Genomic DNA, 56,392 nt, shown 5'->3' on the forward strand with positions numbered 1-56,392 from the left:
AAGTGTATCTTTGTGAAATATTTGAAAAATCATCTTCAGCTGACCGAATGATCTTGTCCGGCAAGAACTCACGAAATTCATCATGCTTAACTTTGTGCTTCTAAAATAAATCAAAATGGAACTACTGCAAACCAGTTACTTCGCCTTGTTCGTTATTATATGTTTGGGCTTTATTATTGGAAATATTAAGATAAAAGGGGTGTCGCTCGATATCTCAGCAATTATTTTTGTGGCCCTGGTATTTGGGCATTTTGGAGTGGTAATGCCTGGCATTTTGGAGAAGGTGGGGCTGATTTTATTTATTTATACCATCGGAGTACAGGCGGGACCCGGTTTTTTTGATTCTTTTCAGAAACATGGACGCAGTCTGGCCTTGCTGGCTACGGTTGTTATCCTTTCGGCCACGGTGATGGCTTTCGCTCTGTCCCGAGCTTTTGGTCTTGATATGCCCATTGTGACGGGCTTACTCACAGGGGCTTTAACATCGACTCCCGGATTGGCTGCGGCCATTGAAACCACTAACTCACCATTGGTATCGATTGGTTATGGGGTGGCTTATCCGTTTGGCGTAATAGGCGTTATTTTGTTTGCTAAGTTTTACCCAAAATTGATAAGGGCGGACATTAAAAAGGCAGAAAAAGATTACGAAAAGAGCTCTGAAGAAGGGTTTCCCGAGATTACGCATGTCAACCTAAAGGTGGAGAACGAAAATATCTTTGGAAAGACTGTTGGAAATTTGAGGGTGCGAACCATGACTCAGGCTGTTATTTCGCGGGTGATGCACGATGGACATGCCACTACTCCCAATAATAAAACGGTTCTTAGTAAAGGCGATTTGGTGAGGGCAGTTGGTACAAAAGATGCTCTTGATAAAATTACATTATTAATTGGCTCTCCAACCGATGAAAAGATTCCTCTGGATGCCGGCTACGAAGTGCAATCTATTTTAGTAACCAACACAGAAGTAGTGAATAAGGCTTTGAGTGTTTTTAATCTGTGGACCAATTATCAGGCCACCGTAACACGTATTCGGCGAAGCGGAATTGATATTACTCCGACTCCCTCAATTAAACTGCAGATGGGGGATAAAATAATGGTGGCCTGTAGCCGTGAGAACATGAAGCAGGTCATCCGCATATTTGGCAATAACGACCGGAAGCTGTCCGATACAGATTTTTTCCCGGTGGCGGCAGGTATTGTGCTCGGTATTTTGTTTGGTAAAATGTCGTTGTCTTTTGGGGGCTCGTTCTCATTTAGCCTTGGACTCACCGGTGGTGTGTTGGCCGTCTCAATGATATTGGCCCGTTTAGGACGCACCGGGCCTATTATTTGGAGTATGTCAGGTGCCGCCAATCAATTGCTGCGTCAATTGGGGTTGATGTTATTTTTGGCCTCTGTAGGTACCAAGGCCGGTGCGACCTTAGTTAGTACCTACCAAAGCTACGGGGCACAACTATTTGTGGTGGGGGCCATCCTCACTTTGTTTCCAATGATAATGGCTGTTGTGGCCGCCTATTTTATGAAATCCCTCAATGTTTTAACACTTCTGGGTTCCATAACCGGTTCTATGACCAGTACCCCCGGATTGGCTGCTGTGGACAGCATGACAGATAGTAATGCTGCTGCCATTGCCTACGCCACAGTTTATCCGGTGGCCATGGTACTGTTGGTTATTTGTGTTCAGCTTTTAGGTGTATTTTAGCAGCGCCCTTAATGTGCTGATTGAAGTTGTGTTTATTTATTGTATATTGATATACAATAAATTAAACCTGCTGCTATGATTATGAAAAGCACAATGATAGTGTTTGCTATAAACGTCCTGCTATCAGGAAGCCTGTTTGCTCAAAACTCAGGTAGTAAACAAAACGCACACCATACAGCTGCCCCCAACGAAAGGAGTATTGCAACTTCATCCCGAGCCAGCATTGAATTTACCCCGATTACCGGGTATTCACTTAACGGAAGTCTGAATTTGTATAAAGCCAAATTTAAGATGAAGAACGCGGCTCATTATGGAGGTATCTTGTCGCTTCAATTGCGGCCTGATTTCTTTGGGGAGTTTTCATATACGCGGTCTAAAACCTTTGCACACTACAAAGACTTTGTGGCAGGGCAGGAAACTGACTATGACATGGCTATTGATTACTTTCAGCTTGGTGGATTAAAGGAGCTGAGTAATGGCCCATTGGTGCCATTTGGAATGTTTGCCTTGGGTATCACCTGGTTCAATATGCAAACACACGGCGTGTCTGATCATGTATCTTTTTCCATGGCATTAGGGGGTGGAGTAAAGTATTTTTTCAGCGACAGGCTAGGAATTCGTTTGCAAGGTCGGTTGTTGTTACCAATGTATTTCTCGGGCGGTGGATTGTTTTTGGGGATTGGTTCTGGCGGAACCAGCAGCGGGGTTGGCATTAGTACGGGCGTATTAGCTGTGCAGGGTGACTTTTCGAGTGGATTAATCTTTCGTTTTTAATGGGCTAGCTATATTATAAACTAACTGCCCATTAGCAGCTTTTAGCACTGATGGGCAGTTTATGGTATCGTTATTTATCTTTTGTGCAGTCCACATTCTTTTGTGTCGGGGTTTTCCCACCACCATCGGCCGGCTCTCACATCTTCACCTTCCATAACCGCTCGTGTACAAGGCTGACAGCCAATGCTAGGGTAATCTTTATCATGCAAAGTGTTGTAAGGTATACCTTTCTCATGGATGTAGGCCCATACTTGTTCTTCGGTCCAATCTGCCAGAGGATTTATTTTAAGCAGCTGGTTATTGGCATCCCATTCAACTTTTGCAATATCCGTTCGGGTAACCGACTGTGCAGATCGCAAGCCGCAAATCCATACATCCAAACCTTTAAAGGCGCGTTGAAGTGGTTCAATTTTGCGAACAAAGCAGCATTCTTTTCGGTTTTCTACACTTTCAAAAAACAGGTTAATACCCTTTGTATTCACCATTTTTTGCACCTTCTTCTTTTTAGGAAAATAGATTTCCAGGTTTTTTTTGTATTTGCGAGAGGTGCGGTCAATTAGGTCGTAGGTTTCAGGGAAAAGGCGACCTGTATCCAGCGTAAAAATCTTAGTTTCAGGATTGATGCTAGTCACCATTTCGGTCAGCACCTGATCTTCGGCTCCCAAGCTTGAGGCCAGCCCTATCTTGTTGCCAAAGCGCTCGATAAAATAGCTTAGTAGCTCTTGTGGACTCGAGCTGGCGAATTGCTCATTCAGTTCTTTGATTTCTTCTGCGTGCATAATCCAGTGTTTTGTGCAAATATAGTAATTAGGTTTTTAGCAGGTCATTATCATCGGGTAATTGAGTTCAATCTGCTATTATAACTAAAAAAGAGGTGAGCCACTATCTGTTGTCACCTCTTTGAAATGCTATTTTAAAGTTTGGCCTGATTAACCAAAGCAAACACCCATGCTGCGGCCTTGCTCAATTAAGTAGTGATCGGGATTAACCAGTTTAAGGCGACCTCCAACTTCTTCAAGAGGAACAGATGTTATGACGTCGTTTTTGATGGACACCATGGTGCCATACTCACCCCGATGGATTAATTCGGCCGCAAAAGCCCCATAGCGGGTAGCCAGTATTCTGTCCTGCGAACTTGGACTGCCTCCGCGCTGGATGTAGCCCAAAATGGTTTCGCGGGTTTCCAGACCGGTTCTTTTCTGTATTTTTTTACTGATGTAACTGGCTGCTGATTTCTTTTTGGGTTTTTCAATTCCTTCGGCAACAACCACAATGGAATAGGGTTTGCCTACCCGGCTTCTTTCCAGAAGGCAGTTGCAAACATTGTCGATATCGAATTCAAGCTCAGGTAATAAGATGACATCGCCGCCCGCTGCGATGCCTGAGTGAAGAGTTATCCATCCGGCATGGTGACCCATCAGTTCAATAACCATCACTCGCTTGTGGGAATTGGCAGTGGTATGAAGGCGGTCGATTGCTTCGGTGGCAATGCTAACAGCAGAGTCAAAGCCAAAGGTTACATCAGTCCCCCAAACATCATTATCAATTGTTTTGGGAATACCAATCACATTAAGGCCTTCTTTTGCCAGCAAATTAGCCGTTTTCTGAGTTCCGTTACCACCAATGCATACCAATGCATCCAAACCAAGTTTATCGTAGTTTTCTTTGATGATTTGAGGCTTGTTTTCAGTTTCGCCCTCTTCGGCTTTGAAGGGTTTAAAGCGCGAGGTGCCTAAAATGGTGCCGCCAACAGTGATGATGCCCGAAAGTGCTTTTTCTTCCATTGGGGTAACCTCGTTGTACATAAGTCCACTGTAGCCATTGGATATGCCAATAACCTCCATGCCATATTTTACGATGGCTGTTTTACCAACGCCTCTGATTGCTGCATTAATGCCCGGACAGTCACCTCCTGCAGTTAGTATACCAATCCTTTTTTTACCTTTTCCCATGGTCTGATGATGTTTTCTGTCGTCTTATTTGTTTATATCCAAATCTCAGTTTGCAAGCTCTTAAATTACTGTTTTTATACAGAATATTTACTCATCTTGATTAACAGTTTTTTTATTCATGAAACACAAGAAGGGGTATGTCTGTATGGAACAATATTTTACGGGTTATGCTAGGGTGTAATAATTTTGAAATCATGTTGCGCTTATGCCGTGTCATCGCAATTAGGTCAATGTTGTTTTGCGTTATAAAATTATCGAGCTCAGTAATGAAGTCTTCTCCGGTTATAAAGCTAAAGTCAATCTCGTAGTTGCGATAGGTTTGCTCGCAGTATAAACGCATTTCCTCCAGTCGCTCTTTATCCCATTTATCGGGAATGGAGGCTTTAAAATGAACGGCAAATATTTGCGTTTTAAAAGGACTTATTAATCGGATGAGTTTGTGTAGTGAGCGGTAGTCGCAGTCTTGAAAGTCGCTAACAAATAAGATGTTACTAATGTTGTTGGTGTTTGCTTTTGAGTTTGCCGGCACAGCCAATACCGGTACTTTGGCATTTTTTACCACATCGCTGGTAACGCTTCCGAGCAGCTCTTTAATGGTATCACCCTTGCTGCAGGTTCCCATGACTATTACATCGGGTTCTTCCCTGTTGGTTATGCTTATCAGCACATCTTCGGGGTAGCCACGTTCGAGCCGCGATAGCAAAGTGATGTTGTCGCGCTGTTGCTCATTGAGCTCCTGTTCAACTTTGGTTTTCAAATCAAGAAGAACCTGTTCGTTGATGACCCGGGATTTAACTTCGCTGTTGTCGGCATTGGAGTCGTCCAAAGGGGGCTGACAGCTAATCAAGGTAATAGCAGAGGGGATACGTTGTCCCAGATTAAGGGCATAGTTGACGGCGTTGAGCGAGTAATCTGAAAAATTAACCGGGACAAAAATTCGTACCATTGCGTAGCTTTTTAAAGTGCGTATCTCAAGTTACGAATGAAAGGCTATAAAAACAAAAAAAGCCGGCGAGCTAACCGGCTTTTTTGCAATATATGAGTTCTTTTAGATAATCAGCATGGCGTCACCATATGTGCCAAAGCGGTACTTTTCTTTAACGGCAACATTGTAGGCATCCATCACAAAATCATAGCCTCCAAACGCAGCCACCATCATTAGCAAGGTGGAGAGAGGCAGGTGGAAGTTGGTAATCATAGCATTGGCTACCTGAAATTCGTAAGGCGGGAAGATAAACTTGTTGGTCCATCCTTCAAACGGCTTAACGTGCCCATAGGTAGATACCGAGCTTTCGAGCGTACGCATAACTGTTGTTCCAACGGCGCATACGCGTTTCTTCATGTCTTTGCCGTTATTAATAATATCAGTCGCCTTTTCGGTGATGAATATTTGCTCAGAGTCCATTTTGTGTTTGGTCAGATCTTCCACATCTACCTGGCGGAAGTTACCTAAACCAACATGTAAAGTTATCTCTGAAAAATCAATGCCTTTAATTTCCAACCGCTTCATTAGTTCACGACTAAAATGCATCCCAGCCGTTGGAGCGGCTACCGCACCTTCGTGCTTGGCGTAAATTGTTTGGTAACGCTCTTTATCTTCGGGCAGTACTTCGCGGTTGATAATTTTGGGTAGGGGTGTTTCACCCATTCCATAAAGCGTTTCTTTAAACTCCTCGTAAGAGCCATCATAAAGGAAGCGCAATGTACGACCTCTGGATGTGGTGTTGTCAATCACTTCAGCCACCAGATTGTCATCATCGCCAAAATATAATTTGTTACCAATACGAATCTTACGGGCCGGGTCAACCAGCACGTCCCATAAGCGCTGTTCACGATTTAGCTCACGTAACAGAAACACTTCAATTTCGGCACCCGTTTTTTCTTTGTTACCATACAACCTGGCCGGAAATACTTTGGTGTTATTAAACACCATTACATCCTTATCGTCAAAGTAGTCAATAACATCTTTGAAAATGCGATGCTCAATTTCCTTTGTTTGGGTATTTAGCACCATTAATCGGGATTCATCACGATTGTCTGCAGGATGTAGCGCAATTAGCTCTTCCGGTAGTTTATACTTAAACTTTGATAACTTCATATATATACGTTTTACTAATTTGCTAATTGGTTATAACAAAGAAAATCACCATACAACACGTAGGATGAACCAATTATTTTCAACAATTATTAAGCTGCGCCCTGGTAGAAATTAATAGCAAAGCAGGCCTACCTTATACGTAGCATATTTTAATTTGTTGCAAAAATAGCAAGATTTTTTTCAAAATCCTCAATTGTGATGGAATCAGCCAGTTGATACGGGCCAATGCGGGTTCTCACTAATCCGGTCAGGTGGGCCCCTGAATTGAGCTCATAGCCCAGATCGCGTGCTAAGGAGCGAATGTATGTTCCTTTGCTGCACGAAATATCCAGGCGGATATTCGGGTTGTCCCAGTTAACCAGTTTTAACTCACTGATCGTTATTTTGCGGGCCTTAAGTTCCACTTCTTTTCCTTTTCTGGCTAAATCATAGGCTTTTTGGCCGTTAATTTTTAAGGCCGAAAACATGGGTGGAATCTGTTCTATTTCGCCACTCAGCGTTGCGATTGCCTCATCGAGCATCTGGCGGGTGATGTGGTCGTAGGGGAAATGTTTATCGGGCTCTGTCTCAAGGTCGAATGATGGCGTTGTAGCTCCCAGCTGCACGTCAGCCAGGTATTGCTTATCCATTCCCAGAAACTGGTCGATTTGCTTGGTGGCCTTGCCAGTGCAAACAATTACCAGGCCGCTGGCCAGGGGATCGAGAGTGCCGGCATGTCCGACTTTAATTTTTTTGATGCCCAGGTAGCGCTTTAACGACAGGCGAATTTTATTGACAATATCAAAAGATGTCCATTGCAGGGGCTTGTTAATCAACAGCACCTGACCTTCACGAAACCGCTCTTCACTGTAATCGATATTCATTGTTAATCTGCTATAAAACTAGTTGTATGGGAGAATTAAAAAAAGAGTTGGTGAACGATAGCTATCAGTCCGATAATGGCACAGTAGATAGAAAAATAGGTGAGTTTGCTGTTTCTAACCAGTTTAATCATCCAGGTGCAAGCCAGCAGGCCGGTAATAAAGGCTGCTATAAAACCTACCGTAACGGGGAGCACGGAGATGTCAGTAGCGGTGAAATCACTTGAAAGCAAATCTTTGCCCATCTTTCCCAGAATTAAAGGGACCACCATCAGAAACGAAAAACGCGTGGCTCTGGTGCGATCAATGCCGAGCAGTACCGAAGTGGAAATGGTGGCACCCGAACGCGAAATACCGGGCAAGATAGCAATGGCTTGTGCCACGCCAATAATGATTGCGTGTGCATAAGAAACCCCTTTTTCGGTGGTTTTTGCCTTATCGGCCAAAAACAGAAGCACAGATGTAATCAACAGCATGATACCCACTAACAGTATTTGGTTGTTGAACAGGGCTTCTATCTGGTCGTTAAATACGATTCCAACAAAGGCGGCCGGGAATAGAGAGGCCACAATTTTTAGTGAAAAAATGGTTTGGTCATTCCATTTAAATTGGAATAAACCCGAAATTATTTCAATAATCTCTTTACGAAAAACCACAATGGTACTGATGGCTGTGGCCCCATGTAGCATTACGGTCATAAACAGGCTTTCTTTGCCTACTGTATTGGCGCCAAAAATAGCTTTGGCAATTTCCAGGTGACCACTGCTGCTCACAGGCAAAAACTCAGTTAATCCCTGGATTATTCCAAGGATTAATGCTTCAAAAATTTCCATAAAATCAGTTGGTGTAATTACTTATCGGTCTTTGGCTTTTTCATAATGGCGTATATCTCAAATAAGAAGCCAAATAAAACAACAATTGGGGCTAGTGTAATGCGCCTGAAGCTGAAAATCTCTTCATTAAACACAGTTGGGTCTTCGCTTCGGCCGCCAATCATTAAAACAAAGCCTAAAATGATGATGCCGAACCCGATGGCCAGTAGTATGTAGTTTTCTTTTGCTAATGCAAACTGAAACTTTTTATCCTGTTCTTTTTGTGACATGTTGTTCTTTTTAAAAATGATAATAGTTTGTACCTGATTATCTTATAAATATAAATCGTCGGTGCGAAGATTAAGATATTTATTGACAGCAAAAAATGTGGAAATCAATGTAATAAATATTCCCAGTGCAATAACAATTCCAAATAATATCAGGATAAGATCCATGTTGTTGAAGCCTACTACACCAGCGAGCTCCTGACTGCTGAAATAGATGAGCAAGGCCAAAAGGGCGATGGCCAGCACGGCACCAACAAACCCATGCAAAATACTGCCCCAAAGAATGGGTCGGCGGATAAAGCTTTTAGTGGCACCAACCAGTTGCATGGTGCGAATAATAAAGCGTTTTGAATAAACCGACAGGCGAATGGTGTTATTAATGAGTGCAACAGCTATCAAAAGTAATAGCAGCGAAAAGCCTGACAATACCAAGGCAATGCGACGCACATTTTGATGCACCAGGTGGATGATGTTTTTTTGGTAAATCACTTCTTTTACTTGTGGAAACTCCAAAATCACATGCTCCACTTTCACCAGGCTATCGGGGTTGGCGTATTCGGCAAATAATTTCACATCAATAGACGAGAGCAGCGGGTTGTAACCTAAAAACTCAACAAAGTCTTCTCCCAGCTCATTTTTTAAATCCTCAGCCGACTGGTCTTTATCCACATACTCGGTTTGCTTGATAAAAGGGGAGGTGCTCAATAATTTTTCCAACCTTTTTACTTCTGCTTCGCGAGCGTTGTCTTTGATTAATATGGTAAAACCAATATTTTCTTTGACGTAGGATGACAGGCGTTGTGCATTTAACAGCAACAAACCAATAATGCCTAACAGAAACAGCACCAGTGCGATACTGATAGTGGTTGTGATGTATGAGCTTCGAAGCTTACGACCGCTTGCTATGTGTTTTTTATGTGCCATTTTATTGAATTACTGCAAAAATATAAAATGCCTTTGGATGAGTCGGAAAAGATGGCAATTAATCTTTGAATTAACAAAAATTAACTGGTTACACTTATTTGTATTTAAGTGGGCTTGCGGCTGTTATTTCTCTAAACATTTTGCATTTTTGTAACACTATACACTTTTGTTATGAGCGTTAAACTGGTTAAGATTACCTCCTATTATAAAGATTTTCTTAGTTACTACTATCAAAGTCATTCGCATGCTGGTCACAGCTATAATGAACAGCATCAGCACCTGATGATGCAGCGTTTTGCTTGGTCAGATGCCTACGCTCATGCATTCAGTCAGTTGGGCTGGGAGGCCAGCGAGATTGTGGCCAATGCCCGGCCTTTGCAAGAGCAGTGGTGTGTGGAAAACAATGTGGAGGCTGGTACCGATAAAGAGATTGTTCTTGCCCAGTTAAAACAACTGCAACCCGATGTTATTTGGCTGCAGGACAGCTATAGTTTTAACGGAAGTTATATCGAACAGCTCAGAAAAGAAATACCTGCTATTAAGCTGGCTATTGGAAATTGTTGTTCGCCTATTTCACCACAGTTTTTTGCCGACTTTATGAGCTTTGATTTCATAACGGTTTGTGCACCTTATTTTAAGGAGCTGCTTGAAAAAAGCGGATTACCAGAGTGTCTGGTTGTGCCTCATGCTTTTGATGGGCGCATCCTGCAAGTGTTGCACAATGACATTGAGAGCAAACACGATTTCCTGTTTTCCGGCTCCTTAATTCTGGATCAGAATTTTCACAGGGAGCGCATACAATTTCTTGAGCAATTGGTGAGTGATGGAATTGACATCAACCTTTTGGTTAATTTAAACACTAGCTCTTCCAAAGGTATTCTTCTGCGTCAGCTGGCTTTTGGAGCCAGCCGCCTCTTTGATAAAGCCGGCCTTCATGCGATTAACAGGCATGTCAAAGGGTTCAATAAAGTGAGTAAGCTTCAGTTTTTCCCCAGGGCATCCAAGGTGAGTGAGCGCCTAATGCAGGCCATTAAAGCGCCCGTGTTTGGCCTAGAAATGTTCAGGGAAATAAGGCGTTCTAAAATATCGTTTAACATTCACGGCGACATAGCCAGTGATTTTGCTGCCAATATGCGGATGTATGAGGTGACTGGGGCAGGAGGTTGTTTGTTAACCGATTGGAAAAAAGATTTGAATGTTTACTTTAATGATGACGAACTCGTAGCTTACCGCTCCTTGGCAGAAGCAAAGGAAAAAATTGCCTGGTTGCTGGCGCATCCCAACGAGTTGGAGGCCATTGCTCAACGCGGACAAAAGCGCACCTTGACTGAGCACACCTTTGCGAACCGGGCATCGCTGCTTGCCGAAGCTATCAGGAAACGGCTTTAGTAGGTGCGCAGTTGTTCGATAAGTTCAGTTCCGGTTATGGATGTAGGGCCTTTATCCACGATGGCCTCCAATTGCTTTGTGTAATATTGCTTGATGCCCGGATACTGTGCTTCATCGAAATTACAGTTGTGCCACAATAGAACCAGCACGCCACCAAACTGCTTTATTTCATTAATTAAATAATTAAATGAGTCGTGCATGTTGTTGTAATCCATGTTTCTATATCCAAATAGAGTGGTGTCCATTACAGTTAACGGGATCTCCCAAATATCAAGCATCCTGTTGTTTTGGTGATCGTAAGGCTTGAAGGGGTAGCAGTATGAATTACGAAAGCCTTCGTGTTCGGCAAATCCCATTGTTGTATCGTATAATAGCCCGGCATCTTCCTGTCGTTTTAGCGTATCCGGGTACTGAAACTTGAGAAAATGCTGTCGGATTCCAATGACTGCCTGACCAGCTGCTTGATCCATTCTGGTTTTGGCGCTTCGCATGGCACTAGATTCAGTGGCAGTAGAGATGGAGCCATGAAGGCCAACTTCACACTTATCTTTCAAAAGTTGGCTTATGAGCTTTTTAATTCGTTTTTCTTCAAGATGGTATTTAGCATCGTGCGGGGAACCATCGCGGTTTAAAAAATACCACACTGACTTTAATTGTAGTGCTTTTTCAATTCTTCGCAGCTCGTCAAAATTCCACCACGGATCCTGTTTGGTTCCCGGGAAAATAGTAGGAATAAGGGCACTAATGCTGGCTTTCAATAGGCGACTCTTGTTGTAATGTGCTTTTTTTAAACCAACCAGTTGAAGCAGCTTGTAGGTTGTTTCTCTCCAGTGATAGTAGTTGATGCGATCCACATCGTGGGTCAGCATAAACCCGAAGTCGTTGAACAGTCGCTTACGTTTGCAGCTGAGGTGGTGCTTTTTACAAAATTGCTCGATGCCATCAGCGATGATGTCGAAATAGTAGTTGACCACCGGTATCTGCACGCAGTCGGTTTGATACTGAACCGAGTTTTTATACTGAAAACGGCCCATCGTGTCTTTATCAGAGCTGAGGGTTTCCTGGTAGGCACTCAATAGATAAAAGGCTGCTTTTAGCAGGTCGTGGTGAAATATCAGGTTGCCGTTCTGCCATTCGTAAAGTGGCAGTTGTTTCTGGGCCGGAAACAGATTTGGAAGCTGCTTGTTGTTGTATTGGATGCGTTCAGTCAGATCGATGCCTCGTGTCGAGCTCCGAAAGATAATACCGTAATCGATGTTGGCTGTTGATAAACAATAATGCATGCGTTTTTTTAGCTCTTCATCAAACTCAATATGTAATTGAAGATGAAAGAGCACATAGTTAAGCTGTTCTTTATTTAGTGCACTTAGCATGAATGATTCATTTTTATGAACGACACTTCTTCAAGAATTTCAGACGTTGCAAATGCATGATAATCATATTGCTTTAATAGCTTAATAACATCTCTTGTTTTTTGGTTACCATTGGGGTATAAACGATGATGAAATTCGATGAGTATTTGCTTAATTTCAATGCCCAACTTAAGAATGTCTGGAATCACTTCGTATTCGGCCCCTTCAATATCCATTTTAAGCACATCAATGCATTTGTGACCCAATTCACCGACAATTGTTTTTAGGTCTTTAACCGGCACTTTAATCGCATTGTCCCAACTGGTCACCGCATTATCGACCAAGCTACCCGACACATGATGTTCATTTTGCGGCAGGAAAAAAGATAGCTCTCCGTTCTTATTGCTGATGCCTATTGGAGTGAAATTAAACCTGGGAATATCACCTTTCTCTTTAACCCATTCGATTGATTTTGGAGTTGGGTCGAAGCCATAGACCTTGCAATTGAACTTCTGGATTAATGCGGTATCAAAACTTATGTCCTGACCGATACCAAATGAGTATACAATGGATTCAGAATTGATGTATTCGGGTGCCACGTAGAAACCCCCGTTTTGACCTCCCATCCATTGATGTTTAAGCTTAACGGATGTCTTGATATAAGGTGATTTTCCGCGTAATACACGATATAGTTGTATAATGGTCTTTTTAAATTGATGCACTATTTTTGATTTAAGCTTTTAATATTAGCAATGATATCCTTGGGTTTATTCCATTTAGCCCACGCCTGTTTGATTCTTGTTTTTTCAATGGGTTCGAAAAAATTGAAAAGAAATAAGCAAGCTATAAACAGGCCAATAATGACAATTCGGATCAGAACGTCCATTACAAAGTTAAAATTCGGAATATGGAAATAGCTGCTGCAGAAGATAACGCCTAATAAGAGGATAGTAGTTATTTTCCGCCATTCATATTGAGTACCCTCTATTTTCCGACTCTGGTATAAGAAACAGGCTGCAGCTATTAACTGTGACAAAGCTGTTGTCATGGCAGCCCCTTCTTTTCCAAAACGTGGAATGATTAAAAAGTTCAGTCCCACATTTAAGGCGCCAACCGATATGGTTATGACAGAAATCAGTTTGGTGAGCTTGGCTTTTGTCAGAGGGAGTCTGAATATTTGTTGCATACCTGAAAAGATAAGTCCGATCATCAGGAACGGGATAACCGGAATGGCATCGTAATATTCAGTTTTACCAGCCATGATAACGAAGATAATTTCCTTTGCAAAGGCAGTAATGATAATGCCTGCCAATACCATAAAAAGCATGAAATAGCTAAGTATTTTGATGTGATAGCGTGAGCTATCATCCTCACTCATTGTTTTATAATACTGGTAGGTGTAGGAGGTTATGAAGGTCCCCATTATTAGAACCTGTAGCAAGTTGGTCACTTTTGTTGCAACTGAATAACTACCAACGGCTTCAAGCGAATAATACGCTTCAAGAATGTAACGGTCGCTAATAACTAATAAATGAGTTAAAACATTTGATATGGCTAATGGATAGCCGTAATTAATCATCTCTTTTAGCAAGTGGCCTTTAAACTTTATATGACAGCTTTTTATGATGAGGGGGAGAGTGATCAGAAAGGTTAGGGAGTTAGCCATCAATTGACCGATATATATCCCTTTGAAGCCATTGTTTTCAACCTCAAGTTGGTAAAAGGTAAATAGTATTGTGAGTATGATATTGAGACTTTGATAAGACGTTTGTTTAAAGGCTTTCTGCTGGAGCCTTAGCATTATGAACGGTACGTCATATAATAATCTGAATAAACCGGATAAACAGAAGAAAGTAATGATACGCTCACTTCCTTCGGTATCAAAAACATTAAGGTTAAAAAGGATTATTGCAGTTAAAAACACGCCTATCGAGTTGCTGGCGACATTAAATATATAGGTGGTGAAAAACAACGCTTGCCTGTCTTGGCGGGTTTTCATTTCGTAGTACCATCTGGTAAAACCGCTTTTTGTGCCCCAGGCTGCTATAGTCATTAAAAACAAGAAGGCCGATTCATACAGCATCATCAGGCCAATTTCGTCTTTGCCCAAATAACGGGAGTAAAGCGGCAGAAGTATTAATCCACTGGCTTTTGTTATAAAGTTGCCAATGCCATAAAAAACGCTTTCTTTGAAGAGTTGTCGGAGCTTGTTAAGCATTAGTAGTTAATTCTTTCATTTTCATCAACGTATTAAAGATAACTCCTTTATTTTTGCTTAAGTGATAGTATGGTTGCAAACTGAAGTTGAAGCCTGATTTGTATCTAGCGATCGTCGGTGTATTGGCACCTCTAAAGTCATAGGACTCTATTTTACATTGATAGAGCAAATCAAATATCTTATAACTTAAAAGTTGATTGAGTCCAGTTTTAAAATATTCTTCATTGCCTCCGGCTTGAAAGTCAATGGCATGTGAGTGGTTGTGGATAATGACACGTGTGGCAACAGGTATTCCTTCATAATACATATTGCAGACTTTAATCATACCTGCTTGATTTAATATTTTGCAGAAAGTAACAAACTCATCCTGTTGAAGAATATGTTCTTTGTTATTTTTATCTAAAGACCGCTTAATTAATTGGTGGCTAATAATTATTTCTTCTTCTGTATTTGAGTAATCAAAACGGTAATTAAGTTTAAGTGCTTTTTTGATTTTATTTCGAACATCAGGGTTGAAGTTGGTTATCATCTTATCAACCTCTGTAATTTGTCCAGTGTATGTATATCTTATTTCAGGAATAAAACCGTTCCAGGTAAAAGGGCGAATATCAATATTAGTGCAGCTGAGTGTATATTCAATGTGATGAAAGTGTTTCTCAAAATGGCTGTTAAAAGCCTGATAGATTTCAAAATAGTAACTTTCTTTTTTGGATTGCAATTTAGTTGATCTTTCGAGATATATAATATGATTATCAATGCCTAATAGGTTTATGATTAAATTATACTTGAGTCTTTTGCGATAGAAATATGCAAAACCAGCTATGATTTCATCGTTGTCATTGTAGCAACCAAGTATTTCAAATTTTTCACCTTTTGCTTTACTATAGGCATTAAACCACTCCAAGTGATGAAAAGGGCTTATGTTTGTTGAATTATTCAATAATTCACTCCATTCATCAGTCGCATTTTCGTTGGCTATTTTCTTGATAGTATATTTAGGCATTGTACTTACCTTTGAATATTAAGACTTTATTATCTGAGGAATATACAAATACATTTGATTTGCTTTTTACCTTTTTTCGATTGCTAAATTTAGCTTTAATAATTGTGAACTGTTTATTATTAATAGTCAGATAGACAGGGACGTAATTTTTCATTACGTTATAGTTACGAAATACGAGTTCTGGTTTGCCAGTCAACAATAACTCGCCATCTTCTTTAGTGGGTTTTCTGTAGTATTTTTTTGTTTCTGAAGGTTCTTTAATTGGTAGTTGTGCATTAATTGAAAACAAATCTAAAAGGTTTTCAAGATCTTTGGCTGCGGCCTTTCCGCATTTTTTAGTGTAAGATAATACAGTCTCTTCTTCGCTTAGACTAAATTTTGATTGTTTAATAATTCTTCCCGAATCTATGCCTTCATCAATAAAGTGTATAGTAGCACCTCCAAACTGTTCATTGTTTTTAAACATCCAAAAAATTGGATTAGCTCCTCTGTATTCTGGCAGAAGAGAAGGGTGTACGTTAATGCATCCTATGTGAGGAATCGCTAATACCTCTTTTTTTAATATCTGATTGAAGTTGGCGACAACGATTAAGTCGGGCTTGAATGATTCGATCAATTTGATGGTGTCCTTCGAATTAACATTGGACGTTGTCAAGACATTTATGTTATAATACGATACTAAATCAGGCAATTGCCAGTTATCTATTTTGAAATATTTAATTCTACAGGAGCGGATTATCTTCTGAATAAATAATGGTAACTTCTTAAGTATCTTTTTACCGTAAGAATTTGAGCTAACATTTTGATAAGGTTTTATCAGGCACATGAGCTCCACGTTGTTATGGTTTAACAAAGAGTTTAATACCATGGTGGTAATAGGACCTCCCATGCCAAGAAAAACAACCCTAATCATAAATATTCCTTAATTGATTTGAAATTTAAAAGTGCTTTGTTTTGTACGTTAGATACTTCTTTATTTAGTGTTTCAGAGATAAATGCTCTATTAGTCCATAGATGTTTGAATAAACCTTTCATCTCATCTAAGTCAGTTGGGTTACAGAGAAACTTTTCGTAATTGATCAGCCTTAGAAAACCTCTTAATTTGTGTGCTTTAGGTTCGTGCCCATAATCATAAACAATTGTTGGGACACATTGAGAAATGCCAGCAATGGCGCCATGTAATCGCCCGCTTATTAATGCATCAAAATTACCAATCACAGCTTTTGCTCTTTTGGCATCGAATAATTCATTAAATAAAAAGATTCTGTCTTTGTACTTATCCGGAATCATCTCATACAATTGTTTCAGGATATAGTAATCATTCCCATACGCCAGTTCTCCATTATCCAGAGTTGTATTGCCATGGGACATTAATGCCACTTTAAAGTTATAAGTATCATAAAGGTGTATTAGGAAGTCTGCAAAAATCGCTAATTCATCATTATCTCTGGGGAGTTTATTATAAGGTGCATTTTGGAGAGTCCATCCAGTTAAGATGAATCCTACAAGCTTATCTTTATCTTGAATTCCATATTTCCTTAGTAGCTCTAGCTCTGAATCCGTCGGATTGCCCTTAAAGAGGTAAGAGGGACATGCTGATGTTTGAGTAATTTTCTTCTTTAGCCCGAGCTCAATTAGCAGGTCAGTGCTTATGGGCTCTCGATTTAAGATTATTTGTGCTTTGTTATATAGATATTTGACTAACAATCGTTTGTATAATTTCTTGAATGGACCTGGTGAACTAGCCAGAATAAACACTTTCTTTTTTAGGGCATATGCAATAAACATTTTTGCTGCACCTTCTAAAAAGACATTGAATTTTGCATTTTCGCCAAAGACATCACCGCTGAAATCGATTACAAAATCAGAGCTACTAATTTCTTTAAGTAATTTACTCGAGTTTAATATTCCAATATACTTTCCAAAGCTAATTTTATATACTATTAGTTTTAATAGATCTTTAATTGTTTCTTTTGCAGTATACTTGCCATAATTCCAGAATCGTTCATCTCGTAAGCATGTAATAGCTTTATGCTTCTCAAAACTTTCTGATAGCTGAAATGATGTTCTTATGGTGTGGTTTGGAAATTCCTTTTTCAAGTTGTCAATAAACGGTTCGACAATTGCAAAATTCCCTAAATTTCCAATTTCCAGGCCGCCTAATCTTGCAGATAATAAACCGGTTAAAAAGATATTTTTATGATTCATTGAATAATAAATTGTTTCTGCAAATTTAATCTAATGTGATAAGCAAAAAAAAAAAGACCGATAATATCGGTCTTTTATTCCTGTATATTGATAGGTTTTACTTAGTTCTGTGAATAAATAGTTTTTCTTTAATTATCGTTTGGTTGAACACCTGCGTTAGGTTGGTTTTATAATTGATGTCATTGTTTCTGTACTGACCTCCGGTTATTATAAATTTGCCATTTACTTCATTTCCTCTCATTGCAATGGATGCTAACTTAATATCGCTTGTTAGATTAATCCATATATCATCGTTAGGAGAATATAATTCTGTGGATGACAGGTAAACTCCATTATTGATGCCGCCTGTTATAATTAATTGATTATTGATAGTCCCAAATGAACAACCTATTCTCGGTGTATTTATTGGTTTTAATACTGTCCACTCTTGTGTGTCAATATTGTATGCATGGACATTATTTTTACAGGAATATGAATCGCCTGGCATATCCGAGCCACCAGCAAAATAAATCTTGTTATCAAGAATTGTTGTTACTGTTCCTGGGTAAAATGTTGGAATAGTGTTTACAACTGTCCATCTTTTTTCAACAAAATTATATTCTTCGATAGTTGCAGTGACTTCGGGATCGCTAAGTCTAACAAGACCTCCTACAGCATAAAGTTTACCATTGTAAGAAAACAAGCCATGTAAATAGCGGGCATGGTTCATTGATTCTATTACTGACCATGAATCTAATTCTGGGTTATATACATCAACTCGAGTAGAGCCAGTATTAGTGCCTTCAGTTAATCCTCCTGCAACATAGATTAATCCATCAATTGCTGCTGCTGCACCTATGGTTCGTCCAATTGGCATTGGAGTTAGTTCAGACCATGTGTTAGTGCTTGGATCATATACTTCAGAAAACCTTGTTGTGAAATTATTCTCACCTTCTCCACCAAAGGCATAAAGTTTACCATTTAGTTCGCATGTTGCTGCATATCTTCTTAAGTTGTTCATTGGCGCAACCTCTTGCCAGGTCCCGTCAATTTTCTCCGTTACAACTGTATTTCCCGAGAATTCAAAACCATCTGGCGCTTCTGCGTCAAAGCTAATAATGCCTGAGCCAGCAGGGATGGTATTATGTTGGCCTGGAGTCCAATGTGTTCCATCATAAACCAAAACATCACCAATTGCTGGTTCGTTTTCAGAAACTCCAATGTTTTGAATTGTATTCGCGTTCCACAGAGAAGAATTGGTTGTAGCGCCAATAGATTTATCATTTATTTCAATGCCAATACCAGCTTTGAGATTAATGTTGGCATCTTTGGCAAATAGCGCATAAGGTACACTACTGAAAGGAGAGACGCCTATTTCTTCGTATGAACCAGAGTTGTCAATCTCTGCTTCTACTTTGATAAATAATGTTTCATTAGCCCAGTTGATATCACTAAAAACATCAGCAGAAGCACCTTCTCCAATTTTAAGGTTGATTAATCCATAATCATTTGTTTGGGTCATATGTGCTTCGGAATATATTACCGAACCGGATGGACTTCCCTGAAGCAAGGATAAGCGAATGGATACATCTTTATTTGAAATATAGTTTCCATTATTATCCCTGATTAATGTTTGATAATTGATATTCTCCGGGACTTGGGCATTGATTGAGGTTATAATGAAAACAAACAAACTGATTATAGCGTATTTTTTCATATAGATTTATTTTTCAGAAGGTTTTATTGCTTAATTACTTTTTGTTTAAAGGTTGTTTCGTTATTAAATATAGTTAGGATATAGTTTCCAGGTGCCAGGAACGATGTGTTTATTCGGTGATCAGTTAGCTTATTTTGCTCAATAATATCACCGTTAGCACCAACTATACAGTATGTAAATCCTTGGTCTAGATTTACTCCTTTAACATAAATGTGGGTAGACACAGGGTTTGGAACAATACTGATTGAGGATTCAGTATTGTTCATGTTGCTGGCTGTTGTCTGAATTTTCATTGGAGTAAATCCTTGGCTAAAGGTGGTGTTGGTACCAACCAGTATTCCTATTATTGGTTCGCCAATGCTTGTTGAGAAGTTATATTCAGACTGATGAGAGAAGCCTGTCGTAGAAATCAACTGGCGTTCTTGTGCGAGACTCGAATACCCAATCATGAGTAGTAATAGAGTGTATAATATTTTCATAGTAATAATTTTCTGATAACTAAACAAAGAAATAGATTTTGATTTTATAATCAAAATACACATGTAAAATAATATTTAGGCATCATTTTTGCTTGCAATCTGCCGCAAACCTTACTCTTATTGACATGAAAAAATTCAGTAAAAATTGGTTATTGAGTCAAATGAGATCTGCTGATTTTCCCAGAGCCATGTTGCTCTATCAGCTGATGGTGATACTCATTATTTTATTGATAATTGTATTCTGACAAGCCTTTTAACCAATAAACTTCGCATCTGTTTAAACTTTCCATTTATTACTTAGCAGAGGCGGAGTTTTATCCCAATGCCTAAAGCACACCATCAGATTGCATCCAGGCAAGAACGTATTTTATTTCGGCATAGGAATAGTTGCGTTTCAAAGTCTCGCGTATTTCTGAAAGACCTTTTCCTTTACTGGCCTTAATTCCTTTTTGGATGGCCTCACGACTTTCGAAATCAACAAAATCATTGAGCGAAAGGATGTTTTCCTGGATGCATTTGGCCAGGTGCGACTCGATGGTTGTTTGCACCAGTCCGCGCTCCGAAACGATGGAGTCAACACCATGCCCTTGCTTATACAAGGCGCAAGTAACCAGGTAGCTCGCCACTTTGGGCGGTTTTATCGCCTTGTCTTTTGCAGCAGCTGGCTTCTTGGCGGAAGCCTCAGTTTGCCTGCTTAAATCAGGTTGTTCAATATCTTCTTTGTTAACATCCAAGCCATTTTGCGATGATTCAAGTAGCTTTTTGGCCTTCAGCATGTCTTGAGACAGGGAGTAATAAGCCGCTGCCAGTTCCTTTAGTTCGGTGGTGTAGGCTTTCATCCCTTTTTGCGAACCAAGTGTTTCTATGTGGTTAATAATGCTGGAGTGGCATTGCTTAATGGTGGGCTGGAAATAGGCAATGGCCTTATGCACTCGCTCTACCAGAAGGTTCAGGTAATTATCGCCTCCGCTGATGATGATGCGGTGAACCTGCGCGCGAAAACTGTTGGCCACATTCTGCAGGGGTGCAGTATCCGTTAGTAGTTGAGTGGCCCAGTCCTTGTATTGCTGTTTTTTAGAACGTTTTTCATCTTTTGTATAAGACTGCACATGCTGATGAAGTGTCAGCATCAGGTCGTTAAAATCAAAGGCCTGCAGCACAAACTGATTAAAGTACTTCTGCGATTCTTCTTTCAGTATCGGTGCCAAATCATTGGGATCCATTTTTTGCTCCACAAAGCTGCGCAGCGAATCATCGGCTGCAATACCTTGCTGCGGAATAGGAGATAGCAAGACTAATCCATTCAGTGAGGTTAAGCGCGAAAGGGCCACATAAATTTGTCCGGCAGCAAATGCTTTGTTGACATCAATGATGGCCTTGTCAAAGGTGAGGCCCTGACTCTTATGCACAGTAATGGCCCAGGCCAGCTTTAGCGGAAATTGTTGAAATTCGCCAACCACTTTTTCTTCCACCTCATTGGTTTCCTTATTGAGGGTGTATTTTTTATTTTCCCAGGTATAGGGCTCAACCCTGACGGGGGCCGTACCATCGCTGAAACTCACCTCAATTTCATTGCGGCTGATAAAGGAGATGGTGCCAATTTTGCCATTGAAATAGCGTTGCTGCCCCGAAAAGTCATTTTTGATAAACATCACCTGTGCCCCTTTTTTAAATTCTATTGTGGGGAGTAAAGGGTATTGCTGTTCTTTAAATTCGCCCTTTATGGTTGCTTTAAAGGCATACGTTTGGCCTTTGAGCTCGGCCAAGCATTCTTTATTTTTGGCATCGGCAATGGCATTGTGCGTGGTGAGCTGAATGTAGCCATCGTTATTTTCCTGATTGAACCCAGGCCGGTAATATTGATTGAGCAAATCAATGTCGGCGGGTGTAACCTGGTTATCACGAAAGTGATTTAGTAAATCAACAAAATCCTGATCGGTTTGGCGGTAGACTTTTTGCAGCTCAATGTGCACGGGCTGCTGCTGTTGCAGCACCTGAGCATCAAAGAAATAAGGGCTTTTGTAATACTGACTCAGGTAGGTCCATTCGGCCTGCTTGATAACAGGAGGTAATTGCAACATATCACCAATAAACAACACCTGTATTCCTCCAAATGGGGTGTTGCGTTCACGGCGCACATGGCGGCAAATCAGATCGATGGCATCCAGTAAATCAGCTCTCAGCATACTCACTTCATCAATAACCAGCAATTCCATCTGCTTAATGAGGTTGCGCTTCACCTTATGCATTTGCAGGTTTTTAATCAGTGTGCGCGGTGTGTTAAAATGTGCCAGCGTTTCCATACGTGCTGTATCCATCCCGTTATTGTCGGGCATAAAGGCGCCAAACGGCAGTTGAAACAAGGAGTGCAAGGTGACACCTCCGGCATTGATCGCTGCAATACCTGTAGGAGCGGCTACTACAATGTTTTTATGAGTGTGCTCTTTAATGCGGTGCAATAAAGTGGTTTTACCCGTGCCGGCTTTACCGGTTAAGAAAACACTTCGGTTGGTAGTGTTGATGTATTTGGAGACGAGTGACTGAAGTGATTCTGACTGCGCATTCATGAATTTAAGTTTATTAATCGGGCAAGATAAGGGAAATTGTGCTCGGTGCAAAGTTCTCCCTGCTTGTTAAAAGAGTGAATATTGACTTTCGACTTAAGGCTTTTTGTACCTTTGCACAAAAATAAAGGGACATGGCGAATCTGGATAATTATAAAGCATTGCTCGAAGAGGTTGATACAACTACACTTAAATTGTGGGATGAGCACCAAAACAATATGGCCTGTAAAAAAGGCTGTGATATGTGTTGTCTGAATTTTGATGTGTTTCCCATTGAGTTTGATTACATAAAGCAACAAGTTGAGGCCTTGTATCCTGACGTATTAAGTCAACAGGCACCAGAGAAGTTAGGAGAGAAGTGTGTTTTTCTTAATGAGCATCGGTGCAGCATTTACGAGGCACGCCCCATAATTTGTCGAACGCATGGTTATCCTTTATTGTATATGAATGAGGCGGGTGATCAGTGGGAGTTATCGCATTGCGAACTGAACTTTACGACTGTGGATGAGGACTACTTTCATGAAGAAAACTGTTATGCACAGGATACCTATAACAGCCGCTTGTTTATGCTGAATAAAGAGTACATCAAAACCGCTCATCCGGATAAGAATGAATTCGATTTGATGCCTTTATCTCACTTACTGAAGTAACTATCTACTTCACCCGGTTCTCGTTGCACCACTTCCAATGGTGTTGGTTTACCGGGTAGTTACGACAAATACCGGCTCTCGCAGGGTAAACACCACATGAAAAGAATCCATTTTCAACCTTTAAAAAGATGCAATCGCCATTGGCCTTGGTTTTTAAAAAGTGACCATCGGCATAGGTGGGCCCCATGGGGTCGGTAAATGTTTCGCGCTGTAAATTGGTATATTTTTCCAAAGCTGTCATTTCATCATTATTCAGCTCAACAAACGGAAAGTTACGGCAGCAAACACCACAGTTTTGGCAGGTAAGCGATGAGATTTTATTTTCCATAATTCAATTAATTTAAGTGTAATCAATTGGTTGTGAATGGAAAAGTAATGGCATTCTAAAGTTGATAAAAATATCCCATCCGGCTCAAAGGTAAGGGAGTTTTAGCTATAAAAGCCAGTTATTAGCGCAATAAGTAGAATTATTGGGTACTAATAAAAAACTCTACCTCATGCTAGTATTGTGTTTCAACTCTTTACTAACTTTAAAACAAAATAATTTTACCTAAACAATATGGTCAAGAACATGCTGCTGTGTGCCTCGCTTTTGCTGGGCATATTACTGATGAATGCTTGTCAGAACAAGCCTCAACAAACAACTGAAGAAGTGGCTTTTAATAAAAAAGTCAGTGCCTTTACTTCCGGGATTATTTCCAATGAAGGAAGTGTGCAGATTCAATTTTCGGAGAAACTACCATCTATAACTCCCGGACAGGAAGCGGACAAAGGCCTGGTGGCTATAAGTCCAGGTATTAAGGGGCAGCTGGTTTGGCTCGATGGTCATACGCTTGAGTTTCGACCAAACGAGCGCATGCCCTCAGGCACTCAGTATCAGGTGGAGGTGGATTTAGCGGAACTATTCGCCGATGAGGATGAGCCTTTTAAATTCAGTTTTTCAACCATTGAGCAAAATTATCGTGTTCAATCACTTGGTTTGGAGCCGGATGCAGTGGATGACTTAAAACTAAATACTTATCGGGGCCGCATTACGATGGCCGATTATATCGATAACAGTCAGGTGGAAGCTTTACTTAAAGCATCACAGGATGGTCGCCCCTTAGAGATTCAATGGCAGCATCAGAGCAGCGAAAAGCAGCATGCTTTTGAGGTGAAGGGAGTAGAGCGCAGCGAGCAAAGCAGTGCGCTGTTGCTCGAGTACAATGGCAAGGCTGTTGGAGTTGATAAATCGGACCGCGATGAGGTGGAAGTACCATCATTGACCGATTTTAAGGTGACCGATGTGAGAGTGGTGATGCAGCCCGAGCAATATGTGTTGGTGGTGTTTTCTGATCCATTGGATGAGCGTCAGAATATTAATGGGTTGATTGATATCAGTGAGGCATCACGGTTAAGGTATGTTATTGAGCGCAACCGTGTAAAAGTGTATCCTTCGTACCGTTTGACGGGGACGCATAAAGTAACAGTTGCTGAAGGAATAAAAAATATTTTGGGGTATGTGCACAAGGCTTCGAAGAGTTACGATATGGTTTTTGCAACTCCCAAACCCGAGATACAATTAATTGGTAAAGGAACCATTTTGCCAGGCTCCAATGGGCTAACCTTTCCCTTTAAAGCCGTCAGTCTAAAAAGTGTGCAGGTCCGCATCATCAAAATATTTGAAAACAATGTGGCGAATTTTTTACAGGTGAACCACATGGATGGGCAGTACCAGCTTCGCCGTGCCGGCCGGCTGGTGCACAAGCAAACCATTCGTTTGGATAACGATCCTTCGCTTGACCTGACGCAATGGAATACTTTTTCTTTGAACCTTGCCGACTTGATTACCCCTGATCCGGGAGCGATATATCGAATTGAGCTGAAGCTGCGTAAGCAGGACAGCGTCTATCCTTGCGGTGATACTGGTGAGGAAGAGCAGGCCCAGGAAGAAGACGGCATCACGGAGGCGGATATAGCCTATTGGGATCAGCCGAATGAATATTACAACTCCTACTGGGATGCTTATGATGATTATTACTACGATTGGCGTGAACGCGATAACCCATGTTCGCCAATGTATTTCCGCAACAAGGTAGTGAGCCGTAATATACAGGCTTCCGATATTGGTATCATTGCTAAGCAAGGCACGGATAAGGTGGTGCTGGTGGCTGTTACAGATTTGCGAACCACGCAGCCATTGGCCAGCGTAGAGGTCGATATTTTAAATTACCAAATGCAGGTGGTGGGTCAAGCACGCACCAATGAGCAAGGGATGGCGCGTATCGCTGTTTCGCAAAAACCATTCTTGCTGATAGCCAAGAATGATAAGCAAAGAGGCTATTTGCGATTGGATGATGGCAGTTCCTTGTCGTTAAGTCGCTTCGACGTGAGTGGGCAGGTCGTTCAAAAGGGCATGAAGGGCTTTATCTATGGCGAGCGTGGCGTATGGCGACCAGGCGATACGCTTTTTGTGTCGTTCATGTTGGAAAATAAGGGGGAGCAGTTGCCTAAAGAACACCCCATTGTTTTTGAATGGGTGAATCCACATGGACAAACCATCAACCGTCAGGTACAAGGGCTCAACGATAATAGCATCTACGTATTTAAAACACAAACCAGCCCCGATGCGCCAACTGGCATGTGGCGCACGCGTATTAAGGTGGGTGGCAGTACCTTCGAAAAAGGGATGAGGGTAGAAACCATTAAGCCCAATCGCTTAAAAATAAAGCTCGATTTTAAAACAGAACTACTTATGCCTGGTCAGGCAGCAAGCAGCTTGTTAGAAGCTAAGTGGCTGCACGGTGCAGTTGCACGTCATCTGAAGGCCGACGTAAAAGTGACCTTGAATCAGAGTACAACCAGCTTCAATAAATACCCCGATTTTCATTTTGATGATCCATCGCGTCGTTTCGAATCCGAAGAAAACACGGTGTTCGAAGGACGTTTGAGCGAAGCTGGGGAAGCCGTTGTGGATGCATCTATTGATGTGAAGGAAGCAGCACCGGGCATGCTTAAAGCCGCATTTTTCACCCGTGTTTTCGAAGAAGGGGGCGATTTCAGTGTGGATCGTTCTAGCATCCCTTATGCACCTTATCCGGTTTTTGTGGGAGTAAAGGCGCCTAAAGGCGATAAGCGCGGCATGTTGCTGACCGATACTACGCATGTGGTAAATGTGGTGACTTTAACTCCCGAAGGCCAACCTGTTTCGGCTCGTGGTCTTTCGTACTATGTGTACAAAGTGAGCTGGCGTTGGTGGTGGGAGTCATCGGCCGATGATTTGGCAAAATATGTGGGCACCCGTCATCAGAACCTGGTGGCCAGCGGGAAATTGAATACTGTAAATGGTGAAGGCCAGTTTCAGTTCAAAATCGATTATCCTGAATGGGGACGTTACCTGATTCGAGTGGTGGATAATACCAATGGCCATGCAACCGGACAAACAGTTTATGTTGATTGGCCAGGATGGGCCGGTAATAGTCGAGGAAGTGATCCGAGTTCGGCCTCTATGCTGGCGTTCGATGCCGACAAAGAAAAATACAAGGTGGGAGAGCAGGCTACCATTAGTTTTCCGTCGTCGGGTGAAGGGCGCGCCTTGGTGAGCATCGAAAATGGGAACAAAGTCCTCAAGAGTTGGTGGGTGGAGCCAGTCAAAGGAGAGAATAGCTTCAGTTTTGAGGTCACACCCGACATGACGCCCAATGCTTATGTGCATTTAACGCTGTTGCAGCCGCATGCACAAACGGTGAATAACCTGCCAATACGCATGTATGGTGTGATTCCCTTAGTGGCTGAAGATCCGAACTCGCATATTTACCCGGAAATTGATATGCCATCGGAGTTACGTCCTGAGAAAGAAGTTAAAATTAAAGTAAGCGAGCGCGACGGCCGTCCAATGACTTATACTTTGGCTATTGTGGAAGATGGCCTGCTGGATTTAACCCGTTTTAAAACCCCGGTGCCCTGGAATCATTTTTATGCCCGCGAAGCTTTGGGAGTTAAAACCTGGGATTTATTTGATGAGGTGATTGGCGCTTATGGCGGTAAAATTGAGCAACTATTTAGTATTGGTGGAGATGCCGAAATGGCTGGGAAGAAAGGCAGTCAGAAAGCCAATCGTTTTAAACCCATGGTAAAGTTCTTTGGCCCTTACCAATTAGGAAAAGGCGATACAGAAACGCATACTTTCACCATGCCGCGATATGTAGGATCGGTGCGCACCATGGTGGTGGCGTCATCGGGAAAGGCCTATGGTGAAGCAGAAAAAACCACGCCCGTTCGTAATCCGCTGATGGTATTGGCCACACTACCGCGTGTATTGGGGCCTAACGAGATGGTTGATTTACCGGTGACCGTCTTTGCGATGAAAGAGAACGTGAAGAACGTAAAGGTTAAGGTACAAACCAATGATAAGATAACCATTGAAGGCGATAGCGAGCAAAGCTTGTCTTTCAGTCAAATGGGTGAGCAGATTGCTACTTTTAAGCTGAAAGTGAATCCACAGATGGGCTTTGGCAAAGTAAAGGTTATTGCTTCGTCGGGCGGAGAAGAGGCCATTGATGAAGTTGAGATTGAAGTTCGAAATCCAAATCCTCCGCTAACTAAGATTGAAAGTGGAATTGCCGAGGCCAATCAAAGTGTATCTATTCCTTACCAGTTGCCGGGGATGGCAGGCACCAATAAAGCAACATTGGAAGTGTCCGCATTGCCACCGCTCGATTTTGGACGCCGTTTAAAATATCTTTTGCAGTATCCCCACGGTTGTGCTGAGCAAACCACATCGGCTGCCTTTCCGCAACTATTTTTAGCCAATGTGATTCAGAATGGAGAGGTTACTGCAGAAGTGACAACAAAGAACATAAAAGCAGCCATCAATCGTTTAGCCGGCTTTATTCGACCCGATGGAGGCTTGAGTTACTGGCCGGGAGGCTATGAGTCATCGGATTGGGGAACGACTTATGCAGGGCATTTTATGCTTGAAGCCGAAAAGAAAGGCTTCACGCTGCCAGTGGGCTTTAAAAATAAATGGATCCAATACCAGAAGAAGCAGGCCCGTCAGTGGCGACGCAACAGCACCTACCGGGGGCGTGACTTGGCGCAGGCCTATCGCTTGTATACATTGGCTTTGGCTGGTGAGCCCGAGTTGAGTGCCATGAACCGCATGCGCAATCTTTCTGGCTTATCGAACCAAACCATCTGGCGCCTGGCAGCTGCCTATGCCTTGGTGGGCCATGAGCAAGTGGCGCAGGAGCTCATCGATGCTTCCGGTAAGAGCGTCATCAACCAACGTGATAATGGCTATACCTATGGTTCGGAAGAGCGCGACATGGCCATGATTATGGAAACACTCGTGTTGATGGGCAAGAAGAAAGAAGCGGCTGAACTGTTGCAAAAACTGTCCAAACCTCTTTCGAGCCAGCAATGGATGAGCACCCAAACGACGGCCTATTGCTTGTTGGCTGTGTCCAAGTTTATTGGTAGCTCGGGCGTATCCGAAGAGTTTAAATTCGAATGGCAGGCCAATGGTAAGGGGGGAAAAGTCTATTCACAAATGCCACTATACCAGGTGGAGTTAGACCTTACTAATGAGAACGGAACAGTGACTCTGAAAAACCTTTCAGATGGTTTATTATACGGGCGCATCATTATGGAAGGAATTCCGGCTGAAGGCGATCAAACGGTCAAAGCATCTAACTTGCAGTTAAATGTTGAGTATAAAACCATGCAGGGGCAGCTTATCGATGTGTCAAAATTGGAGCAGGGGACCGACTTTATGGCCATAGTGACCGTGAAGAATCCAGGTAATTTTGGAGATGTGGAGAATTTGGCCTTGACACAGATATTTCCATCAGGCTGGGAAATACGCAATACGCGCCTGGAGGATGTGTTACCAGCCAACGAGTTGGATCAGCCCGATTACCGCGATTACCGCGATGACAGAGTCTATTCCTACTTTGATTTGGAACGGGGCAAGCAAACCCGATTAATACTTCTTTTAAATGCGGCTTATACCGGTCGCTATTATTTGCCTGCAATCAACTGTCAGGCCATGTATAATAATGCAGTTTCGGCACGTCAGCCCGGCCAATGGGTCGAAGTGCTTAAAGCAGGCCAGTAAAGGGAGCCTACTTTATTAATAAGCTTGTTCGGAGACAAATAATTTATACCAGGCACGCAAAGTTCAAAATAGTAAACACTTGATCTTTGTGTGTCTGGTTCATTCCTTAGCCTTGCTTCTGGCGCACTAATTTTATCGAACAACTCCATTTGACCATGAATATCTGTTTGTCAACTCCTAAAGCCCGTTAGTCACATAAATCAATCTGTTTATCAACTCGATTTACACATCTCTCTAATTATAGACCATAACTATTATTTTTAAAAGCACTAAACTTAAAAATGTCATGGGGTTATTAAACGGGTTGTTAGGCAATGCAGGGGAGGTTTCCATTGAAAAGTTACAGGAAGAATTTCAACCGCTATTGATAGAGGGTGAAGTGCTGGAAATGGCATTCAAAGTCATCAGAGATATGTGGGTGTTTACCAATAAGCGATTGATTCTGGTGGATAAGCAGGGAGTAACAGGTAAAAAGGTCGATTACCAGAGTATTCCTTACCATTCTATTGTGCGATTTAGCAAAGAAAGTACCGGACTTTTCGATTTGGATGCAGAACTTAAAATTTGGCTTTCAGGCAGCCACGAGCCACTTGTTAAAGAGTTTAGTAAAAAGGCCAATGTTAATCAGGTGTATCAGTTAATCAGTAAGTATACATTAAAATAGACTAACCAATCCTAAAATTATTGTGCAGAATGGCTAAGCAAAAAGCTCCTGATGAAACCCGGTTTATAGATAATGCCAAAGACCGAATGATGATGGTCGCCTTGATAGATAAGCTAAAAGATGTAGCACTTTTTATTTTGGTGGCTGTTGTTCTTACCCTTTTGGTAATCGGCCTTTTTTAGAGGCTTATTCATGCTTATTTTCGGAATGAATGCGCATGCGCCCTAAAGCAGCACTGAGTTTAGGCCTTAATTCTGTTGAAGTATTTCAGTATCGCCTGCATCATCTTTTATATTTATACTAGTTTTGCTGCAAATACCGTAACAGATGCATTGGATCAGACACTTCATACTATCAATTCTTAATTGGTTTTACAGACCATTTAGCAGGTACATGCCCCGGCAAACCTTTAATTATGCGGCTTGTGGTGGTGCCAATACGGTGTTCGATATCATACTGTATTTTATTACCTATAACTATATTCTTAAAGCTCACATCGTTCATACCGGCATTGTGGCCATCAGTCCCCACATTGCTGCTTTTATATTTGTTTTCCCCGTTACCTTTTCCACCGGTTTTCTCTTATCGAAATACATCACATTTACCGAGTCTAACCTGCGTGGCCGTATTCAGCTGTTTCGCTATGGTTTAACCGTCTTGGGCAGTATACTACTCAATTACATTCTGCTGAAGGTGTTTGTTGAGCTGCTGGGTATCTATCCAACCATGGCAAAAATTTTAACCACCATAGTGGTGGTGGGCTACAGCTATGTTTCCCAAAAATACTTCACCTTTAAAATCAAGATACATCCGCACGAACATTAGCTGGGGGACAGGAATCGCGTATTAAGATAAATTAACGATTTTTTTCTTCAATGTGGTAAACTTTCTTTTTGTCATGGTGTTCCTCATGCAAAAGCTTTATTACCATGGAAAACAACTTTAATTTACCACGCAATAATAAGAAACGTGTTGTCATTATAGGAGCTGGTTTTGCCGGTTTAAAACTGGCCAAAAAATTAAGCGGCTCTCCTTATCAGGTAGTGGTTATCGATAAGCAGAATTTTCATCAGTTTCAACCCTTATTTTATCAGGTAGCGGCATCGGGCATCGAGCCCAGTTCCATTTCTTTTCCGGTCCGAAAAATATTTCAATCACACAGTAATCTGCACTTTCGAACGACCCAATTGCTTTCGGTTGATACGGTTCAGCAAGAAATACATACCAAAGCCGGCAAGTTACATTACGATTATTTAGTGTTGGCCAATGGGGTAAATACCAACTATTTTGGGTCGGCTAACCTGGAAAAATACAGCTTGCCAATGAAAAGCACGGCGGAGGCCATCAACCTGCGTAACCGTATTTTGTCATCGTTTGAGCAGGCCAACCTCACCGAAGATAAAAATGAGCATGCTAAGTTGCTTTCTATTGTTATTGTAGGTGGTGGTCCAACGGGTGTTGAACTGGCCGGCTCCATTGCTGAAATGCGCCGCTATGTGCTGCCCAAAGATTATCCGGAGCTGGACTTCAGCAAGATGAAGATCATGCTGTTTGAAGCGGGTCCGCGCCTGCTGAATGGCATGTCGGATCATGCGGGTAGGAAAGCAGTGGAGTTTCTTCATCGCTTAAGGGTTGAGGTGCATTTAAATACGCGGATTGATGATTACGATGGCGACAAAATTAGCCTGTCGGATGGTAAAGAGCTGTTTACACGAAATTTGATTTGGACCGCCGGGGTTAGTGGCAGACCCACCGAGGGAATCGCTAAAGAGGCTTATGTTAGAGGCAACCGGATTGCTGTGGATCAGTATAACCGGTTAGAGGGGCACGCCAATGTGTTTGCCATTGGAGACGCTTGTTTGCTGCAGGGCGATGAACGCTACCCTAACGGGCATCCTCAGGTGGCACAGGTGGCCATTCAGCAAGCTGCTAATCTGGCACGCAATCTTACCACAGAAAAGGAATGGAAGGCATTTAAATACATCGATAAAGGCAGTTTGGCCACCATTGGACGAAATATGGCTGTGGCCGATCTGCCCGGTTTTCGTTTCTCAGGAGTGTTTGCCTGGATGCTTTGGCTATTTGTGCATCTGATGGCTATTGTGGGTGTAAAAAATCGCTTCTTCATCTTTGTTAACTGGGCGCAAAGCTATTTCTCCCGCGATCAGTCGCTTCGCATTCTTATTTCGCCTTATAAAAAGAAATAGTTGAAAACTGCCGGTATGAGTTGCCGGTAGTTCAATCCTTACAGGGTATTGTTACCGTCTGAAGTTGCCCAGGTTCGTTGAAATGCTAAAATGGTTACTCGAGCCTGCCAGATGGTAGCGCGCCGAACCATAAGCAAAATGAAATTTATACACGCGGAAACCAAAGCCCCATGAAAAGCCTGTGGTCGACATTCTTTCGGTAACGCCCAGTTCCTGACGGCGTCGGTGGTTATAGCCAACCGCAATGTAAAAATTATCAGAGGGGACGAGTTCCACGCCAAGTATCAGGTGGCGCATTACCTGGTCCAATGCGTTGCCATCATTGCCTTCCTCTGTTACCGTTTCACCGTTCCCATCCTGCACCTGGTATTTCATGTTCCAATCAAATAAATCCTGTGCGGTTAGCGATAAGCGAAAAGGGGCATGGGCCAGTTTTTTGCTGATGCCGATTTGCAAATCGGTAGGTAAGGGTTCGTAGCTATCGTTATAGGTAGTAATTTGGGAACCCACATTTTTAAGCGTTAATCCGGCCGAGAAAAGTTCGTCTTCCGAGTGGTACAATACGCCTAAGTCGGCAGCAATGCCAAAAGAGTTGTACTGTTCCAGGTTGGAGATGACAGGTTTCAGAGAGATGCCAGCTCTTAATCTGGGCGAGAGTATTTTTGAATAGCTGAGGCTGATGGCATATTCGGCTGCTGAGAAGGTGCCGTTCAGGTTGCCGTTCACATCAGCCCGGTCAAATGTTCCATAGTTGATAGCGTGAATGCTGACTCCAAAAGTGCCCATATTTTCTAGGTGGTGGGCGTAACCGGCATAGGTCATTTTAATATCGGCCACATAAGGCACATAATTAAACGTTAAGGACTGATGCAATGCTTGTGACAGGTTGGCCGGGTTGTGAAACACCAAACTAACATCGTTGAGGTTCATGCCTACCTGGTTGCCTCCAAGCGCACCTGCCCGGGCTGAATTGGTCAGATTCAAAAAATCATAGGTATTGCCACCAGCCTGCTGGGCACTTGTAACGGTAACATTCGCCAGTAGGAAAAGCACCACAATTTGTATGACCGATGGTAGTTTCATTGTCAGTTTTAGAACGGTAAAAATATCAAAATAGTGCCCTTATCCCAATCATTTGTCAAATATTGGTTTCAAGCCTTCCACCACATCAAAAACGGCCGGACAGATGAAAGTGTTTTTGTAGGTTAGGGACGTGATTTGATAAAAACGCTTACGATCGGTATGAGGGTATTCGCGGCAGGCCCGAGGGCGCGACTCATAGACCATGCAGTAATTGTCGGGCATCAGAAAAGGGCAGGGCGTTTCGCGAAACACATAATCCCCGTCGTCATCCAATAAGAGGTATTGCTCAATCACCTCTTTGGGGCGCAGCCTTAAGTGGTTGGCCAAACGATCAATGTCCCGATCGGTGACAATGGGACTGATGGATTTGCAGCAGTTGGCGCATTCCAGGCAATTGGTGTAGGCAAATACCTCGTTGTGCAAGTTCTGGGCCTCATCATCCAGTGTTTTGGGCCGTTTTTTTCTCAGCTTAGCCAGAAAGGCCTTGTTTTCTTTTGCTTTGTTTCTGGCCTCCTGATCTAACTTTTTCGCATCAAATTCCACTCTTCCGTAGTTTAAACTGTGAAACAAAAACGCCTCCGATTACCAGCGAAATGCCTATTAGCTTTTGCATGGTTAGGGCTTCATCCAGTATCCACCAGGCTAAAATAGCCGTGAAAACGGGAATCATGTTCACAAACACATTGGCTTTGGTAATTCCTACCTTGCGCATGCCGTAGGTAAAGAAAATAAAAGCCAGCGATGAAGCCACAACCGATAAGGAGATAACGGCGTAGATGGCTTCTCCTGTTAATGGTTTTTCGCCCAGGCGAGGTAAATCATAGATAAGGAAAAAGGGTAAAAAATAGAGGCCGCCTATGGTGTTCTGATAGGTAATAATACTTACTGCATTGTAGTTGCCAGGAACTTTTTTTAAGACGATGGAGTAGCCCAGTGTTGAAAATACCGCTAAAAACACCAGCAAGATGCCCTTAATTGGGGCCACCAGTGAAAAGTCGTTTTTAAAAATAAGCATTAAAACACCTGCAAATGAAACAACGATCCCAATGATATTGGCCCAGCTGATGCGACTCTTAAATATCACCCGGTCGGTAATAGGGGCTAAGAGCGGAATGGTTGAGACGATAACTGCACCAACGGTCGACGAAACCAGTTCTAATCCAAAAGTTTCACCAATAAAATACAGGAAGGGTTCAAAAAAAGCCAGCAGCATAAACCATTTAAGGTCCTTTTTATGCATGGGTATGAGCTGCTTTAACAGGCGCAAAATAACAAAAAGTAATGACGCACTAATAACCAGACGCATCAGCACAATGGTGAGCGGATTAAAAGAGATAAAGGCCTGCTTGATCCAAACAAAAGAAAAGGCCCAACAAATCATGGCTAATATTAAGCTAACCAATACTTTATGGCGTTCTGTCATGCTTCGGTTTTTTTTGAGAGCCCAAAGGTAGAAAAAAGGCATCGCTCAAACCCTGTCAGCTGTCAGATTTTTATGGCTTTACAGTAATCTGGTATTTTCTTAGAAGACCAATCAACTGATCGGGTGCAAAGCAGGCCTTGGTAATTGTATTGGTGTTCGGATCAATGTTAAAGTGATAACAGCTGGACAGATCCACTTTTGTGAGGTTAGTGCGGTCAAATACAGCATGGCTGAAATCGCAGTGATCGAAAGTGCCCTTCTGCAAATTGGCTTCAGTAAAGTCCGCCTCATGCAGCTCACAGTTTAGAAAGCTGCAATTTTTTAGCTTGCGCTTATAGAACGACGCCAGGCGTAGTTGGCACTGGTCGAAGCTAACCGTAAAAAATAGGGGATGGCATTCATTAAATTGCAGGCCCAATAGTTTGCATTCTTTAAAGTGCACATCCTGAAACACGGTATGGCTCAGGCGGGCATTGCTAAAATCACAGTTTATAAACTGGCATTCCACAAAACTGAAGGCACTCAGGTTAGTACCTGCAAACAGGCAGTTGGTAAAGCGGCAATTTTCATATTCTCCTTGCTCCAATCCGTCCTGTGAAAAGTCTGTTCCCAAAAAATCCTGTTCGTCAAAATAGGGTCTAATCATTGTCTTCCAGAATAAATAGTTCTTCGACGGCAACTCCAAAATAGCGGGCAAATTTCAACGCCAATACGGTGGAGGGTACAAACTTACCTTTTTCAATGGTATTTATCGACTGGCGCGAGACGCCAATGGCCTCAGCCAATTGTGCCTGCGTTACGCTTTTTACGGCTCGTTGTATCTTTAGTGTGTTCTTCATGCCGTATATTTAATTTTCTTGGTATAAGAATACACAATGACATAGATAAGCATTTGAAGTTGCAAAATGACTAACAAATTAGCCTTTGTGCTTCCTTTTATAAGCATAATGACTGCAAATATAAGCCAACTAACGATAAATGCTTTTACCAAGGCATTGGCTCTTAGCATAACCAAAAACTCATCATCAATCTTTTCTTTCGAAAAGGAATATAATAGTAGGCCAGATAATGCAAGGATAAATCCTAGTTTCTTTAAAAATACTCGCTGCTGGTCAGTTAGTAGTAAGACTGATAATTCGTCAGAATCAGCACTAATTTCTAAGTTGAGCTCCATTCTTTTTTGCTGATAGGCCTTATTATACTTAATAGCACTCTCATCGATGTATCCAACAAAAGAAGTAAGAAAAGAAATGAAGAAAAGTGTGATGCCAACTTTTTTTACGTAGTATGGAAGGAATGTTTTCATTGTCTTTACTGTAAGTTTTATTAAATAAGAGTTTAACTCATTAGTTATTATAGTAATTGTGCATCGCCTGGTTGGTTAGTAGGTTAAAAGGCGATTAGCTTGTTCTACATCCAATACTTCCATCTCTTTTGATACGCGTAAACAACAACGTAGATGACCATTTGCAGCTGAAACATGGAGAGTGCACTAATTTTTGTATTCCAATGGGTTAGTTGAAAAACCAGAAAGATGGACCAGGTTATCACAACAGATATAATCATTGCCTGACCTCGCAGACGGGCGAAAAACTCATCTTCCTGTTTTTCTTTTGATAGGATATAAAGGCATATCCCCACCAATGCTAATAGAAAACCATAAAATTCTGCCACATTTCTTTCTTCTGCAGTAAACAGGAGGTCATTGTTTAGTGTTCTATCTTGCTCTACAGATTCAAAACTGATTTCTTTATCCAGCCTTGTGGAATTATATCCGGATGTGAAGCCTGTAATAAAATCATCGATCCCACTAATAGAGGAGATGATTAGGCAAATAATAAAGATGATTATGCCAATTTTTCGCATAAAGTAGGGTAGGAGTGTTTTCATGTTGTATGTGTTTGGTTGTAATAAATATAAGACTAAAAGTAAAACATACTTTACTAAAATACAAATAAAGTTTACAATTTAAACACCCTGGTGCTTGAAAAAATTGACTTATCGGCAATGAAATAGCAGCCGCACTTCAATAGTTCATCCAGCCTGGAGGAGGCAGCGAACGTGGTTATTTAAGGGGTTGTGCTCTATAGGTCAATGGCTGATGAAGTCATTTCAAACAGCCCTGTACTTAAAGGTGATGAATGATGTCTGGATTATGAAAGAGGCTTGCCCAGGCGTATTGCATTACTCATAGTTACGTATCAGCACTTCGTCGATGGCACCCCGCTTGGCTGCATTGGAATTAATCGCTCTTGTGGCTTTTGCAATATGAATATCAAAGTCCTGATAGAGCTCGTGGATAATTGGGGTGGAGGAGTTGGAGAGCAGAAATTGAACACCTTTTTCATTCAGTTTCTTGCACACATTACGCAGGCGTTCCTGTTCGTTTAAATCAAATCCACCTTTCACGTAGCCAGTAAAATTGGCACTTTGTGAGACTGGCACGTAGGGCGGATCAAAATACACAAAGTCGCCGGCCTGGGCCCTTGCAACTGCTTGTTCAAAATCGTCGTTCAAAATAGTTATCGAGCGGCTGTTAAGAAATTCACTTACGGCTCTAATGGTGGCTGAATTCACAATGTTGGGGTTCTTGTAGCGACCAAAAGGGGCATTGAACTCACCAGCATTGTTAACCCGGTACAGCCCGTTGTAGCAGGTTTTGTTAAGGTAAATGATGCGCGATGCTTTCTTTATTTTAGTGAGCTTGCTGAAGGAGGCTTTCCGATCCAGAGCGCGCAGTTCATAAAAATACTCCGCTTCGTTTTTATGCTGCATCAGATCTTCGATTAACGCTTCCGGATGGGTTTTAATTACCTCGTATACATTGATTAATTCCGGATTAAAATCATTGATAACCGCCCGATTTGGTTGAACCTTAAAGAGTACGGCTCCTCCGCCCACAAAAGGCTCGTAGTAGCAATGGTAGGATTTTGGGAGCAGTTGGTTAATGGCTGGCAGTAACTGGCGTTTGCCACCCACCCATTTTAAAAACGGTGCTAGTTGTTTATTCTTCTCCATCTGCTCGAGTTAATTCTGATGCAAAATAACAAAAAATGAAATGGCATTTCTGACTTGTTAATAAGTTATGACACAAAAAAAGGCAGAACCCTCAATGAGTTCTGCCTCTGTTATATGAGTTGCCTTATTAACGTAAAAACATGTCCGAAAATTCCTGCTCAAAAAAGAATTCCTCAGCACCAAAAGCCGGTTTCAGATCGTCCATCCACTTGGCCTTGGCATCGTATTTGGCAAAGAAAGGGCGAGCTACCCAATTGCTATCGCGTCCCTGAATAAATTCCAGCGTATAAACTTTTTCGCCTTTAATATCTGATACCCCAACAATACGTACTTTACCTGGGGTGCACGACATGCTTGGGCCGCGCACTGTGCGACAGATGCCACTCACTTTTTGGTACGCTTTCTGGAAAATGCGCCAGGCATCGCCCAGTGAAACCCCAAAATAGGCCTGTGCACCCGTGTCGCGGGCAATAAACATATAGTATGGAATCAGGCCTAAACTAACCTGCTTTTGCCACATGGTAGACCAAATTTCGGGCTTGGCATTGATATTATTTAGTAACGGCGATTGTGTACGTATTTGAGCACCTGTTGCACGTATCTTCTTAATGGCTTGTTGAACCGCTTCCGTTTCCAGCTCGCGATAGTGATTGAAGTGAGCCATAAACGCTAAGGACATGCCGGCGTCGGTAACCTTTTTAAAGGCAGCCAGTATTTCCTCTGCATCACTATCTGTCAGGTAACGATAAGGCCAGAAGCCTAGTGTTTTAGAGCCAATTCGGATATTTTTAAGGTGAGGGATGTCAGCATCAATTAGAGCGCTCAGGTAGGCATCCAGCATTTTACCTTTCATCACCATGGGGTCGCCACCGGTAATCAGGAGATCGGTAATCTCCGGATGCTGCTTTAAATACTCAATCACATAGTCAATTTCCTTCATGGCAAACTTCATCTCGTCCATGTTGGTAAATTGTGGCCAGCGGAAACAGAAGGTACAGTAAGCATGACACGTTTGCCCTTGTGCCGGGAAAAACAGCATGGTTTCGTCGTATTTGTGCTGAACACCAGTAAGCTTTACACCGTTGAGTTCAGGAACATTGTACTCCATTTGTCCGGCTGGGTGGGGATTGAGTTTTTCCCTTATTTTATTTGCTTCTAATTTTATGGTTGCTTTATCGGCTCCACTTTTTAGCACTTTAGCCATGTGGTTAAAATCTTCCTCATCAAGCATGCCCTTTTGCGGAAAGTTCAGGATAAAAATGGGATCTTCCCTATAATTGTCCCAGTCTATCAATTCATCAACAACATAACTGTTAGTTTTAAAAGGCAATACGGTTCCTACTACTTCTATGTTAAAGATGTCTTCTTCCGAAAGTCTTGCAATTTGTGGAATTTGTCGATAATTGTGCAGCGCATAAATTTGATACTTCATAGGCATTCCTTTATTTATTGATTCGGTAATACTTAAAATACGGAATCATTTGTAAGTCCCGAAACCGGTCATTTTTTGAAAGTTGCCACCTAAAATCCCTAAAGCAACATGTCCGAAAATTTCGAGGGTGTTAAACCACATACAAATAATGTGCCGCGAAAATACAATTTTTATAAGTTACTACAAAATTGTTATACTTTCAATCGTTAACTGAATCAACCATAAGGCAATCAGGCCGGTAAAAAGTAAGGTGTTATTTTTCCGGAATAGAGCTTTCGATTGGTAAGTGTTTTTAACGAATCAACTCGTTTCGGTTGATATCAAGCTTTAAAAATACAAACAGCAAAAGGGTAAAACCCCACAGCGAAGACCCGCCGTAACTAAAAAAAGGCAAGGGAATTCCTATCACAGGTGCCAGACCAATAGTCATTCCAATGTTGATGGCAAAGTGGAAGAAGAATATGGCAGCCACGCCATAGCCATACACCCGACTAAACGCAGAGTGTTGTTTTTCGGCCAGAAAGATGAGGCGCAGTAGGAGTCCAATAAACAGTAACACAACGGTGGTGGAGCCTACAAACCCCCACTCTTCGCCCACAGTACAGTAGATAAAGTCGGTAGATTGTTCGGGAACAAAGTTAAATTTGGTTTGTGTTCCTTGTAAATAACCTTTCCCTGTTAGGCCTCCTGAACCTATGGCAATTTTTGATTGATTAACGTTATAGCCGGCACCCAGGGGATCTTGTTCTATTCCCAGCAGAACATTGATTCGAGCGCGCTGGTAATGGGATAAAACATCTTCGAAAAAGTAATCGGCAGACAAGGTTAGAATGATGGCACTCCACAGAATAAGCAAGTACGTGGGGATAAACTTATGTATGTGCTTCGAAAATGAAATGGAGAGCAGGTAAATGCTGGCTGCCAAAATTGGGGCTATTAACAGGTATTCCTGTTGAAAGGTTGCACCGGTATAAACATAGATGCCATAGCTGAATCCCAGAACGACCCCGCTCAGCACAAGGGGTTTTATCAGGTCTTTTCTGACACCTTTGAAGTATAGAATGATAATAACGCTCAAAGCAATCAGTCCAATAATGGTTGAGTTGGGCACCATCAGGGTAAGGATGGCGACAACGCCGGCAATTAGCCCAAATATGAGAATATAGCCGGTGAGGCCTTCACGATAGAAAACAATGATAAAGACTGAATAAACCAACGAAGAGCCCGTATCGTTTTGCAGTAAGATAAGCAGCATGGGAACCAGTACAATAACGGAGGCTTTAAAAAGGTCCGACATCTTTTTAAATGAGAAATCATAGCGGCTCAGGGCTCTGGCTACAGCCAGGTTGGTCGCCACCTTTGTGAGCTCGGCTGGCTGAAAGCGGATAGGGCCTACTTCAAACCACGATTTGGCACCGTTAATCTCTTTTCCAAACAGCAGAACCACCACCAGCAGTAAGAGGGTAAAACCGTAAAAAATATAGCTGAATTCGACGTAGAACTTGCTATCCGTAATAAGTATCATGCCAATAAACAGGAGGGAAAACCCAATCCATACCAGCTGCTTAAAGTACTCTTTGCTGGTGTCAAAAAATACCGGGTTTTCCGGGTTAAAGTTGGCCGCGTATATATTTAACCAGCCAAATACAATTAATAGACTGTACAGGCCAACGGTAATCCAGTCGATACGTTTTTTATAGTTCCTGTTTGGCATTAATTAAGTCTCCTTCTAGCATGCGTTTTTCAATCCATTGTCTGCTCGTATGAATCGAGTCTGTTAAATATTTTTCCACCATGAGGCTGGCGATAGGGGCTCCCCATCGGGCTCCAAAACCTCCGTTCTCTACATACACGGCGATGGCAATTTTTGGATCATCCTTGGGCGCAAAGGCCATAAAAATGGAGTGATCGTCGCCATGCGGGTTTTGCGCGGTTCCGGTTTTTCCGCAGATCCTGATGCCCGGTATTTGTGCAATGCGGGCCGTACTGCCGGCACCTCCCCAAACGGCCATTTCCATCCCGTTAACAATGGGGGTGTAGTGTTGAGCATCAATGCCTGTTTCGTGTATCTCCGCGAAACTATCATCTATTTTACTTTCTTCAATCTCTTTAATAATGTGAGGGGTCAGGTAATGCCCTCTGTTGGCAATGGTTGCTGCCATGTTGGCCATTTGTAAAGGAGTAGTCAGCAGCTCACCTTGTCCTATGGATAAGGAGATCACGGTCAGTGAATTCCAGCTTTTACGGTACACCCTGTCGAAGTAATCGGCGTTGGGCACAAAGCCACGGACTTCGTTTCTGAAATCGGCACCCAGTCGATAGCCCAGACCGAATTTAACGAGGTAATCTTTCCATACATTAAACGACTCCTGAATGTTTTTATACTTCGGGTTGTCCAGCATGTCTCTGAACTCGTAGCAATAATAGGCATTACAAGAGGCCTGGATGGATTGCGACAAGTCCAGGGGCGAATCATGGTAGTGACAGCCTACAGACAGTCCCCGGGCAAAATAGCCCATAAAGCACTCGTGCGTGGTATAGGGCTTAAGTGTTCCTTCCTGCAGACCGATTAGTGCATTGATGGTTTTAAACGTTGAACCCGGAGGATAGGCCGATTGAATGGCTCTGTTTAGCAGCGGTTTCAACGAGTCGGTGAGTAGGATGGGAAAGTTTTCGGAGCGATCGCGACCAATCAGCAAAGAAGGGTCGTAGTTGGGAGCAGAAACCAGGGCCAGTATCTCACCGCTTGAGGGCTCAATGGCCACAATGCTGCCAATTTTATTTTGCATCAGCTCCTCGCCATATTTTTGCAAATCAATATCCAGCGACAGGGTGATGTTTTTACCGGCAATGGCTGCGGTATCCTGACGCCCTTCTTTAAAGGCACCCTTTTCACGACCGTGCACATCCACCAGCATGTATTTAACACCTTTCTTACCTCGTAGCTCGGTTTCATAGGTTTGTTCAATGCCGCTAATACCCACATAGTCGCCCTGCGAATAGTAGGCATCTTTTTTTAATTGGTTTTCGCTTATTTCACCAACATAGCCCAATACGTGCGCCGCCATGGGGTACTCATACTTTCGCAGTGTACGTCCCTGCACAAAGAAGCCTTTAAACTTATACAGTTTTTCCTGAAAACTGCCATACTGTTCGGCCGACAGCTGCTTTAGAAAAACCGATGGTTTATAGGTTGAAATTTTTCGCGAGCGGATATCCTGACGCATTTGGACAAAACGTTCCCGTAACTGCTCAATGGTAAGGTCCAGCGACTCACAAAAGTCGAGAGAATCAAAGGGAACTATGTCGCGGGGCACCACCATTACATCATAAACCGCCTGGTTGGATACCAGCAGCTTGCCGTTACGATCATAAACCAGTCCGCGCGATGGGTACTGGGTAACTTCCCGGCGGGTATTACTCTCGGCCGAAAATTTATAGGAAGGATCGTAAACTTGCAGGATAAACAGTTTAGCAATATAGATGAGGCCCAAGCTTACCATGATGGCCCCAATAAGCAGTGTCCTGTTATTAATACCTCCCACGGTTGCCCTCCCTTGTTTTTTTACCTTGACTAAATAGCTGAGAAATAAGAACCAGAAGGATGGTTAATGCCGTGCTGCTAAGCACCCTTACCAGGGTTGAAAAAAAGTGGGTGAGTGAAAACACCTCTATGAAAAATAGAAAAAGATGGTGGCTGAAAACCAGCACCAAGGCATAGCGAAAGAACCATCCAAAACCATAGTAGCCCATGGTGGGGATTGTGCCGGGCTGGTATTCATCCCGTGGTGCAAACAGGCGCAGGGCATAGGGGCGCAGATAGCTCATAAATACAGTGGCCGAGGCATGCATGCCCGGGGTGTTACTGAACACATCCACAACCATACCAGAAGAGAAGCCCAAAAGCAGCAACAGCCAGCCGGGTGTTTCAAAGGGAAGCGTTAGTATGAACAGCACATACAGGTAGGGGTTAACAAACCCGCTTAACTGAATGTTATTGAGTACCAACACCTGAATGAGTGTGAAGAATATAAAATTAAACACGTATCGCGGCAGGTAGCTAATCATCTTCGGTCTCCTTTTCTAGGTTAACTTTTTCGTCGCGTGTGGTGTGGCCAACCACTTCCACAAACGATAAATTCTTAAAATCGACAGTCAGTTTCACTTTAATCCGGTAAAAGCTGGCCCCTTTTTCCAGTACCACATCTTCCACAGTGCCCAACAATATGCCTTCCGGAAAAATTGATGAATAGCCACTGGTGACCACCATATCGCCAACATTGACTTTAGCGTGGCGAGGAATATCTAACAGATAGACATAGCGATAGGAGGTGCCGTCCCATTCGAGGGAGCCAAAAAAGCCCGATTCCTTCAGTTTGGCTGATATTTTTAAGCGGGTATTAATGATGGAGATAACCGTTGAGTAATTGTCTGATACATTTTTGACAATACCAACAGCGCCTTTGTTGGAAATAACCCCCATTTCCGGTTCAATGCCGTTGAGGCGCCCTTTGTTAAGCGTAATGTAGTTGAAGCGTTGGTTGGTTGAGTTGTTGATTACACGGGCTGAGCGGTAGATGTATTCCTGCATGCTCAAGCTATCGTGCACCAGGGTAAAATAGTCTTTCGAAGCTCTGAATGACTCGGGCAGGCGGCTGCGCAGATAGGCATTTTCCCGGGCCAAATCTTCATTTATCTCGCGGAGCATCAGGTATTCGGCTCCGGCATTGTAGCTCTTAAATATGTTGCCTGTTAAAGCGCTGGACGATGACAGGAATGATGAACGTTGGTAGGCATTGTAGTTAAATACCAGTAACAAGCATATCACTTCTATGATTAAGAAGAGTATGGCAAAATGGTATTTGATTATAAAACGGATAAAGTCCCTCATGTAAATTTTAGTTGTTAGTAAAAAAGCCAGTAGTCAGTAGTATGTAATTAACCACTGACTACTGTCTGATATCTACTGACTATTTTATCTAATCAAATACGGCAATATCCTGTGGCGGTTTTTAAGCGCGATGCCTGTTCCGCGTGCAACGGCGTGCAAGGGATCTTCGGCAATGTGGAACGGGATATTGATTTTATCCGATAAACGTTTGTCTAAGCCCCGAAGCAAAGCACCGCCACCAGCCAGGAAAATACCGTTTTTAACGATATCGCTGTATAGCTCAGGTGGTGTTTGTTCCAACGCGGATAAAACGGCGGTTTCAATCTTCGAAATCGACTTTTCCAAACAGTGTGAAATTTCCTGATACGAAACGGGCACCTCAATAGGTAAGGCCGTCATTTGGTTCGGCCCCTGCACAATAAAGTCGGCCGGTGGCTCATCCAGCTCCGGCAAAGCCGAGCCTACCTGTATCTTAATTTCTTCAGCCGTGCGTTCTCCCACCTTGATGTTGTGCTGACGACGCATGTATTCCATAATGTCGGCAGTGAGGTCATCACCGGCAATGCGTATGGACTTATTCGTTACAATACCACCCAGCGAAATGACGGCAATTTCAGTGGTTCCACCACCTATATCAACCACCATGTTGCCCTCCGGTGCTTCCACGTCCAAACCAATCCCTAAAGCGGCCGCCATGGGCTCATAAATCATGTGTACCTCGCGGCCACCGGCATGCTCCGATGAGTCGCGCACGGCACGCACCTCCACTTCGGTACTTCCCGAAGGGATACACACAACCATGGATAATGAGGGAGCGAACAGGCGTGGTTTCTGATTAATCATCTTAATCATGCCACGTATCATCTGCTCGGCAGCATTAAAATCGGCAATCACTCCGTCGCGCAGTGGACGAATGGTATAGATATTGTCGTGGGTTTTACCATGCATTTGGCGGGCTCTTTCACCAATAGCCTCCAGTTTGTCAGTTTTGCGGTTCAGCGCTACGATGGATGGTTCGTCAACAACAATTTTATCATTGTGGATAATGATGGTGTTGGCTGTACCAAGGTCGATGGCTATTTCTTGCGATAAGAACGAAAATAGTCCCATTCAACTAATTATTTAATGTTTAAAATGACGTTTTCCTGTGAATAACATAGCCATGCCAAACTCGTTGCAGGCTTCAATAACTTCTTCGTCACGGATGCTTCCGCCCGGCTCAACAATGTATTTCACACCGTATTCGTTAGCCGCTTCAATGCTGTCGCGGAAAGGGAAGAAGGCATCTGAAATGACCACCGAGTTAGCGATGTCCACACCCTCTTTTAGGTTGAAGCGTGGCATGGTTAGCTGACGCATGCTGTCCAGTCGGTTGGGTTGTCCCATGCCGGCACCGGTTAACCAGAACGAACCGTCGGCCTGCTCTGTTACAACAGCAATGGCATTACTCTTCAGGTGCTTACAAGCGGTGATACCAAATTTAGCCAACTCCATCTTGGTGGCATCAAACTGCTTCTCCGTAACGTTTTTAAAATCGGTGTCCACACCTTCATCTTCATCCTGAACCAGAATAGCCCCGCTTACTGAACGAATCAGTTTTTCGCCGGTGAGTTCATTTTTGATAGGCGTTTCTAACAGGCGCAGGTTTTTCTTTTTAGCGAATACCTCCAATGCTTCAGGGGTAAACTCAGGCGCAATAATGATTTCTACAAAGCGCTTATCAAACCAGCTGGCAATGTCGCCGGTAACAGTACCGGTAAAACCGATGATGCCACCAAAGGCTGAGATAGGGTCGCCTGCCCAGGCCAGTTCCAGCGATTTCATAATGTCGTTGGTCACTGCCAGTCCGCATGGATTCAGGTGTTTTACCACCGACACGGCTTGCTTGCCTTCAATGTGTGCTACCGAGTGGTAGGCATCGCTGGCGGCTTTCCAGGCTGCATCGGCATCGAGCATATTGTTATACGAAAGGGCTTTGCCTTGCAACACCTTGGCGTTGGCCAGTGAAGCGCCTTCTTTCACGTTGTTGTATTTGTAGATAGTGGCTTTCTGATGCGGGTTTTCGCCGTAGCGCAACACATCGCCGTTATTCAGGCTGATGCGCTCCATATCTTCTTTATCCTTGTTGAAGAAGTTGGAGATGGCTGAATCGTAGTGCGATGAAACACCAAAGGCAGCCGCCGCAAACTTGAAACGGTCTTCCAGAGTCGACTCACCGTTTTGTTCTTTCAAGATGGCCAGTAAATCAGCATACTGATCTTTGGATGGAACAATAATCACATCCTTGTAGTTTTTAGCTGCACCGCGTATCAGCGAGATGCCGCCAATATCAATCTTTTCAATGATGTCCTGCAGGGGAGCCCCGGAGGCCACGGTGGCTTCAAACGGATATAAATCAACAATGACCAGGTCAATTTCAGGGATGTTGTACTGAGCCAGTTGCTCCAGGTCGCCTTCGTTATCGCGACGCGCCAAAATACCACCAAATACCTTAGGGTGAAGGGTTTTAACACGACCGCCCAAAATAGATGGGTAACTCGTTAAATCTTCTACGCGCTCACAAGGTACATCCAAACCTTCGATAAAAGCCTGTGTGCCACCTGTTGAGTAAATCGTTACGCCCTGTTGGTGCAGCGTTTTAATAATTTCATCCAAGCCGTCCTTGTGAAAGACGGAAACCAATGCCGATTTTACCTTTTTTAAAGTATTCATTTATATCCGTTTAGTTCTTTCACGCAAAAATAAGAAAATAAGCAATGCCAACAAGGTGCCAGTTACAATTAATTAGAACGATTTTAGATTGGCCGCGCTGCCGGGTAAATCAAGGCGGGTAAGCCTGGAAACTGATGAAAGGACTAAAATAGTCAAAAAGTGTGGCGCCAATACTTGTTGGGCACATCCGGCATTTTGGGTGTGGGCTGCGTCGCTCAGTGCTAGTTTGCACAAAGGCCGTTTTTCGCATTTACCAGGCTGGGTACTCTTTGCTGATGCTGGCAACAATGGCCCAATCCAAATCTCTAAGGGGTGAGGCAACCCAATATTTCGATGAAAAATGGCCGTATTTTACCTGAGCTATGCCACACACCGTTAGTTACCGCAAGGGTGTTTTTTAAAAAAATTGTTTTTTTTTCGACGGCTGGGGTATCGAACCCAACCGCTGCCTGCGTTGTTTTTCTATAAACGACTCAATCAATGAATTATACAGGTATAGTTTTCGCGGGTTTCACTTTTTTACTCTTGCTGGCAGCTGATGGAACCGGCGATAAGGGCTGGCAACTGAAAAAGGATAAGCTGGGGATACAGGTGTTTACCAAACAAAAGGCCGATAGCCGGATATACATGTACAAAGTGGTGGCAGACATGCCGGTGGTGCCCCAACGGGTTTATCAGCAGGTGGTTGATTTTGCCGCTAATTTAAAGCACATGACATTGGTCGATTCCCTTCGGTTTTTGCAGCACCGAAAAGATACCCTTTACCGCAATTACATGCATTTTAATATGCCCTGGCCCGTTAAAAACCGCGACATGGTGGTGGAGATGGTGGTTTCGAAAGACCCGGAGGGCATTTACCTGGAGTCGACTAATCTGCCCGATTACCTGCCGCCAAGGCCGGGTGTTATCCGCATTGAAGAGTTTTATGAGAAATGGACCATTCGAAAGGGGGCCGCACCTAACCAAAGCCGTGTAACAGTAACAGGATGGGTCGATCCGGGAGGCGCCATTCCGGCATGGGTGGTAAATCTATCCAGCGTTAAAACGCCCTACCAATTTATCGCGGGTATTCGTGCGGACCTGGAGCAGCAACCTTAATTAAAAAGAACGCATTCTTATCATAAACCCTCTTTTGGGCCAATTTTAGGGCCTGCTAGCACCCGATGCGTTAGTTAATCCAGCTTGTGGATGAAAAAAAATCCCTCTACAATAGGAGGGAAGAAGGGCTTTCTATTTTTTTTCACGGAGTCAGCGCTGTTGGTTTTGGAGATGCACTAATAAATCACCAATTGGGCCGCTATTGGCAGCAGCTTCGGTATATTCCAGCTGTGTCAACTCGTACCATAAAAAGTCATCAAGGCCAAAGGGATTAAGGCAGTGAAAACTAAAGCGTGGAATTCGCCAGGTATCTGGATCAAACCAGCAGCCTTCTATTAGATACGATTCAATGCCTTTTTGAATATGTTCTAACGGCAGTTGATCAGGATTTGAAAAAACCAGCTCGCCAAATGTTTTGTAGTTGTCCTCATCGCGATAGAGGTATTCAAATTTGATGTTCAGCATTTTTTGTTGGCGAAACTATTAAGTTCTAAATAGCTTGTCAACGGACGATGAGTCACAATGAGGTTTTAACACTGTTTTTCAAATATATTTTCTTGATGCCACTCAATAAACTCTTTTTTAGGCAGATATTTTTCAGGAAGAATCATTTTCTTTTTTTCGATTTGTCGAAAATGGGATTGGTAAAACTCCTTTGTTGAGTATTCATTTAGGGTTGATGATAATACAATTCTATATTCATGATCAAATGTTATCAACCCTTTGTCGAAAGCCTTATCATATAAAGCCGATAGGCAAATACCATTGGATGGATTTAATCGATTGTTTTTGTCTTTTGCCCAGGGCTTTATGTGACTAGCAATTAATAAAGAAGGAATAGAGATTCCTGTAACTGCACAAGTTGATTTGTAATTTGTTAGCACAACTTCTCGGAAAAAATGTTGATTGACTCTTGTCTTAACATAGCTTACGCGCTCTTTTCCTTGAAGCAGGTCAATATTTGGAAGCTTATTTTTATACTTTTCTTCAATAGACTGGTTTTCGAGTTGGGCGATGACCTTCTCACTTTCAAATACGAGTTCTTCCTGATTGGTATAGAATTCATTAAAAATCTCTCGATCTGCTTTGGCCGAATTGGTCATGCCTTTTATTCCTCTTGCCTGTAGAATTGGATCAAAACTTGCAAAGTTTGAAAGTTTTAAACCAACGGCACCTGGTGTTCGGCCAATGAGTTCAGATAGGGCTATGATTTTAGGGTTTCTCTGATGAATCTGTCCGAATGGTATCTGCAAGTATAAATTAAATGCAGCGATTAATTCTTGACGAGTCCATTTTTTGCGAGTCATTGGCTAGTAGTTGAGGAGGTTGAAACTAACCAAAGATAGTATTTGTGATAGTAAATGGGTTGAGTATTGTAAACAATTTTAACACGCTTGTTATTGATTCTTGTTCAATGCAAATTCTTTATTAGATGATTGTCTTTTTTTATCGTGTACATCCATGGCAAATCCTGTAGAAGTGTTAAAGGTAAGTGTTTTTCCAATGGTGGCTTGTTATGATTCTGCAGTTCAGTGATTAACAGAATACTATTTTATATATTTATGGACATTAACCATGTAACCACTAATTATGAATACAAAATTTTTACTGCTTGAGTGTCAGAAGCAGATAAAACGCATCAGGCTGAGCGAGGTCTATTATTTGCAGTATCAGGATGGGCATATTTGCTTTTACCTCACCGACAATAAAAAAGAGTTGCACTGTCAGTTGCTGAAAACCTTGGAAGAACAGCTGCCCGATTATTTTGTCCGCATTAATCGTAATGTCATTATCAACCTCAATTATTTGACGGTGTATTTTAAAACCACCCCAAAGGTGGTAATGACCAATGGTCAGGAATTTGATGTTTCGAGACGCAATGTGGCACGTCTGATTAAAAAATTACAGCAGGTTTGCTAACCGTTTATTCTTATTGGGCTGCCGCTTATTGCTAAGCGCTTGCCGCTCATGCTGGTTTTGTAGCCATTGCCAATCAGCAGCAGCTTTTCCCTGTATCTTGGTAGCTGATTTTTTGACCAGTTGGTATGAACAGCAATCGCCTGCAAAAACATAACGACCAAGTTTCTTCGATGGTACTGAAGGCTCAACGCATGGGAAGCATGGCGCAGCCCTTTGTAAGCCCTGCGCACACCTTGGTAACGGCTGCACAGCACATGGTACCCCTTGCGCAGTGCCTGGTACCGGCTGCGCAACGGATCGTACTCCTGGCGCAATGCAATGTACCGGCATCTCAACCAACTTCCCCGGCGGCGCAGTCCATTGTAACGCTTGCGCATGCATGGTCCCGCACCCATAATGTCAGTTTTAATTTAACCATATAGCTATGACAAAAAGACTTTTCAAATCAGAATCTAAATTTTTGGAACAATCCCGAACGGCCATTACCAATGCCGAAACGAATCCGATCATAAAAGCTGCATTGGCTGATTATGGCCTCGGTGAAGAGGAGGTGGGCGTCGGACGGGAACTGTTTAACTCCACCCAAAGTGTGTGGGATGCCAATATGAAAGAAAATGCAGAATCAACGGAAGCCTCACTGGATTATACCACATCCTACAACGAGTTGCAGGCCTTGTTTAAAGTACACCGCGACAAAACCTTGATATACTTTAAGAATAGACCCGAGCTATTGGTAAAGTTGGGGGTTAACGGCCGGTTTCCGCGTAAATACAACGATTTTTTCGATAAGGTGCGCCTGTTTTATTCGGCCATCAAAATGGACCCATCGCTTCAGGGGGAGTTAAACAAAATTAAGCTCACGCCCGATGTGGTAGATAAATGCCTGGCTTTACTCCAACAACTCCTGGCGAAGCGCTCTCATTTCGACAAGGAGCTGGCTGAGTCGCAGGACATGACAAAGAACAAGAATGCGGCACTGCTGGCGCTTAAAGAGTGGATGGATGATTTTTATGCCATTGCCAAAGTAGCATTGTATGATCAGCCGCAAATTCTCGAAGCACTGGGTGTTTTTGTCCGCAGCTAATGCAACAGCTTAATAGTTGGCTGTAATGTATCGCATCCTGCTTCCATCAACGGAAACAGTGATGCGATGTTTTTTTTCTTCACACTGCTTACAGTGCTTTGGGTCGCCATTCGGGTTTCATACTTGCTGGCCTTGTCCCGTATTTCGGACTTCAATTTTTTTCCTCACCAACTTTCGCCCTCCATCACCGATCATTCCAGCACCAGGCACTTTGCACTAAGCACGCATTCATATCTTTTTCGGTGTTGAACTTCGGGCTTCGGACTTCGGACTTTTTATTTTATCTTGCCTGTCCAAACACAGCTAATCCATGATTCTGATCTACAAGTTTTTTAAAGAAAGTTTTCTCTTCGCAATAAATGCCTTACGCACCAATATGCTGCGTACCATCTTAACACTTTCGGGGGTCACCATTGGTATCTTTTCCATTATCTCGGTTTTTACACTCATCGACTTTTTAGAGAAACAGGTGCGCGACAGCATCGAGTCTTTAGGCAATAACGTGGTGTATGTTCAAAAATGGCCGTGGACCGCGCCCGAAGGCGAATCAGAATATCCCTGGTGGCGCTATGCCAACCGGCAGGTACCTACCATAACAGATTATGAGGAGATCAAGCGCCGTTCGCAAATAGCTGAGGCGGTAACCTATGTAATGTATTCGCAAAAAATGTTGCAGTACGAGGATAACACCTATAATAATGTAACGGTAATGGGGGTGGCCGATGAGTTTGATGCCATTTGGTCTTTTGAAATTGCTGACGGACGTTACTTCTCACCTTCAGAAAGTAATGGGGCCATGTCCGTTGCTGTGCTGGGAGCTGATGTGGCTGCGGAACTGTTTCAGGGTGCCGATCCTGTTGGGCAGCGTGTTAAAATGATGGGGCGCAAGCTGTTGGTTGTGGGAGTGTTTCAGCGTCAGGGGCAGGATATGTTTGGCAACTCACTGGATAAGAACATCATTATCCCTGTAAAATTTGCCAGCACCCTTTTTAACTTGCGCAGTCAGGCTGTTAATCCCATGGTACTGGTAAAAGCCAAGCCGGGCTATACTTCCGACGATTTGGTAGATGAGCTCACCGGAGTGATGCGCGCCATTCGGCGAATTAAACCCAGTGGCGATAACGATTTTGCCCTTAACCGGATCAGTCTGATTCAGAAAAATTTTGACAGCTTGTTCGATTTCATCGATCTGGCCGGATGGTTCATCGGTGGCTTCTCCATTCTGGTGGGCGGCTTTGGTATTGCCAATATCATGTTTGTTTCCGTCAGGGAGCGCACCCGTATCATTGGCATCCAAAAGGCACTGGGCGCCAAGCGGCGGTTTGTGCTGCTGCAATTTCTAATCGAAAGCACTGTTTTATCTTTATTGGGTGGATTGGCTGGCCTGTTGCTGATTTTTGGTATTGCTGTAACCATCAGTCTGGTTACCGATACGGAAATGGCATTAACCATCGTCAATGTGATGAAGGGAATAGGAATTTCCACGCTTATTGGTGTTGTCTCGGGCTATGTGCCTGCCTGGAAAGCCTCTCGCATGGATCCCGTAGAAGCGATTAATGCCATGTAGAACATTGCCTGCTGGCTGGCTGTTAAAAATCGGGTAGCGTACCTGAGCAACTAAAATTGCCTTGTACCTGTTTATTCTGTATTAAATGTGTCTAACATCAAATAGCTAACACAATGAATTTATTGCTGATATCGAATTCGACCATGGCCGGTGAGGCCTATCTGGATTATCCTAAGCACGACATTGCCCGTTTCTTAGGCAAAGAAAAAACAACTTGCTTATTCATTCCTTATGCTGGGGTGAGTGTTTCCTTTGATGATTACGAAGCAAAGGTCAAGCAGCGTTTTAATGAGGTGGGGCACGATGTGGTATCCATACACCATGCTGACGATCCGGTGAAAGCAGTGGAAGAGGCCGACGCCATTGTGGTGGGAGGCGGCAGCACCTGGCAATTGCTACGAATGATTCATGACAATGAGCTCACAGAGCCTATTCGCAAGAAGGTACTGTCTGGAACAAAGTACATTGGCTGGAGTGCCGGTTCAAACCTGGCCTGCCCAACAATTAAGACCACCAATGACATGCCCATCATCGATCCGCTGGGGTTTGATGCCCTCAATCTGATTCCGTTCCAGATCAATCCGCACTATTTGGATGCCAACCCCGAAGGTCATGGCGGTGAAACGCGCGAAGAGCGTATACTCGAATTTTTACAGGTGAACCAAACCATGACCGTGGCCGGATTGCGCGAAGGATGCATGTTCACGTTTACAGATGGTAAAATTGGCTATTCCGGAAAGTTGCCGCTCAGGGTATTCCAGTATGGGAAGGCACCCTATGAAGTGCAGCCCGATGACGACTTTGGCTTTCTGATGAAAAAATCTTAATTTAAGATATAGTACCGACCTGCTTTGTATGCTTGTAACGCCTCTGCCGGTTTAATGCCGGTGGCGTTGTAAGCAGCCCCTTAATCCCTGACATTGAAATGTGTTGCCATCGATGTGTTGTAATACCTGGGAGGGTTGGATGATCTGGCTTTGTGCCGTCTGTCAATTGCTTATCTCAATTAGCAGTGCGAACAGTTTCTTAGTTAATGAATAATTGCCTCTTTTTGTACCCACCGCATCGACACTATGCAGCCCTTTAAGTGTTAACCGAATAATTCAGCTGCCATGAAGCCACGTGATAAAGTCTTTATAGCTAATAAAGCCTGGGCGCAAAGCATCCGGGATGCCGATGAGCATTATTTTAAAAACCTGGCCATCGATCAAACTCCCGAATATTTCTGGATTGGCTGTGCCGATAGCCGCATGTCTGAAACCCTTATTACCAGTAGCCAGCTGGGGGAGTTTTTTGTGCACCGCAACGTTTCCAATTTGGTTGATGAGCAAGACGCCAGCCTGATGGCCGCACTTAGCTTCGCCGTGAACACACTTGGCGTTAGTCATGTTGTAGTGGCCGGACATACCTATTGTGGCGGAGTGAAAGCTGCCTACGAAGGCATTGAGGATGCCTATGTGAGTAGATGGATTAAAGATATCAGGGAAACATTGCATGATAACCAGTCAGAAATCGATGCCATTGAAGATGAGGCTGAGAAAGTCAATCGTTTGGCCGAGCTCAGTATCATAAAGCAGGTAGATAAGCTGCTGGCTCTGGATATTTTGAAACAGGCCTGGGCACGGGGGCAGCGGCTGTTTGTGCATGGATGGCTATTCGATATTTCAACCGGGGAATTGCACGCCCTCAAAGAGGTGCACCCCGATGAGATGATTCCATAGTTGCAGTCTTCATTCTCTTTGCTACCATTCTTCCATCAGGGAAAGCAAAAGGAAGTCAGGTTTTACGGTGGAAATCCCTTTTGATTGAATGTTAAGTCCAACCCTGGCTTCGCATTTTTTCGTTATCGATAGGTTACCTAAGATTAAAGCCTATTAGTTCGTCACGCCTGAAGGTCAGCATCTCTAAAGCATTTAAGTGGGGTTGTTGAAAAAATGCTGTTAAAAGATGTGGGCGTGCTGCCAATGGGATCAGAAACTATTATATATTACAGGAAAAGAAATAATAGGAACGATGGAAATAGGATTTGATCGCTTAAGCCAGGCGGATGGACTCACCTTTAACAGGTGTTGGAAGCTATATACGCAGGCTTTTCCCGAAGATGAGCGTCGTGAGTTGGACGTCCAAAATAAAATAATGGCATCGGACAGGTACCACTTTGAGGCGGTTTTTTACCAGGAGCAGCTGGCAGGGTTTATTTTATGGTGGCAGTTTGACGGTTTGCTGTATATCGAGCATCTGGCAACATTTGAGAGCCTGAGAGGGAAGGGGCTCGGAAAAATGATTATTGAAGGGATGCAGGCGCGCACCAAGGATCTGTTGATACTCGAGGTTGAGCCGCCTGTTAATGAGCTTAACCAGCGGAGAATCAATTTTTATAGTCGCCTGGGATTGGTATTGAATAGCTACAATTATCAACAGCCACCACTCAGAAGGGGAGGTGAGGCGGTAGAACTCTTATTAATGTCTTTTCCTCAAAAAATGTCGCAAAGCCAATTGGAAAAATTTAAGGAACAATTTAATAAACACTGCTATTTGCCCGTATTGAGTGACCTTATATAATTACACAGGGTATTTTCAGAACTTGCAAAATAGAATAAGGTGTCTCTGACCGCAATTTAGTCTTCAGCCACCTTATTCTATTTTTTGTTGGGATATAATATATATATAACCTGGTTCGCCAAAATAGTTGAACGCAGGTTAATACTTTTAGAGTTGATGGTCGCCTTATTATTTATTAAAGCGGTCAACAATTATGGCACAAGCTGCATCGCCTGTAATATTAAATGCTGTACGCAGCATATCAAACACGCGGTCTAATGCATAGAGCAGAGGAAGGCCGGCGACAGGTATTTCAGCAGACACCAATACGGCGACTACCAGCAGCGATGGGCCGGGAACACCAGCCTGACCAATGGAGCCAACGGTTGAAGTTATGATGATGGCAATGTACTGTCCCATGCTTAGCTCTATTCCAAAAAGCTGGGCAAAGAAAACAGCCACCAATGCATAATAAAGGGCACTGCCTGTCATGTTGATGGTGGCTCCCAGAGGCAGCACAAAGCCCGAAGTGGCTTTTGAAACGCCTAACTCTTCCTCACAAACCTCCATATTAACCGGAAGTGTTGCCATCGACGAACTGGTGGACAACGCTACAATCTGTGCTTTGGTCATTTTTGCGAAAAACTGACGGATGGATGTTTTTGAGAAGAGTTTTAATGTGAGAGGATACAGACCAAACAGTAAAAGGGCACCGCCTATCAGATTCACCCACATCAGATCCAGCGCCATTTTGAGTAAGTCGAAACCAAAGGAGCCTATGGATGATGCCATTAAGCCAAATACACCAATAGGAGCTGTCCACATCACTACCTTGATCATCCAGATGAGCGCTTCAATCAGGTAGTTCATGCCATTCATAAGAGGTGCTTTCTTTTGTTGCGGCAAGGTAGAGATGCCTATACCAAGGAATAATCCAAAAAAGATAATCTGCAAAATGTTTCCGCTAACCAGCGACTCTATCGGATTTTCAGGAATGATAGACTGTAGTGTAGTCCAGAAATCAGTTTGCTGATGAACCGGTGCTTCTTCAGAGGGAAACATGGCGAGTACCGATTCTTTGTCCAGACCTTTACCAGGTGAGAAGATTTCGCCGAGCATCAGTCCCAGACTAACAGATACAATTGTGGTAATTAAAAAGTAGCCGATTGTACTGATGCCTATCTTACCGGCAGACTTGGTAGCACCCAACGATGCCGCACCTGATATAATCGAGATGGCTACCAAAGGTACAACCAGCATCTTAATTAATCCAATAAACAAATCTCCCAATGGAGCAAAGAGTTTAGCCTCAGGCCCCATGGCAATACCCAGGGCTGTGCCCGCCAGCATGGCAACCAGTATTTGAAACCCCAGGTTTTTAATTAGCTTCTTAAAATTCATAATACGTGTTTCGTTATCATATAGAGTGGAGCATGCTAAAATTGCAAATATTTACTCAATTAATGGGGCTTTTCTCAATGGAATTAGCCCTGATAGATTTTTATTCATTTATTTTTCGGTGCATAATTATATGCAAATGAATAGGTAATGTGTGAAACTGGCAAAGTTTAGGTCCGAAATATTAACATTCGATTTGCATATTCGCAAAATAGTTCCTTATTTTGCACCCGCTTTTGAGGACAATGGTACTCGTGAAAGGGCAGGATTGATAAGGGTTTCAGGCATT

Annotated in this window: 53 protein-coding genes; 16 read left to right on the top strand and 37 right to left on the bottom strand. The window is 42.9% G+C overall.

The genetic code is table 11. The features are described 5' to 3' along the window. The first annotated feature begins 115 nt into the window (after nt 1-115). Both ACSX1H_RS03230 and ACSX1H_RS03235 read left to right on the top strand, forming a co-directional pair. Entirely contained in the window at nt 116-1,702 is a 1,587-nt protein-coding gene (locus ACSX1H_RS03230; RefSeq protein ID WP_439182178.1) for an aspartate:alanine exchanger family transporter, read from the top strand. An 81-nt stretch (nt 1,703-1,783) separates the two neighbouring features. Beyond that, a complete protein-coding gene (locus tag ACSX1H_RS03235) occupies nt 1,784-2,476 on the top strand; it encodes an outer membrane beta-barrel protein (protein WP_439182179.1) in 693 nt (230 codons plus the stop codon). A 74-nt stretch (nt 2,477-2,550) separates the two neighbouring features. Here the strand turns inward: ACSX1H_RS03235 and ACSX1H_RS03240 are convergent, their stop codons facing one another. The 8 genes from ACSX1H_RS03240 to ACSX1H_RS03275 form a co-directional block, all read right to left on the bottom strand. Further along, nucleotides 2,551-3,255: a phosphoadenylyl-sulfate reductase gene (locus tag ACSX1H_RS03240; RefSeq protein ID WP_439182180.1), complete on the bottom strand. Its 705-nt coding sequence runs from the start codon at nt 3,253-3,255 to the stop codon at nt 2,551-2,553. A 150-nt stretch (nt 3,256-3,405) separates the two neighbouring features. After that, a complete protein-coding gene (locus ACSX1H_RS03245) occupies nt 3,406-4,428 on the bottom strand; it encodes an ATP-dependent 6-phosphofructokinase (RefSeq protein WP_439182182.1) in 1,023 nt (340 codons plus the stop codon). 112 nt (nt 4,429-4,540) lie between these two features. Beyond that, nucleotides 4,541-5,374, bottom strand: a complete 834-nt coding sequence (locus tag ACSX1H_RS03250; RefSeq protein WP_439182183.1) for a universal stress protein — start codon at nt 5,372-5,374, stop codon at nt 4,541-4,543. A gap of 102 nt (nt 5,375-5,476) precedes the next feature. Next, complete coding sequence (gene queA / locus ACSX1H_RS03255) at nt 5,477-6,526, bottom strand: tRNA preQ1(34) S-adenosylmethionine ribosyltransferase-isomerase QueA (RefSeq protein WP_439182184.1); 1,050 nt, start codon at nt 6,524-6,526, stop codon at nt 5,477-5,479. Nucleotides 6,527-6,675: 149 nt separating this feature from the next. Continuing rightward, nucleotides 6,676-7,389 (bottom strand): tRNA pseudouridine(55) synthase TruB, encoded by a 714-nt coding sequence (gene truB, locus ACSX1H_RS03260; RefSeq protein ID WP_439182185.1) that lies wholly within the window; start codon nt 7,387-7,389, stop codon nt 6,676-6,678. Between the two features lie 35 nt (nt 7,390-7,424). Next, the gene (locus ACSX1H_RS03265; RefSeq protein WP_439182186.1) at nt 7,425-8,219 is read right to left on the bottom strand and encodes an undecaprenyl-diphosphate phosphatase; all 795 of its coding nucleotides are present in this window, start codon (nt 8,217-8,219) and stop codon (nt 7,425-7,427) included. 17 nt (nt 8,220-8,236) lie between these two features. Continuing rightward, on the bottom strand, nt 8,237-8,488 hold the full coding sequence (locus ACSX1H_RS03270; protein WP_439182187.1) for a DUF3098 domain-containing protein: 252 nt from the start codon (nt 8,486-8,488) through the stop codon (nt 8,237-8,239). Between the two features lie 42 nt (nt 8,489-8,530). Further along, a complete protein-coding gene (locus ACSX1H_RS03275; protein ID WP_439182188.1) occupies nt 8,531-9,409 on the bottom strand; it encodes a cell division protein FtsX in 879 nt (292 codons plus the stop codon). A 171-nt stretch (nt 9,410-9,580) separates the two neighbouring features. Between ACSX1H_RS03275 and ACSX1H_RS03280 the strand changes: the two genes are divergently transcribed. After that, nucleotides 9,581-10,798: a glycosyltransferase family protein gene (locus ACSX1H_RS03280; RefSeq protein WP_439182190.1), complete on the top strand. Its 1,218-nt coding sequence runs from the start codon at nt 9,581-9,583 to the stop codon at nt 10,796-10,798. Here the strand turns inward: ACSX1H_RS03280 and ACSX1H_RS03285 are convergent. From ACSX1H_RS03285 to ACSX1H_RS03325, 9 genes are all read right to left on the bottom strand, one after another. Further along, nucleotides 10,795-12,171, bottom strand: coding sequence for a polysaccharide deacetylase family protein (locus ACSX1H_RS03285; RefSeq protein ID WP_439182192.1), 1,377 nt, complete (start codon nt 12,169-12,171; stop codon nt 10,795-10,797). The genes ACSX1H_RS03280 and ACSX1H_RS03285 overlap by 4 nt on opposite strands. Then, a complete protein-coding gene (locus tag ACSX1H_RS03290) occupies nt 12,165-12,872 on the bottom strand; it encodes an FkbM family methyltransferase (RefSeq protein ID WP_439182193.1) in 708 nt (235 codons plus the stop codon). The genes ACSX1H_RS03285 and ACSX1H_RS03290 overlap by 7 nt, the downstream gene beginning before the upstream one ends. Continuing rightward, nucleotides 12,872-14,368, bottom strand: coding sequence for a lipopolysaccharide biosynthesis protein (locus ACSX1H_RS03295; RefSeq protein ID WP_439182195.1), 1,497 nt, complete (start codon nt 14,366-14,368; stop codon nt 12,872-12,874). The genes ACSX1H_RS03290 and ACSX1H_RS03295 overlap by 1 nt, the downstream gene beginning before the upstream one ends. Next, nucleotides 14,361-15,371, bottom strand: coding sequence for a GNAT family N-acetyltransferase (locus ACSX1H_RS03300; protein ID WP_439182197.1), 1,011 nt, complete (start codon nt 15,369-15,371; stop codon nt 14,361-14,363). Before ACSX1H_RS03300 ends, ACSX1H_RS03295 begins: the two co-directional genes overlap by 8 nt. Then, a complete protein-coding gene (locus tag ACSX1H_RS03305; RefSeq protein WP_439182198.1) occupies nt 15,364-16,284 on the bottom strand; it encodes a methionyl-tRNA formyltransferase in 921 nt (306 codons plus the stop codon). The genes ACSX1H_RS03300 and ACSX1H_RS03305 overlap by 8 nt, the downstream gene beginning before the upstream one ends. Next, on the bottom strand, nt 16,281-17,579 hold the full coding sequence (locus ACSX1H_RS03310; protein WP_439182200.1) for a polysaccharide pyruvyl transferase family protein: 1,299 nt from the start codon (nt 17,577-17,579) through the stop codon (nt 16,281-16,283). The genes ACSX1H_RS03305 and ACSX1H_RS03310 overlap by 4 nt, the downstream gene beginning before the upstream one ends. Nucleotides 17,580-17,676: 97 nt before the next feature. Next, nucleotides 17,677-19,275, bottom strand: coding sequence for a Kelch repeat-containing protein (locus ACSX1H_RS03315; protein ID WP_439182201.1), 1,599 nt, complete (start codon nt 19,273-19,275; stop codon nt 17,677-17,679). A 23-nt stretch (nt 19,276-19,298) separates the two neighbouring features. Beyond that, nucleotides 19,299-19,754, bottom strand: a complete 456-nt coding sequence (locus ACSX1H_RS03320) for a T9SS type A sorting domain-containing protein (RefSeq protein ID WP_439182203.1) — start codon at nt 19,752-19,754, stop codon at nt 19,299-19,301. Between the two features lie 326 nt (nt 19,755-20,080). Beyond that, the gene (locus ACSX1H_RS03325) at nt 20,081-22,321 is read right to left on the bottom strand and encodes a helix-turn-helix domain-containing protein (RefSeq protein ID WP_439182204.1); all 2,241 of its coding nucleotides are present in this window, start codon (nt 22,319-22,321) and stop codon (nt 20,081-20,083) included. A 131-nt stretch (nt 22,322-22,452) separates the two neighbouring features. Between ACSX1H_RS03325 and ACSX1H_RS03330 the strand changes: the two genes are divergently transcribed. Then, nucleotides 22,453-22,968 carry a YkgJ family cysteine cluster protein gene (locus ACSX1H_RS03330; protein ID WP_439182205.1) on the top strand — a complete coding sequence of 172 codons (516 nt, stop codon included), beginning with the start codon at nt 22,453-22,455 and terminating at the stop codon, nt 22,966-22,968. Between the two features lie 4 nt (nt 22,969-22,972). On the opposite strand, the gene ACSX1H_RS03335 is transcribed toward ACSX1H_RS03330, so the two are convergent. Beyond that, nucleotides 22,973-23,296 carry a YkgJ family cysteine cluster protein gene (locus tag ACSX1H_RS03335; RefSeq protein WP_439182206.1) on the bottom strand — a complete coding sequence of 108 codons (324 nt, stop codon included), beginning with the start codon at nt 23,294-23,296 and terminating at the stop codon, nt 22,973-22,975. 231 nt (nt 23,297-23,527) lie between these two features. Here ACSX1H_RS03335 and ACSX1H_RS03340 point away from each other — a divergent pair, with 231 nt between their 5' ends. From ACSX1H_RS03340 to ACSX1H_RS03360, 5 genes are all read left to right on the top strand, one after another. Beyond that, on the top strand, nt 23,528-29,065 hold the full coding sequence (locus ACSX1H_RS03340; RefSeq protein WP_439182207.1) for an MG2 domain-containing protein: 5,538 nt from the start codon (nt 23,528-23,530) through the stop codon (nt 29,063-29,065). A gap of 286 nt (nt 29,066-29,351) precedes the next feature. Then, nucleotides 29,352-29,729 (top strand): PH domain-containing protein, encoded by a 378-nt coding sequence (locus ACSX1H_RS03345; protein WP_439182208.1) that lies wholly within the window; start codon nt 29,352-29,354, stop codon nt 29,727-29,729. 29 nt (nt 29,730-29,758) lie between these two features. After that, nucleotides 29,759-29,911 carry a hypothetical protein gene (locus tag ACSX1H_RS03350; protein WP_439182209.1) on the top strand — a complete coding sequence of 51 codons (153 nt, stop codon included), beginning with the start codon at nt 29,759-29,761 and terminating at the stop codon, nt 29,909-29,911. 145 nt (nt 29,912-30,056) lie between these two features. Then, nucleotides 30,057-30,554, top strand: a complete 498-nt coding sequence (locus ACSX1H_RS03355) for a GtrA family protein (RefSeq protein WP_439182211.1) — start codon at nt 30,057-30,059, stop codon at nt 30,552-30,554. 104 nt (nt 30,555-30,658) lie between these two features. Next, nucleotides 30,659-31,936: an NAD(P)/FAD-dependent oxidoreductase gene (locus ACSX1H_RS03360; protein WP_439182212.1), complete on the top strand. Its 1,278-nt coding sequence runs from the start codon at nt 30,659-30,661 to the stop codon at nt 31,934-31,936. 51 nt (nt 31,937-31,987) lie between these two features. Here the strand turns inward: ACSX1H_RS03360 and porQ are convergent, their stop codons facing one another. The 15 genes from porQ to purH all read right to left on the bottom strand — a co-directional run bounded on the left by porQ (nt 31,988) and on the right by purH (nt 46,495). After that, on the bottom strand, nt 31,988-33,019 hold the full coding sequence (gene porQ, locus ACSX1H_RS03365) for a type IX secretion system protein PorQ (RefSeq protein ID WP_439182214.1): 1,032 nt from the start codon (nt 33,017-33,019) through the stop codon (nt 31,988-31,990). Nucleotides 33,020-33,067: 48 nt separating this feature from the next. Continuing rightward, on the bottom strand, nt 33,068-33,562 hold the full coding sequence (locus ACSX1H_RS03370) for a YkgJ family cysteine cluster protein (RefSeq protein ID WP_439182216.1): 495 nt from the start codon (nt 33,560-33,562) through the stop codon (nt 33,068-33,070). Then, complete coding sequence (locus ACSX1H_RS03375) at nt 33,552-34,442, bottom strand: DMT family transporter (RefSeq protein ID WP_439182217.1); 891 nt, start codon at nt 34,440-34,442, stop codon at nt 33,552-33,554. Before ACSX1H_RS03375 ends, ACSX1H_RS03370 begins: the two co-directional genes overlap by 11 nt. A gap of 70 nt (nt 34,443-34,512) precedes the next feature. Then, on the bottom strand, nt 34,513-35,088 hold the full coding sequence (locus tag ACSX1H_RS03380; protein WP_439182218.1) for a pentapeptide repeat-containing protein: 576 nt from the start codon (nt 35,086-35,088) through the stop codon (nt 34,513-34,515). Continuing rightward, nucleotides 35,081-35,281, bottom strand: coding sequence for a helix-turn-helix transcriptional regulator (locus ACSX1H_RS03385; RefSeq protein ID WP_439182219.1), 201 nt, complete (start codon nt 35,279-35,281; stop codon nt 35,081-35,083). Before ACSX1H_RS03385 ends, ACSX1H_RS03380 begins: the two co-directional genes overlap by 8 nt. Continuing rightward, entirely contained in the window at nt 35,278-35,748 is a 471-nt protein-coding gene (locus ACSX1H_RS03390) for a hypothetical protein (protein WP_439182221.1), read from the bottom strand. The genes ACSX1H_RS03385 and ACSX1H_RS03390 overlap by 4 nt, the downstream gene beginning before the upstream one ends. Nucleotides 35,749-35,852: 104 nt before the next feature. Next, the gene (locus tag ACSX1H_RS03395) at nt 35,853-36,332 is read right to left on the bottom strand and encodes a hypothetical protein (RefSeq protein WP_439182222.1); all 480 of its coding nucleotides are present in this window, start codon (nt 36,330-36,332) and stop codon (nt 35,853-35,855) included. Between the two features lie 294 nt (nt 36,333-36,626). Next, the gene (locus ACSX1H_RS03400) at nt 36,627-37,460 is read right to left on the bottom strand and encodes a DNA adenine methylase (protein WP_439182223.1); all 834 of its coding nucleotides are present in this window, start codon (nt 37,458-37,460) and stop codon (nt 36,627-36,629) included. A gap of 127 nt (nt 37,461-37,587) precedes the next feature. Continuing rightward, the gene (locus tag ACSX1H_RS03405; protein ID WP_439182224.1) at nt 37,588-38,892 is read right to left on the bottom strand and encodes a KamA family radical SAM protein; all 1,305 of its coding nucleotides are present in this window, start codon (nt 38,890-38,892) and stop codon (nt 37,588-37,590) included. Nucleotides 38,893-39,184: 292 nt separating this feature from the next. Continuing rightward, on the bottom strand, nt 39,185-40,606 hold the full coding sequence (gene rodA / locus ACSX1H_RS03410; protein WP_439182225.1) for a rod shape-determining protein RodA: 1,422 nt from the start codon (nt 40,604-40,606) through the stop codon (nt 39,185-39,187). Next, nucleotides 40,587-42,437, bottom strand: a complete 1,851-nt coding sequence (mrdA, locus tag ACSX1H_RS03415) for a penicillin-binding protein 2 (protein ID WP_439182227.1) — start codon at nt 42,435-42,437, stop codon at nt 40,587-40,589. Before mrdA ends, rodA begins: the two co-directional genes overlap by 20 nt. Continuing rightward, the gene (mreD, locus tag ACSX1H_RS03420) at nt 42,424-42,960 is read right to left on the bottom strand and encodes a rod shape-determining protein MreD (RefSeq protein WP_439182228.1); all 537 of its coding nucleotides are present in this window, start codon (nt 42,958-42,960) and stop codon (nt 42,424-42,426) included. Before mreD ends, mrdA begins: the two co-directional genes overlap by 14 nt. After that, nucleotides 42,953-43,783, bottom strand: coding sequence for a rod shape-determining protein MreC (mreC, locus tag ACSX1H_RS03425; protein WP_439182229.1), 831 nt, complete (start codon nt 43,781-43,783; stop codon nt 42,953-42,955). The genes mreD and mreC overlap by 8 nt, the downstream gene beginning before the upstream one ends. An 84-nt stretch (nt 43,784-43,867) precedes the next feature. Continuing rightward, complete coding sequence (locus ACSX1H_RS03430; protein ID WP_439182230.1) at nt 43,868-44,893, bottom strand: rod shape-determining protein; 1,026 nt, start codon at nt 44,891-44,893, stop codon at nt 43,868-43,870. A 12-nt stretch (nt 44,894-44,905) separates the two neighbouring features. Then, nucleotides 44,906-46,495: a bifunctional phosphoribosylaminoimidazolecarboxamide formyltransferase/IMP cyclohydrolase gene (gene purH, locus ACSX1H_RS03435; protein ID WP_439182231.1), complete on the bottom strand. Its 1,590-nt coding sequence runs from the start codon at nt 46,493-46,495 to the stop codon at nt 44,906-44,908. A gap of 480 nt (nt 46,496-46,975) precedes the next feature. Here purH and ACSX1H_RS03440 point away from each other — a divergent pair, with 480 nt between their 5' ends. Continuing rightward, nucleotides 46,976-47,593 (top strand): START domain-containing protein, encoded by a 618-nt coding sequence (locus tag ACSX1H_RS03440; protein WP_439182232.1) that lies wholly within the window; start codon nt 46,976-46,978, stop codon nt 47,591-47,593. A 150-nt stretch (nt 47,594-47,743) separates the two neighbouring features. Here ACSX1H_RS03440 and ACSX1H_RS03445 read toward each other — a convergent pair whose 3' ends face one another. Beyond that, nucleotides 47,744-48,058 carry a hypothetical protein gene (locus ACSX1H_RS03445; protein ID WP_439182233.1) on the bottom strand — a complete coding sequence of 105 codons (315 nt, stop codon included), beginning with the start codon at nt 48,056-48,058 and terminating at the stop codon, nt 47,744-47,746. 65 nt (nt 48,059-48,123) lie between these two features. After that, on the bottom strand, nt 48,124-48,900 hold the full coding sequence (locus ACSX1H_RS03450; RefSeq protein WP_439182234.1) for an HNH endonuclease: 777 nt from the start codon (nt 48,898-48,900) through the stop codon (nt 48,124-48,126). Between the two features lie 283 nt (nt 48,901-49,183). Here ACSX1H_RS03450 and ACSX1H_RS03455 point away from each other — a divergent pair, with 283 nt between their 5' ends. Next, nucleotides 49,184-49,513 (top strand): LytR/AlgR family response regulator transcription factor, encoded by a 330-nt coding sequence (locus ACSX1H_RS03455; RefSeq protein WP_439182235.1) that lies wholly within the window; start codon nt 49,184-49,186, stop codon nt 49,511-49,513. Here the strand turns inward: ACSX1H_RS03455 and ACSX1H_RS03460 are convergent. Then, complete coding sequence (locus tag ACSX1H_RS03460) at nt 49,510-49,908, bottom strand: hypothetical protein (protein WP_439182236.1); 399 nt, start codon at nt 49,906-49,908, stop codon at nt 49,510-49,512. The genes ACSX1H_RS03455 and ACSX1H_RS03460 overlap by 4 nt on opposite strands. Before the next feature lie 29 nt (nt 49,909-49,937). On the opposite strand from ACSX1H_RS03460, the gene ACSX1H_RS03465 reads away from it, so the two are divergent. The 5 genes from ACSX1H_RS03465 to ACSX1H_RS03485 all read left to right on the top strand — a co-directional run bounded on the left by ACSX1H_RS03465 (nt 49,938) and on the right by ACSX1H_RS03485 (nt 54,726). Continuing rightward, nucleotides 49,938-50,597, top strand: a complete 660-nt coding sequence (locus ACSX1H_RS03465; protein WP_439182237.1) for a PQLLE family protein — start codon at nt 49,938-49,940, stop codon at nt 50,595-50,597. Between the two features lie 310 nt (nt 50,598-50,907). Continuing rightward, entirely contained in the window at nt 50,908-52,164 is a 1,257-nt protein-coding gene (locus ACSX1H_RS03470; protein ID WP_439182239.1) for an ABC transporter permease, read from the top strand. Between the two features lie 113 nt (nt 52,165-52,277). Continuing rightward, nucleotides 52,278-52,991, top strand: coding sequence for a dipeptidase PepE (pepE, locus tag ACSX1H_RS03475; RefSeq protein WP_439182241.1), 714 nt, complete (start codon nt 52,278-52,280; stop codon nt 52,989-52,991). 285 nt (nt 52,992-53,276) lie between these two features. Beyond that, nucleotides 53,277-53,885, top strand: a complete 609-nt coding sequence (locus ACSX1H_RS03480) for a carbonic anhydrase (protein WP_439182242.1) — start codon at nt 53,277-53,279, stop codon at nt 53,883-53,885. 292 nt (nt 53,886-54,177) lie between these two features. Beyond that, complete coding sequence (locus ACSX1H_RS03485) at nt 54,178-54,726, top strand: GNAT family N-acetyltransferase (protein ID WP_439182243.1); 549 nt, start codon at nt 54,178-54,180, stop codon at nt 54,724-54,726. A 168-nt stretch (nt 54,727-54,894) separates the two neighbouring features. Here ACSX1H_RS03485 and ACSX1H_RS03490 read toward each other — a convergent pair whose 3' ends face one another. Continuing rightward, nucleotides 54,895-56,106 carry a dicarboxylate/amino acid:cation symporter gene (locus tag ACSX1H_RS03490; RefSeq protein WP_439182245.1) on the bottom strand — a complete coding sequence of 404 codons (1,212 nt, stop codon included), beginning with the start codon at nt 56,104-56,106 and terminating at the stop codon, nt 54,895-54,897. Between the last annotated feature and the right edge of the window lie 286 nt (nt 56,107-56,392).

This window comes from Carboxylicivirga taeanensis (genome assembly GCF_051851475.1).
Lineage (GTDB): Bacteria > Bacteroidota > Bacteroidia > Bacteroidales > Marinilabiliaceae > Carboxylicivirga > Carboxylicivirga taeanensis.

Excerpts from the sequence above, each read along its gene's own strand:
- ACSX1H_RS03230 (WP_439182178.1), top strand. The coding sequence starts at position 116 with ATGGAACTACTGCAAACCAGTTACTTCGCCTTGTTCGTTATTATATGT.
- ACSX1H_RS03235 (WP_439182179.1), top strand. The coding sequence starts at position 1,784 with ATGAAAAGCACAATGATAGTGTTTGCTATAAACGTCCTGCTATCAGGA.
- ACSX1H_RS03240 (WP_439182180.1), bottom strand. The coding sequence starts at position 3,255 with ATGCACGCAGAAGAAATCAAAGAACTGAATGAGCAATTCGCCAGCTCG.
- ACSX1H_RS03245 (WP_439182182.1), bottom strand. The coding sequence starts at position 4,428 with ATGGGAAAAGGTAAAAAAAGGATTGGTATACTAACTGCAGGAGGTGAC.
- ACSX1H_RS03250 (WP_439182183.1), bottom strand. The coding sequence starts at position 5,374 with ATGGTACGAATTTTTGTCCCGGTTAATTTTTCAGATTACTCGCTCAAC.
- queA (WP_439182184.1), bottom strand. The coding sequence starts at position 6,526 with ATGAAGTTATCAAAGTTTAAGTATAAACTACCGGAAGAGCTAATTGCG.
- truB (WP_439182185.1), bottom strand. The coding sequence starts at position 7,389 with ATGAATATCGATTACAGTGAAGAGCGGTTTCGTGAAGGTCAGGTGCTG.
- ACSX1H_RS03265 (WP_439182186.1), bottom strand. The coding sequence starts at position 8,219 with ATGGAAATTTTTGAAGCATTAATCCTTGGAATAATCCAGGGATTAACT.
- ACSX1H_RS03270 (WP_439182187.1), bottom strand. The coding sequence starts at position 8,488 with ATGTCACAAAAAGAACAGGATAAAAAGTTTCAGTTTGCATTAGCAAAA.
- ACSX1H_RS03275 (WP_439182188.1), bottom strand. The coding sequence starts at position 9,409 with ATGGCACATAAAAAACACATAGCAAGCGGTCGTAAGCTTCGAAGCTCA.
- ACSX1H_RS03280 (WP_439182190.1), top strand. The coding sequence starts at position 9,581 with ATGAGCGTTAAACTGGTTAAGATTACCTCCTATTATAAAGATTTTCTT.
- ACSX1H_RS03285 (WP_439182192.1), bottom strand. The coding sequence starts at position 12,171 with ATGCTAAGTGCACTAAATAAAGAACAGCTTAACTATGTGCTCTTTCAT.
- ACSX1H_RS03295 (WP_439182195.1), bottom strand. The coding sequence starts at position 14,368 with ATGCTTAACAAGCTCCGACAACTCTTCAAAGAAAGCGTTTTTTATGGC.
- ACSX1H_RS03300 (WP_439182197.1), bottom strand. The coding sequence starts at position 15,371 with ATGCCTAAATATACTATCAAGAAAATAGCCAACGAAAATGCGACTGAT.
- ACSX1H_RS03305 (WP_439182198.1), bottom strand. The coding sequence starts at position 16,284 with ATGATTAGGGTTGTTTTTCTTGGCATGGGAGGTCCTATTACCACCATG.
- ACSX1H_RS03310 (WP_439182200.1), bottom strand. The coding sequence starts at position 17,579 with ATGAATCATAAAAATATCTTTTTAACCGGTTTATTATCTGCAAGATTA.
- ACSX1H_RS03315 (WP_439182201.1), bottom strand. The coding sequence starts at position 19,275 with ATGAAAAAATACGCTATAATCAGTTTGTTTGTTTTCATTATAACCTCA.
- ACSX1H_RS03320 (WP_439182203.1), bottom strand. The coding sequence starts at position 19,754 with ATGAAAATATTATACACTCTATTACTACTCATGATTGGGTATTCGAGT.
- ACSX1H_RS03325 (WP_439182204.1), bottom strand. The coding sequence starts at position 22,321 with ATGAATGCGCAGTCAGAATCACTTCAGTCACTCGTCTCCAAATACATC.
- ACSX1H_RS03330 (WP_439182205.1), top strand. The coding sequence starts at position 22,453 with ATGGCGAATCTGGATAATTATAAAGCATTGCTCGAAGAGGTTGATACA.
- ACSX1H_RS03335 (WP_439182206.1), bottom strand. The coding sequence starts at position 23,296 with ATGGAAAATAAAATCTCATCGCTTACCTGCCAAAACTGTGGTGTTTGC.
- ACSX1H_RS03340 (WP_439182207.1), top strand. The coding sequence starts at position 23,528 with ATGGTCAAGAACATGCTGCTGTGTGCCTCGCTTTTGCTGGGCATATTA.
- ACSX1H_RS03345 (WP_439182208.1), top strand. The coding sequence starts at position 29,352 with ATGGGGTTATTAAACGGGTTGTTAGGCAATGCAGGGGAGGTTTCCATT.
- ACSX1H_RS03350 (WP_439182209.1), top strand. The coding sequence starts at position 29,759 with ATGGCTAAGCAAAAAGCTCCTGATGAAACCCGGTTTATAGATAATGCC.
- ACSX1H_RS03355 (WP_439182211.1), top strand. The coding sequence starts at position 30,057 with ATGCATTGGATCAGACACTTCATACTATCAATTCTTAATTGGTTTTAC.
- ACSX1H_RS03360 (WP_439182212.1), top strand. The coding sequence starts at position 30,659 with ATGGAAAACAACTTTAATTTACCACGCAATAATAAGAAACGTGTTGTC.
- porQ (WP_439182214.1), bottom strand. The coding sequence starts at position 33,019 with ATGAAACTACCATCGGTCATACAAATTGTGGTGCTTTTCCTACTGGCG.
- ACSX1H_RS03375 (WP_439182217.1), bottom strand. The coding sequence starts at position 34,442 with ATGACAGAACGCCATAAAGTATTGGTTAGCTTAATATTAGCCATGATT.
- ACSX1H_RS03380 (WP_439182218.1), bottom strand. The coding sequence starts at position 35,088 with ATGATTAGACCCTATTTTGACGAACAGGATTTTTTGGGAACAGACTTT.
- ACSX1H_RS03385 (WP_439182219.1), bottom strand. The coding sequence starts at position 35,281 with ATGAAGAACACACTAAAGATACAACGAGCCGTAAAAAGCGTAACGCAG.
- ACSX1H_RS03390 (WP_439182221.1), bottom strand. The coding sequence starts at position 35,748 with ATGAAAACATTCCTTCCATACTACGTAAAAAAAGTTGGCATCACACTT.
- ACSX1H_RS03395 (WP_439182222.1), bottom strand. The coding sequence starts at position 36,332 with ATGAAAACACTCCTACCCTACTTTATGCGAAAAATTGGCATAATCATC.
- ACSX1H_RS03400 (WP_439182223.1), bottom strand. The coding sequence starts at position 37,460 with ATGGAGAAGAATAAACAACTAGCACCGTTTTTAAAATGGGTGGGTGGC.
- ACSX1H_RS03405 (WP_439182224.1), bottom strand. The coding sequence starts at position 38,892 with ATGAAGTATCAAATTTATGCGCTGCACAATTATCGACAAATTCCACAA.
- rodA (WP_439182225.1), bottom strand. The coding sequence starts at position 40,606 with ATGCCAAACAGGAACTATAAAAAACGTATCGACTGGATTACCGTTGGC.
- mreD (WP_439182228.1), bottom strand. The coding sequence starts at position 42,960 with ATGATTAGCTACCTGCCGCGATACGTGTTTAATTTTATATTCTTCACA.
- mreC (WP_439182229.1), bottom strand. The coding sequence starts at position 43,783 with ATGAGGGACTTTATCCGTTTTATAATCAAATACCATTTTGCCATACTC.
- ACSX1H_RS03430 (WP_439182230.1), bottom strand. The coding sequence starts at position 44,893 with ATGGGACTATTTTCGTTCTTATCGCAAGAAATAGCCATCGACCTTGGT.
- purH (WP_439182231.1), bottom strand. The coding sequence starts at position 46,495 with ATGAATACTTTAAAAAAGGTAAAATCGGCATTGGTTTCCGTCTTTCAC.
- ACSX1H_RS03440 (WP_439182232.1), top strand. The coding sequence starts at position 46,976 with ATGAATTATACAGGTATAGTTTTCGCGGGTTTCACTTTTTTACTCTTG.
- ACSX1H_RS03445 (WP_439182233.1), bottom strand. The coding sequence starts at position 48,058 with ATGCTGAACATCAAATTTGAATACCTCTATCGCGATGAGGACAACTAC.
- ACSX1H_RS03450 (WP_439182234.1), bottom strand. The coding sequence starts at position 48,900 with ATGACTCGCAAAAAATGGACTCGTCAAGAATTAATCGCTGCATTTAAT.
- ACSX1H_RS03455 (WP_439182235.1), top strand. The coding sequence starts at position 49,184 with ATGAATACAAAATTTTTACTGCTTGAGTGTCAGAAGCAGATAAAACGC.
- ACSX1H_RS03460 (WP_439182236.1), bottom strand. The coding sequence starts at position 49,908 with ATGGGTGCGGGACCATGCATGCGCAAGCGTTACAATGGACTGCGCCGC.
- ACSX1H_RS03465 (WP_439182237.1), top strand. The coding sequence starts at position 49,938 with ATGACAAAAAGACTTTTCAAATCAGAATCTAAATTTTTGGAACAATCC.
- ACSX1H_RS03470 (WP_439182239.1), top strand. The coding sequence starts at position 50,908 with ATGATTCTGATCTACAAGTTTTTTAAAGAAAGTTTTCTCTTCGCAATA.
- pepE (WP_439182241.1), top strand. The coding sequence starts at position 52,278 with ATGAATTTATTGCTGATATCGAATTCGACCATGGCCGGTGAGGCCTAT.
- ACSX1H_RS03480 (WP_439182242.1), top strand. The coding sequence starts at position 53,277 with ATGAAGCCACGTGATAAAGTCTTTATAGCTAATAAAGCCTGGGCGCAA.
- ACSX1H_RS03485 (WP_439182243.1), top strand. The coding sequence starts at position 54,178 with ATGGAAATAGGATTTGATCGCTTAAGCCAGGCGGATGGACTCACCTTT.
- ACSX1H_RS03490 (WP_439182245.1), bottom strand. The coding sequence starts at position 56,106 with ATGAATTTTAAGAAGCTAATTAAAAACCTGGGGTTTCAAATACTGGTT.